Raw genomic sequence first — 42,026 nt, 5'->3', positions numbered from 1 at the left:
ATTGACTCTACAGACAATATTTAATCTGACAACACCACCATTAGTTAAGTTTCCAATATTCCATTTACCTGATTTTTCATCATAATCACCATCAGATTTAACAAAAATCAAAGATTCAGGAAGCAAATCAGAAACTACAACGCCAGTAGCATTATCCGGACCATTATTAGATACTTTAACAGTCCAGCAAACCAAATCATTGAGATTTACAACTGATGCATTTATTGTTTTTTCAACTGCCAAATCACATGCAGGATTAACATTAATGTCCGCCTGATCATAATTGTTGGTTAAATTATAATCATATTCTTTAGCTGTTATATTAACTTTATTTACAATGTTTCCTGTTTTATTTACCTTAGTTTTGATATTGACAACGATTGTTTTGCCAACTTCTAAAAAGTCAAATGTTAAAGTACCAGTTTTATTGTCATATTTTCCTCCAGCATCATCTTCGAGATAAATTAAACCTTCAGGCAATACATCTCTTACAACAACGCCTGTAGCATTACTTGGACCATTATTTACGATGGTTAATGTCCAGACAACCACATCCTCGTAGTTGATTTCTTCAGGAGTGACTAATTTGCGAACTTTATCATCAACCTGAGCAGTGACAGTAAATGTTGTTGTATTGGCAATAGCTTTGTAATAAGTGTCTTCGAAGTGTTTTGCACTAACAAAATACTTTCCAACTTTCAGATTATCCAAGTAATCTTTTACTTCACCAAAACAGTTTGAGTTTAATGTTTTGTTGTAAACCACATCACCATCTTCATGAACCACAGTTAATAAAATGTCCATATTATATTCACGGTCATCCTGATACAAATGCCCATTTGTTGTTGCACCCAAAACAGGATTTTCTCCATCAATTTCAATGGAATTATTATTTGCTGCATTGTATATTGCATTTGAAATATTTAAATCACCATATTTTGCTATATTGTTTCCTCCATGAATAATGGATCTTATTTCTTCACTTTGTCCGTAATAGATATTTTTCGCATAGATTGGCAATGCATAAACCCATGCCTGGTTTTGAGAAAATACATTACTGGTTAATTTTAAACCAGTGCCGTATTTATCATAATAAATAGCACTACCATTTCTTGCAGTATTAAACTTAAATTCGTTATTTTCAATATCCGCTTTTGTACTATTAATATAAATTGCACCACCTAATCCGTCATCAAGTTTATCCTTATCAGGCATTGCTTTATTAGAAATAAATGATGAATCTTTTATAAGAGTTTTATTGCCCTTAATAAATACTGCACCACCATCAATTTCAGCAATATTGCCTTTAAATCTAACATCATCAATATTAACATTAACTGCATTGATGTTTATAGCACCACCAGTACGTGAAGCATTATTGTAATTGAAATCACAGTCTTTAATGTTAACATTTAAACCGTTTACTTGAATAGCACCACCAATCGGAGCCTTATTTCCATCAAAAGTACAGTCTTCAACAGCCAAATCCATTTTATCATACAGATATCCTGTTGACAATGCACCCCCATAAAAATATGCTGTGTTATTTATAAAAGTACAGTTTTTAATTAATCCTGATCCGTGGAATGTTAAAGCACCACCCTGTCCTGCAGAATTATTTACAAAAATACAATTTTTGTACTCAACACCTGAACGTACACAACCTGCACCACCGTGAGCATAATCAGATAACGGATATACGAAATTATTGTAAAATTTACAGTCATGAACATAACCTTTTACTGGAAATTCATCCAAACCTATTTGAATTGCACCACCAAACGGATTTTGAACATTGTTATTGTAATTATAAGCGCCGTTTGAGTCAAATGTACAATTTATAATCCTGGAATTATTTCCAAAAGCAGCAAGTGCCGCTGCACTTTTCAGTGCATGGTTATTTATAAACTTACAGTTTTTAACCAATAAATTCGCTGAAATTTTCGGATCTTTATTTTCTGTATAAATCGCACCCCCATCCAATGCAGTATTCTTTTCAAAAACACAATTTGTCACGTTGACATTTTGTGTCTTAACATGAAGGGCACTGCCTGCACCTGAACGGTAACCATTAATAAACTTTAAATTATTAAAAGTTGAACCTGCAGCAGTCGTATTTACCACAAAAATATGGCACAAACCATTTGCATCCAGAGTTGCACCGGAATTTGATGTAAATGTTAATCTTTTATTTATATATATCTGATCATAGTTATTCGAAGCTTTAAACGTACCTTCCAATCTTATTGTATCTCCATCAACAGCAGACCTCATTTTTTTTCGAATATCATTAAAAGTACCTCCTTCTAATAAATCCAATTGTTTAGCCAAAACTGCGTTGTTTTGACTTGCACCTAAAGAACTAATTTCTTGCATATTTACACTATATAAATCTTCTCGAGAATTTCCCAGTTTATCTTCAACATTTAATCCACTTTCAATTTCACTTACATTATGATTTAAATCAGCAGCATATGTATCATCCATACTTACTCCAAAAGAAGTAAATAATAATACGACAAACAGTAGTGAAATTAAAAAGTGCTTGCTAATAGCTATTTTTTGACTATTTTTAAACATTTAAATCACCTTTTGAGGACGATGATATAACCATTAATTAGCAAAACTATTAACCAGCAATTAAACTTTTTATTTTAGCTTGGATTCGGAAAATAATAATTCTTTATATGTTAAATTTAATTATAACAAATAATTCAAGAGAATGATTGTTTTCAACCACCCAACACAAAATAATTTATATAAAGATTTTGACATGAATTATTCAATTATCCCAATTTAACACGACAAATTAAATTTTTACAAAACTCGATGAAATTTAACTTAAAATAAAAGATAATCTTTTTAAATCCTCAAAAAAGTTATTGAACAACAATATATTTAAATATTTGCTTTAAACAGATTTTAAAATACTAAAATCAAAAAATATTAGATTTGAAAGGAAATTTAATATGATGATATTAAAAAAATATTTTAGTAATAAAGTTGATAATTATATATTAATCAAAGTTAAGGTAAAGAGATATGAAAAAACAAATTGCAATACTATTATTGGCTATATTAATTGTTGCTCCGTTAGTTCAGGATGTAACCGCATCCAAAACTGTTTTTATAACTTCCGACAATATTATAGACCATGATACCGATATAAAAATGTTAAACTCTATAAAAAATTATATAGAGGAAATTAGTGGTGGAGAACTACAGGTTATTGTTGATAATCAGGCCCCCTCTCCCGGAGAAGGTTATCGTGCAATACAGGTAACTAGTGACATAAGTATTTGTTTAGCTGCAGCCGATGCCGGTAATTACTTGCAGTTAGCCGAAACCTCAGCTGGAGGAAATAAACAGATTGTTTTGATAAATACTGGAGATTATGATTTGGAAAACCATAGTAATTACCTTAGAAGAGCATGGGATGACAATTATTCAAATGAAAGCCTTATGGGAATGCACGATCCTGGAACTTTTCTTAAAAATTCCGGAATTTACTATGTTCAACCAATAAAAGAATATCCTGACAATGGGAAAAACGGTTACATTGACAGATATGATGAAGAAATGAACAAACAAATCGCTCAAGAAGTAGTTGACATTGTTAATGGTCATGCAAACGATACAAAGGTTTTAAGTGATAATCTGCTTGTAAAAAATACAATATCACCTGAAGTTATGGCTAATGCAAGTAAAGCTTTAATTTCAAGCAATGATACCGAAATGAATGGCACATACGGAAATTATACTGCAGCACAACTGCTATACCAAACAAGTTCTTACTTAAATGGAAATGGCCTGGACATACCACGTTCATTTGACGGACCAGAAAATCCTATGGGAATTTCATTTTTAGTTAAAGACAAATATTCCATTTATGATTATATGAAAATGGCAGGAATAGTTAGAAATTATATGGATGAAAATGGACAAGCCCCAGACTCAATTGAATATGAAGGAGCCCATATCAGCTATTATGATTTATTATACAATTTTGCAAAAATCACACAAAACCATACTGATTCAAAACACATGGGCTTTAATCAAGAATATGAATTCACTAAAGTAAACGATTCAATATTACTCCACATATTCCCATTCGTTTTAATTCTATTCATATTATTCTTAGCATATTTGGGTTATAAGAAAATAAGAAGATTTTAATAATATAATAAACTTAATTGTATATCGAGGGAAATTTATGAAAAGATATATCTCAGAATTGATTGGAACAATGGTTCTTGTTCTATTCGGTTGTGGAAGTGCAGCCATAGCAGGTTCTTTTTTAGGCAATCTAGGCATTGCATTTGCATTTGGTTTGTCTATAGTCGCTATGGCTTATGTGATTGGAGACATCTCAGGATGTCACATCAACCCTGCTGTTTCTATCGGTATGTGGATTGATGGAAGAATGGAAGCAAAAGACTTAATCATGTATATCGTATTCCAATGTATCGGAGCAATTATAGGTATTGCAATCCTAGCAATAATCATTAATTCAGCAACAGGCCTTGGAGGATATGCAGCAACTGGATTAGGTCAAAACGGATTTGGCACAGCATCAAGTGTTGGATTAAATGTTGTTGGAGCCATAATCGTAGAAATTATCTTAACTTTTGTATTTGTATTTACCGTTTTAGGAGTTACCAAAAAAGCAGAAAACGGAGCTGTTGCAGGTATCGTAATTGGTTTAACACTTGCATTTGTTCATATCATGGGAATTCCATTAACCGGTACTTCAGTTAACCCTGCAAGAAGTTTGGCGCCAGCATTATTCCTCGGTGGTCAAGCATTACAACAAGTATGGGTATTTATCTTAGCACCTATTATCGGTGCAGTAATTGCAGGTCTGTTACACAAAGGTTTAATCACAGAGGATGCTTAAATCCTCTTAACTTATTTTTTTTAAATTTTAAGGCTACCACAATATTTATAGCCTTTAATATCATCCACATCATTTATTTCAAATTTAAAACTATTCTCATTGGCAACATACATATGCGCTAAAGCAATTCCGACATCAATCGGATTCCATTTTTTAAGAAATTGCCTTTTAATAATATTCTGTTTAATTTGAAATACATCAAATCCTTCACCATTAGATTTAAAATACCAAGGCTGTGAATTTACAGCGGAAGGTGCTAATTGTGCAGGTTTTAATCGTTCATCCGAAGAATCAGAAATCTCAGATAATGGTTTTCTTTTAAACTCAGAAATATCCCTTGTCATCTTATCAGATTTTCCGAATGCGATTAGAATTACAAACTCAGGATTTTTAACCTTCAGAGAACCCAATCCAACCCAACAACTTCCAATCCCAATGCTTTGCATGAAAAGAGAAACCTGCTGAAAGACAAAACCCACATTTTCAAGATAATTATCTTTTTTCTCAGAAAAAATAGCTAAATAATATGGAGCTTTCCAACGAGTCTTTAAATTTACTTCATTAACAGTTAAAATTTCGTAATGATACTCTATTTCATTATTTAATGGTTTGACAGTAGATATGAAATCGATAATTGGATTCATATCAATTTCATCATCCAAGTAAACACGACAAGATTTTCTAAGGTAAATCTGATTTTTTAAATCCATATAGAACCACTCTTTTTGACAATTAATTAAAATTTAAATAACATATTATAAATAAATTAATATAAGGTGAATATATGAAAATTGTTGTTGCAATTGGAGGATCAATATTACTCAAAGAATATGATTGTAAAAAATTCCAAGAGTACAGTGAAATCTTAAAGGATTTGGCTTTGGAACACGAATTATTCGTTGTTGTAGGTGGTGGAAAACCTGCAAGAGATTACATTGGTGTTGTTCGTGACTTAGGTGCTGGAGAGGCGCAATGTGACGATATTGGAATTGAAGTAACAAGAATTAATGCTAAATTATTATTATCTGCACTTGGAGATGCAGCTTATCAGAGAGTTCCTCATAACTTCCAGGAAGCTTTAGAATTCTCAGCAAGCGGAAAAATTATTGTTATGGGTGGAACTGAACCTGCACACAGTACTGATGCAGTTTCTGCAATTTTAGCAGAATACATAAATGCAGACAAACTCATTAATTTAACTTCTGTTGATGGAATGTATACCAAAGATCCAAATAAATTTGATGATGCTGAACTTGTTCCAGAAATAACCGCAACCGATTTACTCGAATTTTTAAGTGGTAAAGACGTAAAAGCAGGTACTTATGAATTCTTTGACACCACTGCAGTTCAGATGATTAAAAGGTCAAACTTAGAAACCGTAATTACAAACGGTTTCGAACCTGAAAATTTAATTAAAGCTGTAAACGGAGAAAGCATCGGAACCAGAGTCATTAACGAATAGGTGAGAAAGTGGAAGGACTTATTGATATCGGTTTGAATTTGATGCACTCTTCATTTAGAAAAGACCGTTTAGAGATAATTGAAGATGCAAAAAAAGCCGGAGTATCTCAGTTCATCATTACCGGAACCAATGTGCATTCAAGCCAGATTGCAGCAGAATATGCATCCAAATATCCTGGAGTGTTATTTTCCACATCAGGAGTACACCCTCATGATGCAAAAACCTGTAATGGACATACTCCTTTTGAACTGGAAAAAATTGCTCAAAACAAAAGTGTTGTGGCCATCGGTGAATGCGGTCTTGATTATAACAGAAACTTTTCACCACCAACCCTTCAGAGGAAATGGTTTGAAGCACAGGTGGAACTTGCAGAAAAATTAGACATGCCTCTGTTTTTGCATGAGCGAGAAGCGCATAAAGATTTATTTGACATTTTAAAAAGACATGATAACGTTGTTGAAAAATCTGTTGTTCACTGTTTTACAGGGACAAAACAGGAAGCTCAAAACTACATTGATTTGGGATGTTACATTGGAGTTACCGGATGGATTTGTGATATGAAACGTGGACGAGACCTGCAGGAGGCAGTTAGCGTAATTCCACCTGAAAAACTCATGATTGAAACTGACGCTCCATTCCTGATACCAAAAAATTTTGATAAAAAACCTAAGAAAAATAGAAATGAACCAAAATATTTACCTCACATCATCAATACAATTGCACTCTGCATGGGCATGGATGCAGAAGAACTTGCAAATCAAGTTAATAAGAATACTAAAGAATTTTTTAAAATATAGGAGATGAAAAAATGGCAGTAGAACCTCACAAACATTGTCCAATTTGTGGAACACCAATACCTTTAAACGAACTTGTATGCTCACCAGATTGTCAGAAAGTCTGGGATGCGAGACTTGCTCAAACAAAAAGGTCCAGATTGATATTATACGTAGTAATTGCAATATTTTTAATTATTTGGGCTGTGATGACATTTTTAAAATAGGGATAAAATGATTTTAACCTCTGCAAATACATTGGAATCAAAGAAAATAATAGATTATAAAGGATTAGTTACTGGAGAGTCATTAATCGGTTCAAATATCTATAAAGACTTATTTTCAGGTGTTCGCGATGTTGTAGTGGGAAGAACATCCCAATATGAAGAAGAACTTCAAAAAGCCAGAGACATTGCTCTTAAAAGTATGGAAGAAAAAGCTGAAAGTTTAGATGCCAATGCAATTATAGGCCTTAAAATTTCTTATGACAACCTCGGCGGAACAATGGGAAATACAATCCTTGTAACTGCATATGGGACCGCCGTCAGATATGAATAATATGAATTTTAGAGAACGTGAAGTAAAACTTGCATACATCAGAGAAGCAATAGGCTGCATTGCTTTTGGTACGGCCATAGGTCTTGGAGTGTATATATTCTTTTTACACTTCGACATCGATATTTTAGGATGGAATTTAGGATTATTATTTGCTCCATTGGCTGCAGGATACGCCGAAACATATATGGCAAATAAAATTATTGGAGAGGATATTGGAGCAATTAGCGCATTTATCCTTTTCCTAGATACTGTCTTTTATAGTTTTATTTTGAAAAATCCGACATTAGGTGTTAATATCATCACAATCGGATCAATAGCTATAATATTACAGGCAGCATTTCCTACATTAATAAATTATATCTTCTTAGTTGGAGGATTGGGAATTCTTTCTTACCTTTTAGGAATTTTTAAACGAATTACAAGTTACGTTTACAACAAGTTTGAATATATCTATTATAAATATCTTACCGACAATGCACATGTAGTGGAAGTTCAGAGTGTAAAAATATTCGATGAAACTGAAAGTAACAAAAGAATTAACAGCCAAAAGTTCTATTATATAACAAGTACAGACGTTTTGGATAAAAAAATAGTCAATCTAGGCCAATTTCATGCAACTGTAACCATTGAAAAGGATAAACGGCTAATACACACCGACCAGAAAAAAGTTGAAATGGTAACATTGGGCAATATCAAAGAAGCAAAAGACGATTGCTTAATTGAATTAGCTGAAACTATAAAATCCGCCGGAGGAAATGGAGTTATAGATTTAGAAATTGAATACGGTCTAATTGGACTTGGTGGAGACCGTTATAGAATAAGTACAATGGGTATGGGCGTTTATTTAGAATAAACCAAATAAATTTATCATCATTTAGAAAAAACATGAAGATAACAATTTTAACCTAAAATTAAAAAAAATCTATTTCTTTAAAAAAATATAAAATTAAATTCGATTAATTTTTTAAAAAAAATCATGAAAAATGTATGAAAATATGTTTTTTCAACATTAAAGTTGTAAAAACATTTATATAACGATTTAAATATATATTTATCCACTCATTATGAAATATTAATAAAAATTTTTACATATTCCAAAAAATTCTCATAATGAGAAACAAAGAAGGTGTAAATATTTCGGTAAAAAAAACAGCATTACTTATTTCTGTTGTTTTAATGTTCTTTTTATTAATCGGAACCATTAGTGCAGCGGAATTATATAATGTTACAAGTACAGACAACACAAATTCAAATGTTAATAAATTAGCATCAGAAAATTTAGAAAACACTGTGTTGGAGTCAAATTTAGCTGATACAAATCCAGAAAAAGTGTTAACTAGCGAAAACAACAACGAAAAATTACAAGATAATGCTACTGTCAAAGACAGCACAACCATATCTGTAAATAGTCCTCGTTATTCACAGTCAAACACCGTATGGAAAATTGTTTTAAAAGACAGTAAAGGAAACTTATTAGAGAATAAAACCGTTACTTTTAAAGTAAATAGCAAAACATATTCATCCATTACAAGAAGCAATGGTGCGGCCTATGTGACTACTCCCTCATTAACAGGAAGTCAGTCTGTCAGTGCCACATTCAATGGAGATGATTCATTTACAAAATCTTCATTTTCCGGAAAAGTATCAGTTTTATCATCAATCGCCAACAGAAAGAACATGGTGAAAACCTATGGATCTGTAGAATACTTTACTGCAACATTTTGGAAGGACAATGCGAGACTGGCAAATACAAATGTCAAGTTTACCGTTGTGGGAAAAACATATACTGTTAAAACAGACTCACAGGGCGTTGGTAAATTAGCCATAAATCTCAATCCTGGAAAATATACTATAAAATTATATAATCCATATTCCAAAGAAACAACTTCAAACACAATAACTGTCAATAAGGACAGTTCTAAAATTACTGGAGCTAAAAACACATACATACTTACTAAAACAAAGTATCCTTATTCTATTACTTTAAAATCTGGACAAGGCGATGCGATTAAAGATGCAAAAATATATTTCAGATATAACTCAAAGCAAGTAACCGCTACAACTGATGCGAACGGGAAAGCAACTATAACTATTCCCGCTCTTTCTAAAGGTACTTACACTTTAAGTTATCAATATAATGGAAATAAAAAATATAATCCATTGTCCGGTTCAAAAAAATTGTATGTGCAGGATTCAACAACAACATTAAAGTCAAGTACTTTGAAAATGCAATATAATGATGGATCTAAGTTTTCTGTAAGGGCAACTGACTCTAAAGGAAAAGCTTTGACTAATAAAAATATCAAATTTACTTTAAATGGAAAAACTACAACTGCAACCACAAACAGCAATGGTGTAGCAGAATTGGCTGTAGGTGATTTGAAGCCTAACACATACACAGTTATGTTTTCATATTCCAGTGAAGGTTTAAGTGATTATAACGTTCAAACAAATTCAATTGTCATTTCTAAACAAACTGTTAGTCTAACTGCAGAGGATTTAGTAATGAAATATAATGATGGTTCCTCTTTCAAGGTAAACGTTAAAAATAAGACCGGAGCTAATCTTAAAAATATAAATGTTGTATTAACACTTAACGGAAAAACTTCTACTGTAACTACTGATGCCAACGGTGATGCAAAATTAGCTATCAGTGAAAATATTGGATATTATACAGTGACTGCAGAAATTGTCAATCATGCGTTATATACATCATCCAAATTAACAAAACATATATTGGTTAATGGAACAAAATTCGTTGCAAGTGATTTGACAATACCTACAAATACAAATAGTGAATTTTCAGTAAAATTGATTGATGGTCAAGGAAATCCTGTAAAAAATAAAAATGTTAAATTTACATTCAATAGTAAAACCCAAACAGTTAAAACCGGTACTGACGGTATTGCAAAACTTGCCATAACAGGATTGGCAAAAGGAACTTACGAAATAACATATACTGATGGAACAGCTACAGGTTCTTCAAAAATTAACAGTATAGATAAAGTTACATTAAAAGAGGTAATTACTGCTTCACAAAACGTGAAAAAGTATATTGAATCCAATAATGAATTACCTGCTACAGTTACAATCGGTGGAACAACATATTCCACTGCAGTATATTTATACTTGGCATCACAAGCAATAATTAACTTAAAAAGTAATTCTAAAGCTGATATTACTGTCAAACAAGTAAGCAATCCTACCAGTCCAAAAGAAGCTGTTAATTTAGGTAATTTATATGATTACCTTTCAGTTGCAAAAAGTGTTGTAAGTACTGCAAATTCAAAAGGAATAATGCCTGATTCAGTGAGTTCAAATCTTGGAGCAATAGGATATAACGGTTTAGTTTATGCTACAGCACGTGTTGTTGCATTTTATGATGACTATTCCATTATGCCAAATTATGTTACTATTAAGACATACGGCTCCTCCAGTTCCACTTCATCTTTAAATACAAAGAACACTATAACTGACTTGAAACCTTATTTGGCAGCTTCAACTAACTGTCAAGTAGGCAATAGCCAAATTAAATCAGTTGTAGATTCACTTATTTCCGGTTTAACAAGTGATACTGCTAAGGCAAAAGCAATTTATAACTATGTACGTGATAAAGTAAGTTACAGTTTCTATTATAACACCAAATATGGTGCTGTCGGCACTTTAAATTCAAAAACAGGTAATTGTGTTGACCAAGCTCATTTATTGATTGCTATGTATAGAACTGCAGGCCTTGCAGCAAGATACGTTCACGGAACTTGTGTATTTTCAAGTGGAAGCACATATGGTCACGTTTGGGCTCAAGTGCTAATCGGCGACACATGGACTGTTGCAGATCCAACAAGTACAAGAAATTCATTTGGAAATGTGGTTAATTGGAATAATTATAATTACCAGCTTAAAGGTTATTATCCAAGCATTGCATTCTAATTAACTTCTTTTTTTCTTTTTTTTAACCCTCGTTTTTTAAATCAACTTCTTTTCCAGTCAATATAGTGTGAATTTTAACTATATATTTCAAGGTTATACCAACAAAAATAGCTGAAATTATTGTACATAAACCAACACTGCCAAAAGAATGAACAAATATCAGACAAGTTATAGCTGAAATAACGACCATAGTAATATCAAACCACACTTTTACCTTAGGAAATGGTTTTTCAAATACAATGGAAACCGCTTGCATCACCCCTTCACCTGCAAGAGGTATTAAATTTGCAGGCAAGTATAAAAAGATTCCAAAAGCAATTACAAACACACTAATAATCATGTAAACAATTGAAATCAAAAAGCTTCCGGATTCTGGGATGAAAGATAACAGATACACTGAAAAACTGGTAAAATACCCAAATATTATTCCTACAAAAACCTGTGCAAAGTTTTCCCATCCGAATTTATTCTTCAAAAGAATGAATTGAATTAAAACTAAAATACAATGAAAAATAATAGTTGCAAATCCTATTTCAATGCCCCAAATAACTGTCATAGTATAAGGAATTGTACTTACAGGAGATATGCCCATATTCGATTTGATTGAAAACGCAATCCCCAAAGTCATAATAAATAGACCAACTAAATATGAAACAATGCTTTTAATCCTCATAATCAATACTATTAATAACTCTAAACTTTAATATAAATCTAGTGATAAGTTACTTGAACAAGGTTAATAGAAATATTATTACAGCAAGGTGGAAAAATGATTATCGATGGAAAGCGTTCCTTAGCACATGTTGAAAAAGTAGCATGGGTTAAACCGATTGAAGGTGCTGACAATATTGAACTTGTCGGAGTTCTTGGATGGGTTTGTATTGCTAAAATTGGGGAATTCAAGGAAGGTGACCATTGCGTATATATTGAAATTGACTCCAAAGTCCCTGAAAAGGAATGGTCGGAATTTCTCAGAAAAAAACACTTTAAAATTAAAACTATGAAGTTAGGAAAGTTCAATGTAATCTCACAGGGAATTGCACTTCCTGTTGACATTTTTGATGTGGATATCCCAGAACAGGAAGGAACCGATGTGACTGAATTACTTGAAATCAAATATTCAAATCCTGATGATCAGAGGCGTAAAAGTGATGGTCAAAATGAACTTAAAGTGGGATTAAACGACATATTTGAAAATTCCTGGGCAAAATGGTTAATGAAACGGCAATGGGGAGAAGACCTAATGTTTTACGTTTTTGGAACTCCTAAAGATGTTAGTAAACGTTTCCCTACCAAATTTAAATACATTTCAAAAACAGAACCTGAACGCTGCGAAAACATACCATCAATTTTAGATGATAAGGCCCCATTTATCAGAACACAGAAATGTGACGGCACATCAGCGACATACATCCTTGAGAAAACAAAATCAGGTTTTTTAAAATCAGAATATGAATTTTACGTATGTTCCAGAAATATGAGAATATTTCCGAAAGATGAAGATCCGTTAGTTGACTCAAGCGATTACTACTGGGAAATGGCTGAAAAATACGAAATTGAAGAGAAGCTTGAGGATTACCTTAAACAGAACAAGGACTGCGAATATGTCTGCTGGCAAGGTGAAATTTGCGGACCAAAAATCCAAGGAAACCCTCAGAAATTAACAGAAAATCATCTATTCTGTTTCCAAATGATTGACAGTGAAAAGGGAGTATTTGATATTCGGGAAGCTAAAAGATATTGGGACGAATATGAAATGGAAAGCGTTCCAATAGAAAGTATGGCATACCTCCTTCCAAATGATTTCGAAGCATTTAAAAATACTGCAGATGGAAATTACGATTCAAGCGTATGTGAAGGCCAAACTGACTGCCCCAGAGAAGGTTGGGTTTACTACAAAACAACCGATCCAAGTTTCAGTTTCAAAAACATTTCAAGAAATTATCTTATTAAAAAAGGAGAATAATATTTTTGGGTAGTTTTCTGCTCAATTTTCATTTCAAGGAAGAACTCCCAACATTTTCAATGCCATATAGAGAACCAAAATTGAAAATACTATTTTTAATTTCTTTTGAGGAACTTTATGTGCCATTTTCGCACCAAATGATGCTAGCGGAACTGAAAAGCAAGCAATTAAAATAAAATTAATTATACTGACATATCCTATTGAATATGGAAATGTTGAAACTCCCCATCCGGATACAACATAAGATAAAAATCCGCCAACAGCAGTTAGGCAGATAAAAACAGAAGATGTTCCGATAGCTTCGATTAATGAAAAACCTAAAAGTGCTGTAAGAATAGCTATTAAAAATACTCCTCCACCAACACCTAAAAGACCTGATGAGAAACCAACTAAAAGACCTATAATTCCAGTTGTAAGCAAATTAAAAGGAATTCGGGCATCTTCTCTTTCTTTGTTAATATCAACAATATTTTTAACAGTTATGAAAAGTAAAAGACATCCGAAAATTATTTCCAGGATTCTTGAAGGAAGACCGGACGCTACAAATCCGCCAATAGCTCCACCGATAATGCCGAAAATACCTAACTGAATTCCAGGTTTTAATATTCCATCCATTGTTCTCGTGTGTCTGTAAGCACCACTCATTGATGTTGGAATAATAATTGCAAGGCTTGTGCCGAGTGATATTAACATTGCCAAATCAGGATTAACTCCAATGTATTTAAGTAAGAAGTATTGAAGCGGAACTATTAAAAATCCTCCACCCACACCTAAAAGACCTGAAGCAAACCCTGCACAAATACCGATTAATATCAAACCTATGAAATATTCAATTGGGAACATAAACATCATTTATTTAAAGTATTAATATTAAATTATTGTTAATGAAAGTTAATAAAACTATCTTGATTGGGATTATATTCATACTCTTTTCTGGAGTAATATTTATAACTGACATATTCAATCCAATCATAAGACCGATTACATATCTATTTTTAATGGGATCCTCAAAAGGAAAGGACATTATCTTTTTTGGATTGTTGGGACTGTTTTTAATATTATCACAGCTAATTAAAAAGGATATTGACACTACCAAATATCTGAAAATTTCGATTGTGATTGGTTCTGTGACATTAGCTTTAGGAATATTTTTAGAGGTATTGTTCAGGCTCCAGATGGGCATCAAACTTAACACTATTTTTGCCTCTATGACTAACTCAATGAGCACTACAAGCATTTTGCATACTCACCTGTTAAAGTCCATTTTAGGAGAGGTTCTAACCCAGATAATTGGACCATTCATACAAAGTGATATTAACACAGGAGTTGGTCTATATCAGTATCTTCCAACTTTCAGTTTTTTAGTGATTTTATTAATTCCGATACTGTTCATAACCATTGTTCTTGCAAGCCAGAATCGTCCATGGTTTACAAACTTTTTACTGGCATTCTTTTCAAGTTGCCTGATTATCGGAATTATTGACGGAGGAATGTTTGCAACACCATCCTATGTGGGATTATTCGGACTTTATCTAGTTTATAGAAATGGTTTCTATCTTAATTATATCATTGGAAAAATATTTGGAAGCGAAAAGTTGCTTAGTGAAAACGGAAAAATCCAACCAGTTTACCGTAATCGTGACTTTAGCGAAATAAGATACATATTTAATCGTTTCTTAATATATTTTGTTCTAATTGCTTTCATAGCCCTACGATTTACAGTAGCTTTTGCAGGAGCCGAACCTGATTATTACACAGTCGATGTAGTGAACCCAACCGGAGACATTGATCTTGGAAACATAAGCATTGAAGCTGTTAATTATGAAAACCATACAAATTTAAATAAAACCACATATAAAATTGACCCGTCATACAATGAAATGGCACTTTTAAACGATTTAATGACTCCTTTAAATAATTCGTGCGAGTACTATACTGTCTCCTGGAATATTTATTCATATTTGAACTGATATCATGAGAAAAATCTATTTAATTTTGCCAATCCTTGCAGGGATGATGTTTGGATCAAGCGGAATATTTGTCCGTACATTAACCCAGAATGGAATTGATGCAACAACACTTTTATTTTTAAGATTTTCAATAGCTGTCCTACCCATATTGATAGCAATAATTTTAACAGATACAAAACTCTTTAAAATAGATTTATCAGACATTCCACTATTTTTAGCCTGTGCAATATGCATAATTGGACTTAATTTATGTTACAATGAATCAATGAATACAATTCCATTGTCTCTTGCAGCAGTGCTGTTATCATTGGCCCCAATTTTTGTATTGATATTTGCATATATATTCTTTAGAGAAAAAATCACTTCCAAAAAATTGGCTTGTATGCTATTGGCTATTTTCGGATGCTTGCTTATGACAGGAGTTTTAGAAGACAGTCTGACATCAATACCATTATTTGGAATATTTTCCGGAATTGGTGCTGGCCTATTTTGGGCAATCTATCTGATGGCTTCCAAAAAATCAATTGAGAATGGAAATCATACATACACCATCCTGATTTATTCAGTTATTTTTATTACACTTGCATTAATCCCATTTACCAATTTCGGCCAAATTACTGAATTTATTTCAAACAATCCAACATTAACAATATTATTTTTAATTTTACATTCCACACTCTCGTTTGCCCTGCCATATATCCTTTCAACTTTAAGCTTGAAGTATATTGACTCAGGAGTATCTTCAATATTGCTTTCAGGAGCAGAACCCTTTGCTGCATTAATATTTGGATTTTTAATATACTCAGAAGTTCCAACAATGTTAATGTTTTGCGGTTTTGTCATCACAATTATAGCAATGATGATGCTGTCTAGAAAAAAAGGCAGTGAAAATTAATTCTATAACTAAAAGAGAGAGGTGCATTTCAACTGTAAATGCTTCAAAACCAACAACATCACAAATAACTATTAATTTATTCCTAAATATAAATTTAATCAACAATAACTTTTAAATTCTTAAAATAAAAATAATAACATTCTAAAATAAGAATTATGTTAAAAATCTTGATTTACTAGGTATTACTTTTCATACAGTAACTAACCCATTTATACTAAAAACAAATATAGAATACCTAAAGATATTTTTTAAAATAAATTTAGAAGAACAATTACAATTTTTAAATTTAGAGAAATCTATTACCTTCAACTATCAAATTAAGATTTTTTCAAAAATGGGGAAAAACTTGTTAAAAAATGTTATCTTGGAAAAAAATTTCATCCTAGATAATTGGAAAAAAGACTCCAAATTGAAAATCTGGCATTTTTCAAAAAGATTTATTAGTTTAAAAAATAAATTTTAAACCATGATTTTCAGCATTATCATTCCTACATATAATGAAGAGGAATACCTTCCTGTTTTACTTGAAAGTATTAAAAACCAGGATTTTGATGACTATGAAATTATTGTAGCCGATGCAAACTCCAAAGATAAAACCAGAGAAATTGCAGAGGAATATGGGTGCGTAGTTGTTGAAGGAGGTCTTCCGGCCGTAGGTAGGAATAATGGTGCAAAGGTTGCAAAAGGAGACTATTTATTATTCTTGGATTCTGATTTAAAGCTTACTGAAGACTATTTAAGAAATGTATTGTATGAATTCAGAATGGAAAAACTGGGAATAGCCATTACTCAAATGGAACCCATGTCAAATAAAGTAGAAGATAAATTATTCCACGATTTTGCCAATTATTTCATGATAGGCGTTGAAAAGATTAAACCGCATGGTGCAGGATGTTATGGAATAATATCCAGAAGAGAACTTCACGAGGAATGTAATGGATTTGATGAATCACTAACATTTGGAGAAGATACTGATTATATTGAAAGATTAGCTAAAAAAGAACCATTTAGAGTACTTAGAAATGCTAAAATTGGTGTTTCCACAAGACGTCTTGAAGAAGAAGGAATTGAAACATTAATCCGACAATATGGAAAAAGTACCGTAAATGATTTTTTAGGAAAAAGAACCGATGCAGGCGAACTTGATTATAATTTCGATCATGGAAAAGAAAGACTTACAAAATCAAGATTTGAAAATTTGGAAAAAAGAACAGAACAGATTAATGAAATTAAAGATAACTATGACAATACCCGAAACAGAATCAATGCCATCCGAACCAGCGTGAAATCCCAGCATCGCCGAAGAAATAAAAAAATAGTATTTTACTGTGTTTGCGGAGAAGGTATGGGCCATGCAATAAGAACAGGAGTAATTGTTGATAGAATTAAGGACAAATATGATGTTTATCTATTCTCAAGCGACAGAGCATATGAATATTTAAAATCAAAATTTGATAACGTTTATGAAATCGGCGGATTTAATACAGTATACATCAATAATAAAGTTAACAACTTAAAAACACTTTCCGAGGCCATTAAAAGAAATCCTACTAACATTAAAGTGGGATATGAAAATCTCTATAAAAAAGCAAGGCAGCTGAAACCTGACGTTATTGTCACTGATTTTGAAATCTATGCAACAATGGTTTCAAAGCTTAGAGATATACCTCTCATCAGTTTAGATAATATCCATATGATTACGCAGACAAAAATAGATTATCCGAAAGATCAAATTGGAGAGATGCTTAAAGCTAAAGGAGTTATTAAAACATATGTTGTTAATCCCAAAATACATATTTTAACCAGCTTCTTTTATCCGAAAATAAAACCTAGAAAGCATGCTGTGATTTATCCTCCAATTATCCGTGAAGACATCCTGAAACTAAAACCACGTAAAGGAAAACATATTGTTGTATATCAGACAAGCCGTGAAAGTGAAAGACTAGTCCGTAAACTTAAAGCACTTAAAAATGAGCAGTTTATTGTCTATGGATTTAATAAAGATGAACTTGACGGCAATTTAACTTACAAAAGTTTTAACGAAGATGAATTCTATGATGATTTGGCCTCTGCAAAAGCAGTAATCTGCAATGGAGGATTTACTTTTATTTCAGAAGCAATACATCTTAAAAAACCGATTTATTCCGTTCCAGCCATTGGAAACTTCGAACAAACATTAAACGGATTTTATGTACAAAAGTTAGGTTACGGAGAATATCATAAAGTCATGAGCGCTAAAAGAGTAGCAAACTTCTTGAAAAGACTTCCAAAATATCAAACAAAATTAAATAAAGTTAAAAAGACCAATAACGATGGAATTGTTCGGGAACTTATTTACAGAATTGAAAAATATTCTCTCTAAATTTTAAAAAAAATAAAAAATGATGATTAATCAAGAATTCTCTTAATTAATCAAAAGGGGAAACTATAAAGTTACACCCATTTCTAATTGTTCGGTTAGTTCTTTGTACCTGTTACGAATAGTAACTTCAGTTACTCCTGCAATATCTGCAACATCCCTTTGTGTTTTTCTCTCACCAAGTAAAACAGATGCGATGTATAATGCAGCTGCAGCTACACCAGTAGGACCTCTACCTGAAGTTAATCCTTTTTCCATTGCTTTTTCAATAATCTCAATAGCTTTGGATTGTGCTTCACCAGAAAGTCCGAGTTCAGATGCAAATCTAGGAACATAATCTACTGGGGAAGTTGGTGGTAATTTAATATTTAATTCACGAGTCAAGAACCTGTATGTTCTTCCAACTTCTTTTTTTGTAACTCTTGATACTTCAGCGATTTCATCTAAAGTACGCGGTACATTACAACGTCTGCATGCGGCATACAATGAAGCTGCCACAACACCTTCAATACTTCTTCCTCTGATTAATTTATTGTCCACAGCACTTCTGTAAACAACGGATGCTGCTTCCCTTACAGATCTTGGAAGACCTAATCTTGAAGAGTCACGGTCAAGCTCGCTTAATGCAAATGCAAGATTTCTTTCTGTAGCACCTGAAATCCTGATTTTTCTTTGCCATTTTCTTAATCTGTACCATTGAGCTCTGTTTCTTGCAGGAATATCACGACCATAGATATCTTTGTTTCTCCAATCAATCATAGTACTTAAACCTTTATCGTGAATGGTGTAAGTGATTGGAGCTCCGACTCTTGTACGTTTATCTCTTTGTTCATGGTCAAATGCCCTCCATTCAGGACCCATATCAACAAGATTTTCATCGATGACTAATCCACAACGGGCACATACAACTTCAGCCCTTTCATAATCACCAATCAACTCAGTAGAACCACATTCAGGACATACTGTCTGTTTGTCTTGTGCATAAGAATCATTTTGTGTTTCTTCTAGTCTTGTTTTTCTACGTCCTCTTCTTGGCATTTCTTCTACTTTTTGTGTCGTGTTCTCATCCTCCTTTTTCTAGACTTTTTGGATTTTGGTTTCGATACAAACAGTTTTTCACCACAGTTTTTCTCAATTTCATTTCTATTCGCAGATTTGAATAGGCGAATAGAAACATAGGGCTTCTTTGTTGGCCCGAATACATAGCCGACCTTACCAATCTTATTCTTTTTACTATCAAAAACGATTGCACCTGGTGAGGGTGTTTTATCAGACCGGGCTATTAATTTTCCAGAGTTTGCTATATGCAAACTGTTACCTAAAAATTTCATAAAATCAAACTTAAAATCAAATCTGTATCATTTATATAATTAGAAATAGGTTATATATAAAGGTATCGATATATTTATATATAAATATTGATTTCTATTTAAATGTTTTTCTATTTGAGTCCGACGATTTCTGCCAAGGTTTTACCACAATTTATGTCCTCAATAATACCTGCTTCTTTTATCTTAACGGCCAATGTGGCCACCATGGTTTTGGCAAATAACTCCTTAGGAATTATAACAATTCCTGATTCATCACCGAAAAAGAAGTCTCCCGGATTGATAATTACATCTTCAACTTCAATAGTTTCATTTAAAGTGCCTAAACCTAAAGGAGATCCTGCATTCGGACAGAAATTACTTGCAAAAACAGGATAATCCATATACAGTAATGCATCCAAGTCTCTGGCAGAACCATAGATTACAGTCGCTTTAATGCCATTATCTCTTGCACAGCTTGAAGCCAGTTCGCCCCAAATGGCTTTTTCTTCACCATCAACCTTAAAAAATAAGATGTCTCCAGGTTCGGCATTGTCGATAGCCTGCGCTGATGTGCCCCAATCATCACATGCAGTTTTCGCAGTGAAAATTTTTCCCCAAACTTTCTGGTTATTTACGGGTTTGATATTTTGAATAGTGCCGGATCTTGAAGAAATTCCCTTATACGCATCAGAGATTTGACATGAAGATACATTTTCAAGAAGAGAATTTAAATTAATATATTCAGCATAATTTTTGCCGTTGAACCTTAAATCGTCAATGGTTACATCATCAACTTTAATTTTCTCAACAGCGACCCGTTTGTTTAGATTTTTATTTTTATTTAAAACATCTTTTGGACTTAATGACATAAACTCAACACCAACAATAATTATATTATAGTTATACATGATATTATTAAAATCTATTCAAATCATATAACACAGTTTATATATTAGTTTTTATAAAATTAATAATTGTAGTATTAGATAAAATACTTAATATTATTATATGCTCATAGAGTTTATTACATTTCATTATTACAAATTATTATTAATTTAATTCAAAGACAGGAGAAAATCAATTATTAAGGCAAAATAAATGTTTAAAAGTTTATAAATTTACAATAAAACAAATTTAATTAGAAAATATTAGATAACCTTAATAGTAATTCTCCGAATGTATTAACTCTTTTTAGTGTATAAAATATTAGACTGTTAAATAAGTTTATCGTATAATTTATGCACATTTACTAAAATCATTTAGATATTACATAAATTATCCCGATTAAATTAAGCTTTAGGAGGCTTAAAAATGGGAAAAGGTGAAGAATTAACAACAACAAAATATTTAATCCATGCTCAAATTACAGCTAATGGAATTGTTGAGAAACCTGATGTTGTTGGTGCAGTATTCGGACAAACCGAAGGTTTACTCAGTAACGATTTAGACTTAAGAGAGCTTCAACGTACTGGAAGAATAGGCAGAATTCAAGTTAATATCCACTCCAACAGCGGAAGGGCAAAAGGTGAAATCGTCATTCCGTCCAGTTTAGACAGAGTTGAAACCGCCATTCTCGCAGCATCTCTCGAAACAATTAATAGAGTAGGACCTTGCGAAGCTGAAATCCAAACTTTAAAAGTTGAGGACGTAAGGGCCGTTAAAAGAGAACAAGTTGTAAACCGTGCAAAAGAAATTTATAAAAACATGGTTGAAAGCGTCGGTCCAGCCAGCATGAAAATGATTGAAGAAGTTAGAGAAGCAATGAGAGTTCATGAAATCTCTGAATATGGTGATGATCGTTTACCTGCAGGTCCTAGTATCCACACCTCTGATGCAATCATTGTTGTGGAAGGACGCAGTGATGTATTAAACTTACTTAAATATGGAATTAAAAACACTGTAGCTGTTGAAGGAGTGAGTGTTCCTAAGTCTATTGGTGAATTAAGTAAAAAAAGAACCACAACTGCTTTTGTTGATGGAGACAGAGGTGGAGAGTTAATTTTAAAAGAACTCCTGCAGATTGGAGAAGTTGACTATATTACCCGTGCACCAAAAGGAAAAGAAGTGGAAGACTTAGAAAAAGACGAAGTATTAATTGCACTTAGAGACAAAGTTCCTACAACACAATTTTTAGCAACAAATAATATTTTCTCTGAAAACAATAAAAAAGATAACAGAAGACACGACAGACGTCATAAAAAGCAACACAACAAATACTCCAAACGTGAAGAACCACACGCACAAGAACCGGTAATCGAAGATGATGAAGTAACCTTAATGAAAGACATGCTTAAAGAATTTGAAGGTACCGGTAGCGGAGCTATTTTAGATGAAGCATTAAATATGACTAAAGAAGTGGAAGTGGAAGAAATCTATGAAGAAATTAAAAACATAGATGGAACTGCCGAAGCAGTTATCTTTGATGGTGTTATCAGCCAAAGATTAGTTGATGTTGCATCACAAAAAGGTATTAAAAAATTAGTTGCAGTCAACTCAGTTAATATCGTTAAAAAACCAAACAACATACAATTAATTACAACTGACTAATGAGAATAAATTATTCTCATTCATATTTTTTATTTGAAAACATAACACTAAAATAATATAATGAATAAATATTATATAGGATTCGGAAATTGGAGGTAAAAAATGAATATCAATATGGAAAATTATTACAGTACCAGAAAAAACGTTTTTGAAAGAATTCAGGACTCTAGTACTGCAACTAAATTGCTCATGTCACTTTTGATGGCATGTTTTACAGGTATAATGGCTCAAATCATTATTCCACTCCCATGGACTCCAGTTCCAATAACTGCACAAACTTTTGCAGTATTATGTTCTGGTTTATTCTTAGGTAAAAAGTACGGTTGTTTAAGCCAAATCCTATATATTGTGCTTGGAATTGCTTTCATTCCTTGGTTTGGAGGCATGACCGGTGGACTTGAAATATTTTTAGGTTCAACATTTGGATTCTTTGTAGGATTCGTAATAGCATCATACTTTATAGGATACATTACTGAAAGATATGCAAAAGCACGTAATTTTACAAGAATGGCAATCGTTATTGGAATTGCAAACTTTGCATTAATATATATTCCAGGATTAGCTGGCCTTGCATTATGGTCCGTTTTGACCCAAGGAACAACATTAGGTGTTGTTGATCTTTTAATGATGGGTCTTGTTCCATTTATTGCAGGAGATATTGTAAAGATATTAGGTGCAGCTTCAGTATCTAAAGTATTTTTACCAAAAGACTAAAAAAAAGTTTTTAAACTTTTTTTCTTTTTTTATTATTTTATTGATTTAAATGAAACTTATTTTAAGAGGACATCATCTGTTGTGTCTTAAAGGTTTTCAGGGATACGGATATGATGAAAACTTTGTAGAAAATATGACTGATGTCAATGTGAAAAGAAAACAAACTGCAACTTCAATTATCCTTACAAATTCCCCTGATGATATCTGTAAGGCATGTCCAAATCTAAAGAATGGAATATGTATTAATGAAACACAAAATGAAAAAATTGTTAATATGGACGGGGAAGTTTTGAAAAAATTTGAAATTGATAAAGAATATAATGCAGTTGAATTATTCAAAAAGGTAGATGCAATTTTCAATACTAAAGATAGTGTGTCTAAAATTTGTTTTAATTGTATCTGGCATGAAAAATGCTTATTTTATCAAAAATTATAATTATACCGATAGGTTTAAATACTACATGAATAATATATATTATTGTTGTATATGTGCAACATATTATAGTCCCGTAGGGTAGTGGTAATCCTTCTAGGCTTTGGACCCGGAGACGGCGGTTCGACTCCGCTCGGGACTATTTCTAATTAACTATTTTTATTGATAATTTATGGAAAAGCTGTTACTTATTGGAATTGATACAAGAAGTATGCTTAACAGTGCATTGAAATTAGATTACGAAATATTTTCCACAAGCTATTTTTCCTCATCAGATACACCTCAAATCAAAAATCAGAAGATTATTTTAAATGAACAGGAAAATCAAAGCTGCGGTATTTTTGAAGATCAATTCAATAGTGCAAATATTTTAGAAATTTCTAAAGATTATCTGGACGACGTGGATTATATAATCCCAATTTCAGGCATTTCACCATCTGATTTTTCAAACAAACACAAAAAGAAGATTTTGGGAACAAAAGATGTTGAAAATATTGAAGACAAATACCGATTCTATAAAAAAATCAAAGATGAATTTTTAACTCCTAAGAGTTTTAATGTAACTGATATAGATGAGGCATTTGAAATAAGTGAAAATTATGAAGACATTCAATTTATTTTAAAACCCCTTCAAGGAAGTGGAGGGTATGATATTAATCTAATAGATAATGAAAAAGAACTTCAATTTAATGATGGTGAATTCATATTGCAGGAATATATACCGGGAATCAGTTTAAGTTCATCACTGCTTGCAAGCAAAAATGATGCTAAAACAATAATCAATACACGATTACTAACCCAACATGATTTTGAAAAAAATAACAGTTTCATATATGTTGGTAATATTCTGCCTTTAACTAACGAATCTGTTATGGCAGATGTTAGAGATATCGATGAAATAAACAGTGAAATGGAAATTGCATCTGAAAAATTAGCGCAAAAATTTAATCTGATTGGATCAAATGGCGTAGATTACATTCTAAATGAAAATGGATTATATGTTATAGAAATTAATCCGAGAATACAGGGAACATTTGAATGTGTAGAAAAATCTTTAGGCATCAACATGTTAGATGCACATATCAAAGCTTGTCAGGGAGAAATTATAGAAATTCCAAAACCAAAATATTATTCCTATAAAAAAATAATTTATTCCCCAAACCGAAACAAATTCGAAAAAATAGATTTAAACAATATTTATGACCTTCCTCATATCGGTTCAATCACTGAAAAATCAGAGCCATTACTAACAATAATTGATAAAGATAGTGATTTTGAAAAATTATATGAAAAAGTAGAATTAACAACTCAAAAAGTTCAAAAAGCAGCTAGAAAAAGCCAACTAGGTGTAAAATAAATAATATTACTCCCAATGTAATCATAAAAGTAGTTGCAACCATCCCATAAGTTATCCAAACAAATACTCTAGCCTTATTATCCGGGTCTTTCATAAATTGGTCTATAGGATTCCTTTTCATTTTAACACCGATTTTCTTGAATTTCTAGTAAGAAATTTTTTTACAGTAACTTTATAATAAAAATTATTTTTAAAAATAACAATCAAATTAACCTTTAATTAAAAAAATAAATAAAAATAGAAGAAAATAAAAAGATATGAGAAAAAATTAAGCTTCTGCATTAGAAGCTTCTTCAGCTGCTGCAGCAGCTTTTTCATTCTTCTCAATAGTTGATCTAATCATTTTCAATCTAACGAAGTTTTCCCTTTCCATTTCTTGGAGTCTCATATCAATATACTTTTCAGTATTTTGGAATCTTGGAATCATAATATGTTCCAAAGCATTAACTCTACGTTTAGTAGCTTCGATTTCTTCAGCAAGCAGATAAATTGTTTTTTCCACTTCACCGAGCTCGATTAAATACTTAATAGATTCCTCGAATTTTTTAGCAGCTTCGTCTAATTGAATTGTAGTATCAGAGAATCCGTAACCCCTATCAATAATGGACCTTTCTTCCATTTTGACATCAGTTACAGGTACTGAAACACCCATAACACTTCTTGAAGTAATCTCAACATCAATAGATTCCTTAACAGATAATGCTGCTTTTCTAACAGCTAAATCACCCATTGCAATTTGAGCTTCAAGTAAAGCATCATTTGCTTCTTTTAGACTTAATTCTGCGTTTTCACGAATACCTTTGACACGATCCAAGATATCAAAAAACTCTTTAATTAAAGCATCTCTTTTCTCTTTAAGCAAACCATGCCCTTTAACAGCAAGTTTTGTCCTATTTTTAAGAGATAATAATTCCATACGAGTTGGATTAATTCCATCTATAATATCTTGTGCCATTTAATCACCTACATTACTGCAATGATATTAGTCTTTTGGAAGGTATTGTTCAACAAATTCTTCTTTAACCCTTTTGAGTTCAGATTTAGGTAAGATTTTAAGTAAACTCCAACCAAGATCTAAAGTTTCAAAGATAGTTCTGTCTTCATCTTTACTTTGAGTAATGAACTGGTCTTCAAATGCTTGAGCAAATTCTAAGAATTTTTGATCCCTTTCAGTAAGTGCTTCTTCCCCTACAACCGCAACGAGGTCTCTTAATTCACGACCTTCTGCATATGCAGAATAAAGTTGGTCAGATACACCACTGTGGTCATCCCTAGTTTTGTCTCCGCCGATACCACCACTCATCAAACGAGAAAGTGAAGGAAGTACATCTACAGGAGGGTAAATACCTTTACGGGAAATTTCCCTACTTAATACTATTTGTCCTTCAGTAATATATCCAGTTAAATCTGGAATTGGGTGAGTAATATCGTCTTGAGGCATAACTAAGATAGGCATTTGAGTAATTGAACCTTCTTTACCGTCAATACGTCCTGCTCTTTCATAGATACCTGCAAGGTCAGTGTACATGTAACCAGGGTAACCTCTTCTTCCAGGTACTTCTTCTCTTGCTGCAGAAATTTCCCTTAAAGCTTCACAGTAGTTAGTCATATCTGTTAAGATAACTAATACTTGCATACCTAAGGTAAATGCATAATATTCAGCAGTAGTTAAAGCCATTTTTGGAGTTAAGATTCTTTCAATAGCAGGGTCGTCTGCTAAGTTCATGAATACTGTTAATTTTTCCAAAGCTCCAGTACGTTCAAAGTCTCTCATAAAGAAGTTTGCTTCTTCGTTTGTAATACCCATAGCTGCGAAAATTACTGCGAATTCATCGTCAGCTCCTAATACTTTAGCTTGTCTTGCAATCTGTACAGCTAAATCGTTGTGAGGTAAACCAGATCCTGAGAAAATAGGAAGTTTTTGTCCTCTTACTAATGTGTTCATTCCGTCAATGGTAGAGATACCAGTTTGAATAAATTCTTCTGGGAATTCACGAGAAGCAGGGTTCATAGGAGCCCCGTTAATATCTAATTCTTCGTCAGGAATAATTTCAGGCCCACCGTCAATAGGTTTACCGATACCGTTAAAGATACGGCCCATCATGTCTCTGGATACACCGATTTTTGCGGTTTGACCAGTGAATCTGGTTTTGGTATCTTTAGTGTTTAAGTCATTAGTTCCTTCGAAAACTTGAATAACAGCAACATCTTTAGTTACTTCAAGAACTTGTCCACTTCTTTTTTCACCAGTAGGTGTTTCAATATCTACAATTTCATTGTAACCAACGCCTTCTACGCCTTCAACAACCATTAAAGGACCTGAGACTTCAGATACAGTAGTATATTCTCTAGTTTTAATATTTGTATTCATTTTTAAGCCTCACTGCATTGTTTAGTAATTGCGGATTGAATTTCAGCGATTTTTGCATCAAATTCATCTTGTGGTATATATTTCATTTTACCGATTTCTTCTTTAACAGGTAAAGCTACAATGTTTGCAATTGGTGCTCCTCTGTTAACAGCTGCAAGAGATTCTTTGTAGAATAAAAGGATAGTTTTTAACATTTTGTATTGTTTATCCGGTGCACAGTATGTGTCTACATCATCAAATGCATTTTGTTGTAAGAAATCTTCTCTTAACATACGAGTAGTTTCTAAAGTAGCTTGGTCAGTTTCAGGTAATGCATCAGGACCGACTAATTGTACAATTTCCTGTAACTCGGATTCTTTTTGTAATAATCCCATAGCTTGGTCACGAGTTGCTCTCCAATCTTCTGCTACGTTTTCAGCCCACCAGCCTTCAATACTGTCTACGTATAATGAATAACTTTGTAACCAGTCAATTGAAGGGAAGTGACGTTTATCCGCAAGAGATGCGTCTAATGCCCAGAACACTTTACAGATACGTAATGTGTTTTGAGTAACAGGTTCAGATAAGTCCCCACCAGGAGGTGATACTGCACCAACTACAGAAATAGATGCAACATTTGGTTCACTACCAATAGTTTTTACTCTTCCTGCTCTTTCATAGAATTGTGCTAATCTGGATGCTAAGTATGCAGGGTAACCTTCTTCCCCAGGCATTTCTTCTAATCTTCCAGAAATTTCCCTCATAGCTTCTGCCCATCTTGAAGTTGAGTCTGCCATAAGTGCTACATCGTAACCTTGGTCACGGTAGTATTCAGCAATAGTAATTCCAGTATATACACATGCTTCACGAGCTGCTACCGGCATGTTGGAAGTGTTTGCAATAAGAACAGTTCTGTCCATCAATGGGTTACCGGTTTTAGGGTCGTCAAGGAATGGGAATTCAGTAAGTACTTCAGTCATTTCGTTACCACGTTCTCCACATCCGATATATACAACGATATCTGCGTCAGCCCATTTAGCCAATTGTTGCTGTGTAACAGTTTTACCTGATCCGAAAGGACCTGGAATAGCTGCTGCTCCTCCTTTAGCTACGGAGAAGAAAGTATCTTGTGCTCTTTGACCAGTTACTAAAGGTATATCTGGGTCTAATTTTTCAATGTATGGACGGCTTCTTTTTACCGGCCATTTTTGGAGCATTTGAACTTTTTCTCCACCAACAGTAGCAATATCATCTAATACAGTGTATTCGCCTTCAGCAGCAATTTCAGTAACTTCACCTTCGAGGGTTGGAGGTACCATAATTTTGTGTAATACAGCAGTGGTTTCTTGAACTTCACCAAGAACGTCTCCACCTTGTAAGACATCTCCAACTTTAGCTACAGGTTTGAAAGCCCATTTTTTCTCTTTGTTTACTGAATCTACATCAATACCTCTTGCAATAAAATCACCAGATTCTTCTCTGATGATTCTTAATGGTCTTTGAATTCCATCAAAAATGGAACTCATTACACCTGGAGCAAGTTCTACTGACAATGGACCTCCTGTACATTCAACTACTTCACCCGGTTGGATACCGGCTGTTTCTTCATATACTTGGATAGTTGCGGTGTCACCTTCAAGCTCAATGATTTCCCCGATAAGCTTCTCGTCACCTACCCTAACCATCTCAAGCATCTGAGCCCCTCTCATACCATCTGCGATAATAACAGGCCCAGCAATCTTAATAATTTTTCCTTCAATAATCATTTAACCATCTCTACCCCGATAACTCTTTTAATAAGCTCATTTATTTGATCAGATGATCCTCCTGAGGACCCATCTTTATCAGGTATTTCAATTATCATTGGTAAAACATTTGAACCAATTTTTCTATTAATGTGTTCTCTTATCTCATTAGCCATTAATTGAGTAATGATAATAATTGAAATTTCTTCATCTAAAAATTTATCAAAAGCCGCAATAGCTTCTTCAGCAGAGTTAACAACTTCTGCTTTTTTGACACCACCTAATCTAAATCCAGATACTGTGTCAATATCACCTATAATTGCTACAGAACTCATATTAACATCTCCATGATTTTTGAATTAGGGAAGTCTGCTTCTCTTTTTGCTCTTGCAATAATTTTTAAATTTTTAATTTCATTTTCTTTTTGACTTAAATAACCAATAATTGGACCAATACCTAATGGTTTTTTAGAAGATAAAGATTTAGCATAATCGGAAGCATATACATCCAATGCTTTTTCAAATACAGCAACTGAACCAGTTTCGTTGTAAACTGGCATAGCATCAGTTAATGCATGTGCATATTTTGTTCCTTCTAAACCGGATATTACATTAGTAACATCAGGAGATTCCATTAAATCTTTAAGTTTCCATTCACGTAATTGGTATCCTTCTTCTAATATATAAGGAGAGATTGCATCATAATCAAGACCATCTTCTTTAGCCCTTATAATTAGTTTAAGATTAGCTACATCAACTTGAGTTCCAACATATGCATACATAATTTGTCTGTTTTCATCAGCAGGAACATCAGAAGAACGTAATAACTTGCCTAAATAATATTTATCTAAAGCAGATTCTAATGGAAGAATCATATTAGTGTCTTCATATTGTGGAAGAGCATCTTCTAAAGCAGCAGAATATTCAGTACCGTCTAAACTTGTAACAATATCAGTTACACTGTCAGCATCAGCCAATGATTCTAAATCGGAGTATAGAGATCCGCAAGGAATTAATAATTCTCTTGTTTCTTCTGGACTGAGACCGACTTCCTTAGCAGTTAAAAGACTTTTAATGTTATCTATATCAGTTTTTTTAGACATGATAACAAAAGGATCTTTTACTTCCTTAGGAGCTAATCTTGCAACAAAGTCATAAGTATTAGCACGTTCAACATCTAATGCTTTATCAAGAGGATATTCGTCAAGAACATCAGCATATTCAGGAATACCTTTGAGATAGTTTTCAACTTCTTCAACATTGTTTGTTTCAACAATTTCAGAGAGTTGTTTTTCGTCAAATAATCTTCCTTTTCTTGCTCTTACTCTTGCACTTGGGTTAAGATAAGGATAAATGTCCAAAATTGGTCTAGATGCAATGATTACAACTACTGCACCAACAATAAGAACTGCAATTACACAGAATACAAGAAATGTTTCTTGTGTAAGTCCAACAGAACTTATTAATGTAGCAATTTCATCTGCCATAATTTATCCTCCTAATTATTTAAATAAAACTTCAGCAACTTCACTACGTAACATACTTTTAAATCTATCTAATCTAGCTTCAATAGTATTATTTACTTCAATATCTCCATTACTTGTTTTTAAAACAGCTCCACCTATAGCATCAATAGGTTCACCTAAAGTAAAAGTAATGTCCTCAATTTGGAAAGTAGAGACTCCTGAAAGTTGATCTTTCATGTTTTGTGTATCTTTTTCATTTAATTGTAAGATTAAATCTTTACTACCAATTTCATCTGTAGCTTCTTTAATCATTTTACTTAATGAATCTTTATATTCATCATCATCGGAAGCAGCTTTAGCTTTAAGAGCATCAGTAGCTTTTGCAAATGCCGCTTCAATGACTTCTTCTTTAGCGCCTAATTCAGCTCTACGAGCATTCATCTTAGCTTCAGAGATAATTTGCTGATATCTCATTTCAGATTGTTTTTTACCATTATCTGATATTTTAGCTTTTTCAGCTTCTGCAGTTTTTTCAGCTTTTGCAGTAATTGATGAAACTTCTGCATTAGCTTCTTGAATGATTACATCAGCTTTCCCTTGGGCTTCAGACATAATGCTTGAAACAATTTTATCTGTGCCTGAGCTCATATAAATTGCCTCCTTAACCTAAGATTCCACCGAATACCATAAGTAAAATAGCAATCAAGAAACCGTAAATAGCTTGTGTCTCTGGTAATGCAGAGAAGATAATACCACGAGCAAACATATCATTGTCTTCTACAATAGCACCAACGGAAGATGCTGCTGCCATACCTTGTCCCATACCGGAACCTAAACCAGCGAAACCAATGGATGCACCTACACCAATAGCTACAATACCTGCTTCAGTAGGTAATCCTTGTCCTCCACCCAGTAATCCTGAGAATACTAATAATAAGATTGCAACCAAGAAACCGTAAATAGCCTGAGTTTCTGGCAAAGCAGAGAAAATAATACCTCTTGCAAACATGTCATTGTCTTCTGCAACTGCTCCTACAGAACCAGCAGCTGCCATACCTTGACCTAAACCGGAACCTAATCCGGCAAAACCAATTGCTACTCCAGCACCAATAGCTGCTAAAGCAGTACCTAAAGCAATTTCTACCATATTTAATTCACCTTTGAAATAATATTGATTTTTAAATTTTGTTTTAAGATATAAATGAAAAATTTTTAATTTTTAAGTTTTGTAAATGTTCTTTTTGCTTTGAAAGCTTCGAATTTACCTTTACCTTCCATGAAGAATTGTGAGAAGAACTCTACATAGTTAAGACGTAAAGCGTTAATAAATGCACCTAATACTTGGAAAGCGAAGTTTGCAATATGACCGAATATGAATATGAATATTGCCAATACAATACCTGCATATGGAACCATACCATTAATCATTTGAGCTAAGATGTTTACTGTCATAGCAATACCACCTGTAGCTAAACATAATGCTAAAAGACGAGCATAAGATAATACATCTCCCATGTAACCGAAAATATCCATTACACCGTATGCACCGTTAGCCCATACTAACATTCCAATAGTTGCAATAATTAAAATTCCACCTAATGCCATACCAATCATACCGATTGCAGGCATTAAATATCCTAATGCAAGGAAAATTATTCCAGCTTCAAATACAAACCAACAAATTTGAGAACCAATAGCTTCTTTAACATTACCGTATCTTAAGTTGTTGATTGCACCTAAGATAAATCCGATGTTTGTGTAAATAAGACCAACTGCGATAGCTATAATCAAAATAGTATCAGGATGTTTAAATGCTTCAACCGCACCAACAACGGTTGGTAAACGGAAACCAGCTAATCTTTCCGGGAAGTCCCCAATAAAACCATTGGTTATTAAACCCAGTATAACGGCCCACAGACCAGACCAGATTAAAATCCAACCGAATGAATGCATTGATTCTTTAACTTTTCCAAGACCTTTTAGCAATACTACACCAATAGCAGATACTGCTAGACCATATACTGCATCGGTTAAACAGAAACCGAAGAAGAATGGGAATGTGATTGCAACAAATATTGTTGGATCAATTGCATTGTAACGTACCGGTGAGTACATATCAACAAGGTATTCGAAAGGTTTTGCATACCATCCGTTTTGTTGTAAAACAGGAACATTTTCATCATCTGTACCTTCAACCTCTATTGTTTCAAAGGCACAATGTCCATCAGAACTTTTTTCAACTAATTGTTCAACTTTTTCGACATCCTTTTCAGGCACCCAACCTTCAAAGATGTAAGCATCTTTAGTTTGAACAAATGATGAAAGAATTTCGTTCTTTTCTTTTTCATTCTCTAATTGTTCTTTGAGAGCTAATACATCATCGTCCCATTGTTCAGCGACTGCTCTTAATTCTTTTTTAACAGCAGCACGTTCTGAATCAATTGTTAACAATCTGGAATCAGCGTTTGAAATAATCTGTTGAGGAGTACCTTCAACGTTTCCTATTTCAACTTTCTCAAAGTCAAATTTACGAAGTGTTGAATAAACTTCATCACTATATTCTTTTAATGTCACTACGGTGATAATTTCTCCTTCTTTATCTTCCGCAGGAACAGTAAATACTTCTAATTCATCTGTCAAGTTACTTAATTGATTTTTGATTTCTGAAGTAGATTCAGCATTAATCCTACCAACAGTAGTAGAAGTGTACTTTGAATCTTTTAAAAGAGCTAAATCCATGTCAAAATTGGATAAGTGCTTAGCCAAACTTTTATTAGACTTGAGTTCACTTGTTTCAGCGTCGAGTGCGGCTAGTTTTCCTTCAATAACATGTGTTTTAGACTCCACCTGAGCCAATGTATCTTCAGCTTTTTGAATAAAAGCTTCAGTATCTAGAGCTTCAACTTCTTTTTGAACAGGCATGTCTGGACTAATAAAAGACATTAATGTATCTTTTAACCCATGGCCTTCTGATAAAGAATTTCCTAATAGTTCAGATATACCATTTGTTTTCATAAGAAGAGAAGATATCTTACCAGTGTATGGAGTAGCTTTTGCCGGAGTTACTAATTCCGCTAATTCAGGATCTTGCTGAATGCTATCAGAAATATCACTGACTTGTACAAGCCCAGATTCGTGGAGAGCATCCACTGTAGGGGCTACATACTTATCAAGTGTAACAATTCTAATTTTACGCATTCTAGCTGTCTTGAACATATAATCTCACACTACAAAATATTTTTGACAATAATTGAAGCAGCATTATCTACATTTGCCATAGCTTTCTCTTTTAAAGCTGCAACATCTTTTTCAGACTGTTGAGCAATAGATTGTGCTTCTTCTTTAGCTTTATCTTCTGCATCAAAAACAGTATTTTTCGCTTCTTCTTCTGCTGCGCTTTTAGCTGCGGAAATGATTTCCTCAGCTTTTACATTAGATTCAGCAATTAAGTCTTTAGATTGAGACTCTGAATCAATAATGAGTTGCTCAGCATCAGCTTCAGCTTTTTTTATCATTGCGATTGCGTCTGATATCTCTGCCATAATAAATCACCATGGTGTATTTATTTTTATTGTGCAATATATATATCTTTTACTATTTAATATTTGTAAAAATAGCTGAAATTTAAATTAGAATAAAAAAAAGTATTCAAATTTTAATATTTAGATAAAAAAATTAAATAAAAAAAATAATAAAAGAAAAATAAGCTATCTATAGAACCATTTCAATATACTAGGAGGTAATTTTTCTAAATACGCAAGTATTGCTATTATTACTATGATTAAACCCACTATAAGGAGTTCTATATTGTATGGAAAATCCAACAACATATACCCTGCAACACCAATAACAATTCCCTCAAAGAAAAATACTGCCTTGGTCCAACCAGGGTTAAGCATTATTATTAAATAAGCAATTCCAATTAAAACCAGTATAATTGCAGTTGCAATAACATTATTTGTTAGTGGCTCGTGTCTTAAAATTGGAGATAATCCCCAAATAATTAACACCAATGCCAACATTACCCCTAATAATTTAAACATTTTTACATTTGCCATAATAACACTTACATTTAGTTATAACTTCATAATATTTATACCATCACATTTAGATGAATATACATGGATAGAGCAGTTTGGATAATTCTTAACAAAAATTTTTCAATTACCCTGGACAGTGAAATAAAGGATAATAAACTAATTGATAAGAAATTCTCACCAGGAGAAGATATTTGGACAGATGAACTGCCAAGATTAGGTTTTAGTGACGAAAATGTCCAAAAGGACTACGATGAATTCTTATCAGACATAATTACATTATTTACAGAACCTAGTGTTGATGAAGTGTTTATCAATGCAAAAATAGGTGAGGAATCCGAATATTTGAACAGTGAAAATCCATTGGTAATAAGAAAAATAGAAGAGTATAGTGTAGATGAAATCATAGAATAGCATTAGCTTTACTTAAAACTTCATCCATACTATTGAATTCTAAAGGAGTGCCTTCGTCTGAAACTTTTTCAGTAGTAATTAACACGTGTGGAGAAGCCCACAGATAGGAGTACATAAAATACCCAACATTAATGAAAATAAGTAATGAAATCGTGGATAAAGCCAGGATTAAACATACTACGTGTATTAATGGATTTCCATATCTTCTTTTTCTCATCAATATAAAGTCAGAATCCTGTTCAACCAACTTAAATTTTTTTTGAGATAATTCTTCAGCAATGTTTTCCATCTCTTTAGAATTATCTGCACTCAATATTAACAATTTCATTTTAATCAATGTAGACTACAAATTCATCCAATTCCTTTCTAGGAGTGTCCCTTGGCTCAGCGTTTCCGTAACCTAAAGGAGTAAATAATATTGGTTCTTCGTTTTCTTTCAAGTTTAAGAATTTATGAGCTTCATATTTCTTAAATGCACCAATATAACATGTGCCAAGACCTACATCCTGAGCTGCAAGAATCATATGATCCATTACAATTGTTGCATCAATATCTGCAATGTTTCTTCCATCCCATGGTCTTGTCCAAGCCTTATCCATTATGGCAACGACGCACAACACATAAGGAGCTTCGGTAAACCATTTTGCACCATAAATTTTAGACAGGTCTTCTTTGTATTTTTTAGCATCAATAACATAAACTTTAAAGGCCTGTGCATTAATGCCTGTTGGTGCAATTGTTGCTGCTTTTAGAACATATTCAAGTTTTTCATCTTCAACAGGTTTATCCAAATATCCTCTAACACTATATCTTTCATTAATAACATCTATAAATTCCATTTTATCTTCCTCCATCATATATTATGTCATCCAAATCGCAAAATCTTCTAAATTCCTCTTCATCCATCTTCTCTTCGTGAATATGTGCAATAATACCAGGTAACCTTCCAATCATGAAAACTCCCAAACCCAAATCTGGAGAAAATCCCAAATCAGATAAGATTGCTGCATTTGCACCGTCAACATTGAGTCTGATTTTCTTTTTTTGATAAATTAAGTCTTCAACAGCCAAAGCCAGCTTAATATGCGGACCAATAAAACCCTGCTTAATTACAAGTTCCATCAGTTTATCTGCCCTCGGGTCTACATTATGATACCTATGGCCAAAACCTGGCAATTTTTTATCACCGGACATATACTCATTATATATGTCAATAGCCAAACTGGCAATCTGCTTGTTGTCAATGTTTGAATCATCAGTTAAATAAAGGGAATTAATCCTTGACTGGTATAGTTCCATTGTTTTTTCAATTGCACCAGCATGCTTATGTCCAAAAGATAATAATGCTCCCGCCACTGCAGAATTCAATGGAGAACCTGATGATGCAACGAGACGGGCAGTCTGAGTGCTTGGAGGGGTTGCACCATGGTCACAGAATGAAACTAAAACCTGATTAAATATTTTTCCTTCCTGAACTGATGGCAATCTCCCTTTTAACATTAAATAAACCATGTCACTATATCTGATTTTTTCTATCAAATCTCTTTGATTATAACCTCTGGTAACAATCTTATCTGTTTCAACACGAGATATAGCTGTTTTTAGAGAATGGGAATTTACCCTAAAATTATTATCATTCATTTTAATGTACCTTTTTTACTTAATTATTTTTAAATTTATAAACATTACAATTTTAATGTTGCTACTCTTGGCTCAACAAAACATGACGGTCTAACTGCAACTATCCTAACACCACTTGCCCTCTGGTTACCAATATTTACATAAGAGCCTAAAACAGTAGTCTTGCCGCCTAAACCCAAAGGACCAATACCAGTTTCGTTTAGTTTATCACTGACATACCGTTCAACATCACTTAGATTATCCAGATTTCCATATGCAATCGATTTCAAAAGAAGGGCATTAGCTTCATAGTGTGTTCTTCCAATGCCAATTGATGGGATTGATGGAGTGCAACCAAGCAAATTTAATGAATCGGATAACCATTCGCATGCAGTATCGATTACATTATAAAAAGAACGTTTATGATAAACTCTGTATGTTTTAGCCCTAATCTCAGGACCCCCGCCTTCTAAGATAAAATGAATATTTAATGTGTCCGGAGATATGTCTCTTTTATAGCTGGACTCATCAGTATGACAATCAATTAAAACCGATGCAGGTTTAAGCATCCCCGGTTTTTCATATAACCCCATATTTTGTTCTATTCGTTCTATTTCATTGCCTTTTACTGCCATAGGCCTTGCGGGAAGATTGTTCAATCCCAGTTCAATTCCTTCATGAATCTGATTTAACAATTCACCAGAAATTTCTCTTTCACATCCCATCTCAATAATTACATGTGGAATGCCAGTATCATCACATAACGGAAATTTTGTTTTAAAAGCAACATTATAATTTTCTAAAATTTGTGATAATGCCCAACGGGCATTTTCATTATCTTCAACATCAATAGCTCTTTTTAAAGCATTTAATTTATCATCACTTAATTTTGTTGATGCATCAATTATTGATTTGGAAATATCTTGCAAAATATCCATAAAATCACTCAGGAACTGATAGGTCACTGGACTGATTAGGAGACGCAATTGCATCAGGACAGTAACTGTCAATCATTCTTTTAACCAGCATCACTTGTTTAATACGAGCTATTGCTTCTTTTTCTGTTGTATCCCAATTATGATTTGCCGCAACAGAACCTCCAGTTTTTAAATAAACTGGAGATGCAACATCAATGAATTTAGGAACTTCATAATGCCTTATAAAACCGCCAGTAGATTTTGGATTTTCAGTGTGAAGATCAATTGAAATGTCTATTGATTTTCTAATAGCAGCAATCATCGGAATTTGCAAATCCCTAACAGGATTTAAAGAGTTAAGACCCATATCTTCAAGCAATTTTGCTGAAGCAGGGTTTGAATGACCTGCATGTGCAGATAATTTAAAATGAACATTATTTGGAAGTTCACCTTCAGAGCGCATCTTATTTAAAACCCAAAGCAAACCTTCATCATAGAGCAATATTCCCCTTACTCCAATATTGCAGGCTCTTTTTACATCTTCAATTGCATAAACTAAATTGTCATAACCTCTAAGACGATATCCGATTCTGCTTCCCTCTTTTGTATGTACTGTGGCTGAAGTATCATATGTTGCTCTCGGACCAACAGATAAAAATAACTCACAACCGTAATCAATAGCCAAATCCACCATTTCTTTAATTTCACTGTCAGTTAAAAGCATTATTCCTTTTGTTTGAGTAACCCTATGAATAAAAACATTGTTCTTTAAAGATTCTTTTAAAAGTGCACTCATTGTTTTTGGAGATTGTATTCCAGGAACCTCAAAACGATACTGGCCACCATCCCCAAATCGCTTAGATGATTTAAAATCACCAGATGGTTCTTCGATACCTATTTTTTTTAAGAATTCTTTCGTATTATTCATATTACCTACCATTTAATTTTTCAACAACATATTTCATAGAATAATCTTCCAGTGAATCAATAACCGTGAGGTTTCTTATATCATAAAGAGGATTATTGGATTTGAATTTATCTATCAATTCACTTAACTGATATGGATTTTCAAAGTCTCCTTTTGGAAGCAATGTGAGATTTTGAAATACTCCATTTCTAAACGCCTTATCCAATTTAATAATAACGTTTGAAGGTCTTTTTTCAGGATATAATTCATTCAATTTATCATCGGAAAGAATAATCATCCTATTGACTAAATTTTTAATACTGTTTACCTTATCTACAGTAGAATAATTATCCAAAAGACCATATTCAATAAGTTGATTAATATCGTCAACTGTAACCTCTCCAACGACCAGTGATATTGCAACAGCATACGGAAGTGATTGCTTTAACTCCTCCACATTTTTAGGATTAAAATTATTATGTTCCGCTGCAACAGAATATGTTTTAACAGCAATATTTTCAATATGGTCATACTCCTCACCAATACTTGCTTTCAGTTTTAACGCAGTATCTATTGAAGAGTGAATATGCCTGCAAAATGGATATTTTTTAAAGTATATGTCTCTAACCCTGACTCTGCCAACATCCTTCAAAACACTTTCAAAAGAAAAATCATCCGGAGCATATCCATCATCATACACCATTGTTTTTAAAAATCCTTCATTTCCTTCAAAAATTGTCTCACTACCAGTAAAACCGTTTCTTGCAAGAGTTGCAGATAAAATTCCATTATAAACGGCCTTACCTACGTGAAGTGCCTTGCCCATTGATCCTCCATGGTCAGATTCCAAAAGTCCTGCAGCCTGAGTTCCGCACAAACCCAAAGCGTTTAAAATTTGTTCATCATCAAGTTTAAGTAGTTTTGAAGCAACAGCTCCTGCAACAAATGTTCCAATTGTACCAGTGGTATGAAATCCCTTATCTCTGTGCATGGGATTTGCAATTTTACCAAGCAAAATTCCAACTTCATAACCTACCATAACTCCCTCTAAAAACTCTTTTCCACTTAAATCATGACTTTCGGCAATGGCTAATGCTGTTGGAAATATCACTGCTCCCAAATGAATCTGAGCACCTCTATGACCATCATCCAACTCCAATACATGAGCAGAAACACCATTTAAAAAGCCGGCACTAAGAATGTCAGTTTTTAAATTTCTTCCAATAACTGAAGCTTTTAAATTTAACTTAAAGTTTCCTGAAAATATTTCTTCAACTGTATTGAATGCCATTTTAGAAGCATTTTCATCGGATCCCCTATAGGTTACCCCAAAAAAGTCTAAAAAAGCAGCTTTTACAGTGGTGATGGATTCCACAGTTGCTTGTTCATAGCGATAGTTTGAAATAAATTTAGAAATATTTTTTAAAAACATAAAACACCTATCTTAATATATGTCAAAAGTAGTATTAAAAATTTAATGTGTGTGAAAAAGAGATATTTAAAAAATTGATTTAAACCGCAGGAACACCAGTTAAAACCAGTACAATATGAGCAACAATAGCTGCCCCGTAGTATGTTGATGCAATGACCAAAACGGTTATGACAATTGCTCTCCAGCCCAGTGCCTTAAATTCATCCCAACTTTTACCCATACCAATACCGACATAAGCTAAAAATACGGTAACAATAGATAAAAGTTCCACTTTTGAGACATAATATAAAACAAATTCTGATGTTGGCATTCCTGGAAATGCAAGTAGAATACCGAATACACTGATGTACAGAATTGAAGAAATGTTGAACGGCAAATATCTCTCTAGCCAAACACCTGCAAGAGTAATAACGGACAATATTCCCATACCAACCAATGAATCCGCCATAGGATGTTTATAACCCAAATTATTTCCTATTACAGTAATGATTGAAAATATCACCAGCAATAAAATCCAATTGAAAATACCATGAACTGTAACATTTTCAGATCCATCAATTAAATCAGGCATTATTCATCCTCCTTTTTTTCCGGAACAAGTGCTTCCCTTCCTATTTTTGGTTCTAACCAGTTGTACATTTTTTCAGTTAATGGAAGTGCAACAAATATTACAATGTAGATTCCAACACAGAATGAAAGTAAATTACTGAATCCTGCAAATGCTTCAATTTGAGTTTCCAAACCAGGAAATGCTGCAAGAGTAGGTCCAATAGCCGCTGCATTCATACTAGCACTACCCACACCACTTGCCATTGCATAAGCATATGGGTGAAGAGGTATGAAAGATAGGGAGAAAGTAACCAAGAAACTAATAAATATTGTACCTATTACAGTACCTATAATAAATATTGCAAATACTCCTCTTGATTCAGGAGAATTAAACCCGAATTTATCCACAACAACAGCCACATTCGGTTCACGACCAATGGAGTTTGTCATACCGATAGCTTCTTTTTTAAATCCTAAAAGCAATGCGATTGGAAGAACCAATATTGTTGCTAAGTGACCCAATTCCTGCAATATTAAAGCAGGACCCATTTCAAAAATAAGACTGATTGATTGACCACTGGAAACAGCCAATTTTGCAATTAAAACACCAATAAAAAGCATCATTGCCCCTTCAGCAATACGGGCCTGTTTTCTTTGAATCCATTTAATTGGTTTTGCCAGATAGAAAACAAGACCTAAAATAATTGTGTAAATTAATGGCATTATAGTAATTGCAACATCCTTTGTGAGTGGAATCTTAATAGTACCTATCAATTCAGCGATAATAACTAAAATAAGCACAGTACCATGTAATTTATAATCTCTCCAAGGATTTTTCTTCAAAATCCTCTTATCCGTTTTTTCACGGTAAATATGTTCTACTTGACCATCCTTATTCGGAATATGAACCCACTCCCAAACGATGAAAATATTGATATGATAATATTTTCTTCAAACATATTATTTAAATTTATAACATAAAATCGACTCTTTCAAAAACTTTGTTGATTTTCAAAATCGTTTTTGCGATTGTCATTCCAAATTAGATCTCTGCGATATATTCGTTTTAAAACGCCTCGTTTGGTCTTGAATGTTCGTTTTCTGGATTTTGGCATTGTTTTTTGAAAGGCATTTTCAATTTTGTTACTTGTTTTTTCAATTCGTTTATCTTTTAAGTGGTGAATGAAGCTTTTATATCTTGGAAAGATTGATTTTCTAATTATTTTATAAATAACTGGATGAAAATCATCTTTACTATTAATTAATGAGTGTACTTCGTTTTTGAATTCATTATAATCATTTAAATCGAATAAATCTTTGATCATTTTCAGTTGTTTGTGACATTCTTGATATTCTTCGTCAGAAATATGATTTCTGTCTTTAAAAGTTTTTAATTGTTTATTTAAACTTTTTTTAGTA

The 42,026-nt window shown here is 33.0% G+C and carries 42 protein-coding genes, 1 tRNA gene and 1 pseudogene; 18 read left to right on the top strand and 26 right to left on the bottom strand.

Going from position 1 to position 42,026, the window contains the following annotated elements:
- Positions 1 to 2,580: pseudogene (locus tag IJL02_RS00220) on the bottom strand (hypothetical protein); the annotation flags it as partial.
- Positions 2,581 to 3,042: 462 nt separating this feature from the next.
- Between IJL02_RS00220 and IJL02_RS00215 the strand changes: the two are divergent.
- Both IJL02_RS00215 and IJL02_RS00210 read left to right on the top strand, forming a co-directional pair.
- Positions 3,043 to 4,176 carry an adhesin gene (locus tag IJL02_RS00215; protein WP_292807924.1) on the top strand — a complete coding sequence of 378 codons (1,134 nt, stop codon included), beginning with the start codon at positions 3,043 to 3,045 and terminating at the stop codon, positions 4,174 to 4,176.
- Between the two features lie 37 nt (positions 4,177 to 4,213).
- Complete coding sequence (locus IJL02_RS00210; protein WP_292807922.1) at positions 4,214 to 4,897, top strand: MIP family channel protein; 684 nt, start codon at positions 4,214 to 4,216, stop codon at positions 4,895 to 4,897.
- A 20-nt stretch (positions 4,898 to 4,917) separates the two neighbouring features.
- On the opposite strand, the gene IJL02_RS00205 is transcribed toward IJL02_RS00210, so the two are convergent.
- Positions 4,918 to 5,607, bottom strand: coding sequence for a nitroreductase family protein (locus IJL02_RS00205; RefSeq protein ID WP_292807920.1), 690 nt, complete (start codon positions 5,605 to 5,607; stop codon positions 4,918 to 4,920).
- Positions 5,608 to 5,681: 74 nt separating this feature from the next.
- Here IJL02_RS00205 and pyrH point away from each other — a divergent pair, with 74 nt between their 5' ends.
- From pyrH to IJL02_RS00175, 6 genes are all read left to right on the top strand, one after another.
- Entirely contained in the window at positions 5,682 to 6,359 is a 678-nt protein-coding gene (gene pyrH / locus IJL02_RS00200; protein WP_292807918.1) for a UMP kinase, read from the top strand.
- Between the two features lie 8 nt (positions 6,360 to 6,367).
- Entirely contained in the window at positions 6,368 to 7,156 is a 789-nt protein-coding gene (locus IJL02_RS00195; protein ID WP_292807915.1) for a TatD family hydrolase, read from the top strand.
- A gap of 11 nt (positions 7,157 to 7,167) precedes the next feature.
- The gene (locus IJL02_RS00190; RefSeq protein ID WP_292807913.1) at positions 7,168 to 7,359 is read left to right on the top strand and encodes a DUF2116 family Zn-ribbon domain-containing protein; all 192 of its coding nucleotides are present in this window, start codon (positions 7,168 to 7,170) and stop codon (positions 7,357 to 7,359) included.
- A 7-nt stretch (positions 7,360 to 7,366) separates the two neighbouring features.
- On the top strand, positions 7,367 to 7,690 hold the full coding sequence (locus tag IJL02_RS00185) for a YbjQ family protein (protein ID WP_292807909.1): 324 nt from the start codon (positions 7,367 to 7,369) through the stop codon (positions 7,688 to 7,690).
- Between the two features lies 1 nt (position 7,691).
- Complete coding sequence (locus IJL02_RS00180; protein ID WP_292807907.1) at positions 7,692 to 8,543, top strand: hypothetical protein; 852 nt, start codon at positions 7,692 to 7,694, stop codon at positions 8,541 to 8,543.
- A 257-nt stretch (positions 8,544 to 8,800) separates the two neighbouring features.
- Positions 8,801 to 11,620, top strand: coding sequence for a transglutaminase domain-containing protein (locus tag IJL02_RS00175; protein WP_292807905.1), 2,820 nt, complete (start codon positions 8,801 to 8,803; stop codon positions 11,618 to 11,620).
- Positions 11,621 to 11,642: 22 nt separating this feature from the next.
- Here IJL02_RS00175 and IJL02_RS00170 read toward each other — a convergent pair whose 3' ends face one another.
- Positions 11,643 to 12,293, bottom strand: a complete 651-nt coding sequence (locus tag IJL02_RS00170; protein WP_292807903.1) for a YitT family protein — start codon at positions 12,291 to 12,293, stop codon at positions 11,643 to 11,645.
- Positions 12,294 to 12,389: 96 nt separating this feature from the next.
- Here IJL02_RS00170 and IJL02_RS00165 point away from each other — a divergent pair, with 96 nt between their 5' ends.
- On the top strand, positions 12,390 to 13,586 hold the full coding sequence (locus IJL02_RS00165) for an RNA ligase family protein (protein ID WP_292807901.1): 1,197 nt from the start codon (positions 12,390 to 12,392) through the stop codon (positions 13,584 to 13,586).
- Positions 13,587 to 13,619: 33 nt separating this feature from the next.
- Here the strand turns inward: IJL02_RS00165 and IJL02_RS00160 are convergent, their stop codons facing one another.
- Entirely contained in the window at positions 13,620 to 14,429 is an 810-nt protein-coding gene (locus IJL02_RS00160) for a sulfite exporter TauE/SafE family protein (protein WP_292807899.1), read from the bottom strand.
- Positions 14,430 to 14,470: 41 nt separating this feature from the next.
- On the opposite strand from IJL02_RS00160, the gene IJL02_RS00155 reads away from it, so the two are divergent.
- From IJL02_RS00155 to IJL02_RS00145, 3 genes are all read left to right on the top strand, one after another.
- On the top strand, positions 14,471 to 15,556 hold the full coding sequence (locus tag IJL02_RS00155; protein ID WP_292807897.1) for a hypothetical protein: 1,086 nt from the start codon (positions 14,471 to 14,473) through the stop codon (positions 15,554 to 15,556).
- 4 nt (positions 15,557 to 15,560) lie between these two features.
- Complete coding sequence (locus IJL02_RS00150) at positions 15,561 to 16,451, top strand: DMT family transporter (RefSeq protein ID WP_292807895.1); 891 nt, start codon at positions 15,561 to 15,563, stop codon at positions 16,449 to 16,451.
- Between the two features lie 466 nt (positions 16,452 to 16,917).
- Positions 16,918 to 18,813, top strand: coding sequence for an MJ1255/VC2487 family glycosyltransferase (locus IJL02_RS00145; protein ID WP_292807894.1), 1,896 nt, complete (start codon positions 16,918 to 16,920; stop codon positions 18,811 to 18,813).
- 63 nt (positions 18,814 to 18,876) lie between these two features.
- Here IJL02_RS00145 and IJL02_RS00140 read toward each other — a convergent pair whose 3' ends face one another.
- The 3 genes from IJL02_RS00140 to IJL02_RS00130 all read right to left on the bottom strand — a co-directional run bounded on the left by IJL02_RS00140 (position 18,877) and on the right by IJL02_RS00130 (position 20,989).
- On the bottom strand, positions 18,877 to 19,848 hold the full coding sequence (locus IJL02_RS00140; RefSeq protein ID WP_292807893.1) for a transcription initiation factor IIB: 972 nt from the start codon (positions 19,846 to 19,848) through the stop codon (positions 18,877 to 18,879).
- Positions 19,849 to 19,853: 5 nt separating this feature from the next.
- On the bottom strand, positions 19,854 to 20,141 hold the full coding sequence (locus IJL02_RS00135) for a Gar1/Naf1 family protein (protein ID WP_292807892.1): 288 nt from the start codon (positions 20,139 to 20,141) through the stop codon (positions 19,854 to 19,856).
- 110 nt (positions 20,142 to 20,251) lie between these two features.
- Positions 20,252 to 20,989, bottom strand: coding sequence for an RraA family protein (locus IJL02_RS00130; protein ID WP_292807890.1), 738 nt, complete (start codon positions 20,987 to 20,989; stop codon positions 20,252 to 20,254).
- Between the two features lie 442 nt (positions 20,990 to 21,431).
- On the opposite strand from IJL02_RS00130, the gene dnaG reads away from it, so the two are divergent.
- From dnaG to IJL02_RS00105, 5 genes are all read left to right on the top strand, one after another.
- Positions 21,432 to 22,667 (top strand): DNA primase DnaG, encoded by a 1,236-nt coding sequence (gene dnaG / locus IJL02_RS00125; protein WP_292807888.1) that lies wholly within the window; start codon positions 21,432 to 21,434, stop codon positions 22,665 to 22,667.
- A gap of 108 nt (positions 22,668 to 22,775) precedes the next feature.
- Positions 22,776 to 23,381: a biotin transporter BioY gene (locus IJL02_RS00120; RefSeq protein ID WP_342765163.1), complete on the top strand. Its 606-nt coding sequence runs from the start codon at positions 22,776 to 22,778 to the stop codon at positions 23,379 to 23,381.
- A 49-nt stretch (positions 23,382 to 23,430) separates the two neighbouring features.
- A complete protein-coding gene (locus tag IJL02_RS00115) occupies positions 23,431 to 23,817 on the top strand; it encodes a DUF1284 domain-containing protein (RefSeq protein WP_292807884.1) in 387 nt (128 codons plus the stop codon).
- A 67-nt stretch (positions 23,818 to 23,884) separates the two neighbouring features.
- Positions 23,885 to 23,956 (top strand) — tRNA-Gln (locus IJL02_RS00110).
- Between the two features lie 30 nt (positions 23,957 to 23,986).
- On the top strand, positions 23,987 to 25,171 hold the full coding sequence (locus IJL02_RS00105; RefSeq protein ID WP_292807882.1) for an ATP-grasp domain-containing protein: 1,185 nt from the start codon (positions 23,987 to 23,989) through the stop codon (positions 25,169 to 25,171).
- Positions 25,172 to 25,439: 268 nt separating this feature from the next.
- Here IJL02_RS00105 and IJL02_RS00100 read toward each other — a convergent pair whose 3' ends face one another.
- The 10 genes from IJL02_RS00100 to IJL02_RS00055 form a co-directional block, all read right to left on the bottom strand.
- A complete protein-coding gene (locus tag IJL02_RS00100) occupies positions 25,440 to 26,126 on the bottom strand; it encodes a V-type ATP synthase subunit D (protein WP_292807880.1) in 687 nt (228 codons plus the stop codon).
- 27 nt (positions 26,127 to 26,153) lie between these two features.
- The gene (locus IJL02_RS00095; RefSeq protein ID WP_292807878.1) at positions 26,154 to 27,542 is read right to left on the bottom strand and encodes a V-type ATP synthase subunit B; all 1,389 of its coding nucleotides are present in this window, start codon (positions 27,540 to 27,542) and stop codon (positions 26,154 to 26,156) included.
- 2 nt (positions 27,543 to 27,544) lie between these two features.
- Positions 27,545 to 29,287 carry an ATP synthase subunit A gene (locus IJL02_RS00090; RefSeq protein ID WP_292807876.1) on the bottom strand — a complete coding sequence of 581 codons (1,743 nt, stop codon included), beginning with the start codon at positions 29,285 to 29,287 and terminating at the stop codon, positions 27,545 to 27,547.
- Positions 29,284 to 29,601, bottom strand: coding sequence for a V-type ATP synthase subunit F (locus IJL02_RS00085; RefSeq protein ID WP_292807874.1), 318 nt, complete (start codon positions 29,599 to 29,601; stop codon positions 29,284 to 29,286). The genes IJL02_RS00090 and IJL02_RS00085 overlap by 4 nt, the downstream gene beginning before the upstream one ends.
- Positions 29,598 to 30,752, bottom strand: coding sequence for a V-type ATP synthase subunit C (locus IJL02_RS00080; RefSeq protein ID WP_292807872.1), 1,155 nt, complete (start codon positions 30,750 to 30,752; stop codon positions 29,598 to 29,600). The genes IJL02_RS00085 and IJL02_RS00080 overlap by 4 nt, the downstream gene beginning before the upstream one ends.
- A 15-nt stretch (positions 30,753 to 30,767) precedes the next feature.
- The gene (locus IJL02_RS00075) at positions 30,768 to 31,379 is read right to left on the bottom strand and encodes a V-type ATP synthase subunit E (RefSeq protein WP_292807871.1); all 612 of its coding nucleotides are present in this window, start codon (positions 31,377 to 31,379) and stop codon (positions 30,768 to 30,770) included.
- 13 nt (positions 31,380 to 31,392) lie between these two features.
- On the bottom strand, positions 31,393 to 31,878 hold the full coding sequence (locus IJL02_RS00070) for a V-type ATP synthase subunit K (RefSeq protein ID WP_069573492.1): 486 nt from the start codon (positions 31,876 to 31,878) through the stop codon (positions 31,393 to 31,395).
- A gap of 65 nt (positions 31,879 to 31,943) precedes the next feature.
- Positions 31,944 to 33,947, bottom strand: a complete 2,004-nt coding sequence (locus IJL02_RS00065; protein WP_292807869.1) for a V-type ATP synthase subunit I — start codon at positions 33,945 to 33,947, stop codon at positions 31,944 to 31,946.
- A gap of 11 nt (positions 33,948 to 33,958) precedes the next feature.
- Complete coding sequence (locus tag IJL02_RS00060; protein ID WP_292807867.1) at positions 33,959 to 34,273, bottom strand: V-type ATP synthase subunit H; 315 nt, start codon at positions 34,271 to 34,273, stop codon at positions 33,959 to 33,961.
- Between the two features lie 165 nt (positions 34,274 to 34,438).
- Complete coding sequence (locus IJL02_RS00055; RefSeq protein ID WP_292807865.1) at positions 34,439 to 34,789, bottom strand: hypothetical protein; 351 nt, start codon at positions 34,787 to 34,789, stop codon at positions 34,439 to 34,441.
- 63 nt (positions 34,790 to 34,852) lie between these two features.
- Between IJL02_RS00055 and IJL02_RS00050 the strand changes: the two genes are divergently transcribed.
- Positions 34,853 to 35,182 carry a hypothetical protein gene (locus IJL02_RS00050; RefSeq protein WP_292807863.1) on the top strand — a complete coding sequence of 110 codons (330 nt, stop codon included), beginning with the start codon at positions 34,853 to 34,855 and terminating at the stop codon, positions 35,180 to 35,182.
- Here the strand turns inward: IJL02_RS00050 and IJL02_RS00045 are convergent.
- From IJL02_RS00045 to IJL02_RS00005, 9 genes are all read right to left on the bottom strand, one after another.
- Positions 35,172 to 35,510, bottom strand: a complete 339-nt coding sequence (locus IJL02_RS00045; protein ID WP_292807861.1) for a hypothetical protein — start codon at positions 35,508 to 35,510, stop codon at positions 35,172 to 35,174. The two genes, IJL02_RS00050 and IJL02_RS00045, sit on opposite strands and share 11 nt — an antisense overlap.
- A gap of 1 nt (position 35,511) precedes the next feature.
- The gene (locus IJL02_RS00040; RefSeq protein WP_292807859.1) at positions 35,512 to 36,021 is read right to left on the bottom strand and encodes a nitroreductase family protein; all 510 of its coding nucleotides are present in this window, start codon (positions 36,019 to 36,021) and stop codon (positions 35,512 to 35,514) included.
- 1 nt (position 36,022) lies between these two features.
- On the bottom strand, positions 36,023 to 36,823 hold the full coding sequence (locus IJL02_RS00035; protein WP_292807857.1) for a citryl-CoA lyase: 801 nt from the start codon (positions 36,821 to 36,823) through the stop codon (positions 36,023 to 36,025).
- Positions 36,824 to 36,867: 44 nt separating this feature from the next.
- Entirely contained in the window at positions 36,868 to 37,740 is an 873-nt protein-coding gene (locus IJL02_RS00030) for a fumarate hydratase (RefSeq protein ID WP_292807854.1), read from the bottom strand.
- Between the two features lie 4 nt (positions 37,741 to 37,744).
- Positions 37,745 to 38,647 (bottom strand): peptidase, encoded by a 903-nt coding sequence (locus IJL02_RS00025; RefSeq protein WP_292807852.1) that lies wholly within the window; start codon positions 38,645 to 38,647, stop codon positions 37,745 to 37,747.
- 1 nt (position 38,648) lies between these two features.
- Complete coding sequence (locus tag IJL02_RS00020; RefSeq protein WP_292807850.1) at positions 38,649 to 40,058, bottom strand: MmgE/PrpD family protein; 1,410 nt, start codon at positions 40,056 to 40,058, stop codon at positions 38,649 to 38,651.
- A 79-nt stretch (positions 40,059 to 40,137) separates the two neighbouring features.
- Positions 40,138 to 40,629, bottom strand: a complete 492-nt coding sequence (locus tag IJL02_RS00015; RefSeq protein WP_292807849.1) for a hypothetical protein — start codon at positions 40,627 to 40,629, stop codon at positions 40,138 to 40,140.
- Positions 40,629 to 41,531 (bottom strand): DUF3100 domain-containing protein, encoded by a 903-nt coding sequence (locus tag IJL02_RS00010; RefSeq protein WP_342765162.1) that lies wholly within the window; start codon positions 41,529 to 41,531, stop codon positions 40,629 to 40,631. Before IJL02_RS00010 ends, IJL02_RS00015 begins: the two co-directional genes overlap by 1 nt.
- A gap of 68 nt (positions 41,532 to 41,599) precedes the next feature.
- Positions 41,600 to 42,026, bottom strand: a 427-nt coding sequence (locus IJL02_RS00005; protein ID WP_292807846.1) for a hypothetical protein, incomplete at its 5' end; no start/stop codon positions are given.

This window comes from Methanobrevibacter sp., from assembly GCF_017427765.1.
GTDB lineage: Archaea > Methanobacteriota > Methanobacteria > Methanobacteriales > Methanobacteriaceae > Methanocatella.
This window is presented reverse-complemented; position numbering and strand designations above follow the sequence as displayed.

Excerpts from the sequence above, each read along its gene's own strand:
- IJL02_RS00185 (WP_292807909.1), top strand. The coding sequence starts at position 7,367 with ATGATTTTAACCTCTGCAAATACATTGGAATCAAAGAAAATAATAGAT.
- IJL02_RS00055 (WP_292807865.1), bottom strand. The coding sequence starts at position 34,789 with ATGGCAAATGTAAAAATGTTTAAATTATTAGGGGTAATGTTGGCATTG.
- IJL02_RS00175 (WP_292807905.1), top strand. The coding sequence starts at position 8,801 with ATGAGAAACAAAGAAGGTGTAAATATTTCGGTAAAAAAAACAGCATTA.
- IJL02_RS00140 (WP_292807893.1), bottom strand. The coding sequence starts at position 19,848 with ATGCCAAGAAGAGGACGTAGAAAAACAAGACTAGAAGAAACACAAAAT.
- IJL02_RS00085 (WP_292807874.1), bottom strand. The coding sequence starts at position 29,601 with ATGAGTTCTGTAGCAATTATAGGTGATATTGACACAGTATCTGGATTT.
- IJL02_RS00130 (WP_292807890.1), bottom strand. The coding sequence starts at position 20,989 with ATGTCATTAAGTCCAAAAGATGTTTTAAATAAAAATAAAAATCTAAAC.
- IJL02_RS00090 (WP_292807876.1), bottom strand. The coding sequence starts at position 29,287 with ATGATTATTGAAGGAAAAATTATTAAGATTGCTGGGCCTGTTATTATC.
- IJL02_RS00100 (WP_292807880.1), bottom strand. The coding sequence starts at position 26,126 with ATGGCACAAGATATTATAGATGGAATTAATCCAACTCGTATGGAATTA.
- IJL02_RS00155 (WP_292807897.1), top strand. The coding sequence starts at position 14,471 with ATGAAAGTTAATAAAACTATCTTGATTGGGATTATATTCATACTCTTT.
- IJL02_RS00040 (WP_292807859.1), bottom strand. The coding sequence starts at position 36,021 with ATGGAATTTATAGATGTTATTAATGAAAGATATAGTGTTAGAGGATAT.
- IJL02_RS00170 (WP_292807903.1), bottom strand. The coding sequence starts at position 12,293 with ATGAGGATTAAAAGCATTGTTTCATATTTAGTTGGTCTATTTATTATG.
- IJL02_RS00075 (WP_292807871.1), bottom strand. The coding sequence starts at position 31,379 with ATGAGCTCAGGCACAGATAAAATTGTTTCAAGCATTATGTCTGAAGCC.
- IJL02_RS00190 (WP_292807913.1), top strand. The coding sequence starts at position 7,168 with ATGGCAGTAGAACCTCACAAACATTGTCCAATTTGTGGAACACCAATA.
- IJL02_RS00145 (WP_292807894.1), top strand. The coding sequence starts at position 16,918 with ATGATTTTCAGCATTATCATTCCTACATATAATGAAGAGGAATACCTT.
- IJL02_RS00045 (WP_292807861.1), bottom strand. The coding sequence starts at position 35,510 with ATGAAATTGTTAATATTGAGTGCAGATAATTCTAAAGAGATGGAAAAC.
- IJL02_RS00050 (WP_292807863.1), top strand. The coding sequence starts at position 34,853 with ATGGATAGAGCAGTTTGGATAATTCTTAACAAAAATTTTTCAATTACC.
- dnaG (WP_292807888.1), top strand. The coding sequence starts at position 21,432 with ATGGGAAAAGGTGAAGAATTAACAACAACAAAATATTTAATCCATGCT.
- IJL02_RS00105 (WP_292807882.1), top strand. The coding sequence starts at position 23,987 with ATGGAAAAGCTGTTACTTATTGGAATTGATACAAGAAGTATGCTTAAC.
- IJL02_RS00150 (WP_292807895.1), top strand. The coding sequence starts at position 15,561 with ATGAGAAAAATCTATTTAATTTTGCCAATCCTTGCAGGGATGATGTTT.
- IJL02_RS00135 (WP_292807892.1), bottom strand. The coding sequence starts at position 20,141 with ATGAAATTTTTAGGTAACAGTTTGCATATAGCAAACTCTGGAAAATTA.
- IJL02_RS00065 (WP_292807869.1), bottom strand. The coding sequence starts at position 33,947 with ATGTTCAAGACAGCTAGAATGCGTAAAATTAGAATTGTTACACTTGAT.
- IJL02_RS00210 (WP_292807922.1), top strand. The coding sequence starts at position 4,214 with ATGAAAAGATATATCTCAGAATTGATTGGAACAATGGTTCTTGTTCTA.
- IJL02_RS00165 (WP_292807901.1), top strand. The coding sequence starts at position 12,390 with ATGATTATCGATGGAAAGCGTTCCTTAGCACATGTTGAAAAAGTAGCA.
- IJL02_RS00025 (WP_292807852.1), bottom strand. The coding sequence starts at position 38,647 with ATGAATAATACGAAAGAATTCTTAAAAAAAATAGGTATCGAAGAACCA.
- pyrH (WP_292807918.1), top strand. The coding sequence starts at position 5,682 with ATGAAAATTGTTGTTGCAATTGGAGGATCAATATTACTCAAAGAATAT.
- IJL02_RS00215 (WP_292807924.1), top strand. The coding sequence starts at position 3,043 with ATGAAAAAACAAATTGCAATACTATTATTGGCTATATTAATTGTTGCT.
- IJL02_RS00160 (WP_292807899.1), bottom strand. The coding sequence starts at position 14,429 with ATGTTCCCAATTGAATATTTCATAGGTTTGATATTAATCGGTATTTGT.
- IJL02_RS00180 (WP_292807907.1), top strand. The coding sequence starts at position 7,692 with ATGAATTTTAGAGAACGTGAAGTAAAACTTGCATACATCAGAGAAGCA.
- IJL02_RS00095 (WP_292807878.1), bottom strand. The coding sequence starts at position 27,542 with ATGAATACAAATATTAAAACTAGAGAATATACTACTGTATCTGAAGTC.
- IJL02_RS00060 (WP_292807867.1), bottom strand. The coding sequence starts at position 34,273 with ATGGCAGAGATATCAGACGCAATCGCAATGATAAAAAAAGCTGAAGCT.
- IJL02_RS00080 (WP_292807872.1), bottom strand. The coding sequence starts at position 30,752 with ATGGCAGATGAAATTGCTACATTAATAAGTTCTGTTGGACTTACACAA.
- IJL02_RS00020 (WP_292807850.1), bottom strand. The coding sequence starts at position 40,058 with ATGTTTTTAAAAAATATTTCTAAATTTATTTCAAACTATCGCTATGAA.
- IJL02_RS00205 (WP_292807920.1), bottom strand. The coding sequence starts at position 5,607 with ATGGATTTAAAAAATCAGATTTACCTTAGAAAATCTTGTCGTGTTTAC.
- IJL02_RS00015 (WP_292807849.1), bottom strand. The coding sequence starts at position 40,629 with ATGCCTGATTTAATTGATGGATCTGAAAATGTTACAGTTCATGGTATT.
- IJL02_RS00070 (WP_069573492.1), bottom strand. The coding sequence starts at position 31,878 with ATGGTAGAAATTGCTTTAGGTACTGCTTTAGCAGCTATTGGTGCTGGA.
- IJL02_RS00115 (WP_292807884.1), top strand. The coding sequence starts at position 23,431 with ATGAAACTTATTTTAAGAGGACATCATCTGTTGTGTCTTAAAGGTTTT.
- IJL02_RS00035 (WP_292807857.1), bottom strand. The coding sequence starts at position 36,823 with ATGAATGATAATAATTTTAGGGTAAATTCCCATTCTCTAAAAACAGCT.
- IJL02_RS00030 (WP_292807854.1), bottom strand. The coding sequence starts at position 37,740 with ATGGATATTTTGCAAGATATTTCCAAATCAATAATTGATGCATCAACA.